We start from the raw sequence: 56884 nt of genomic DNA, 5'->3' as shown, positions 1-56884 counted from the left end.
TCGAAGCACGTCAGCGCCTCGTCCATCCGGCCGATCAGGATGAAGACGAGACCCCGTTGCTGGCGCAGGATCCCGCGCCCGGCGTCCGACACGAGGACGTCGGCCTCGTCGAGCAGCGCGAGCCCGCGGGTGCTGTTGCCCAGCGCGGTTTCGACGGCCGCGTACGTGCCGAGCACGCGCGTCGCGAGGTCGGGCCAGGCGGGCCACTCCGGCGGCGGCGCGGTCGCGGGCAGGCCGAGCAGGCGCGCGGCGGAGCGGATCAAGCGGCCGCCGACCACCGGCTGGCCGTTGTTCGTCGCCGCGACCGCACGTCTGTGCAGGTCGCGCACCCGGTCTTCGACGCCCTGCCCAGACGCGACCACGGGCTGCCCTTCCGGCCGGGACCGTCCCCCTCGGCCGAGAAGGGCGGGTCACAACTCGATGGCCGGCGTGCTCACCGTCCTCGACCGCCCGAGCGTCCGGACCAGGACCTGCACCATCCCGTGCGGCACACCGCTGACGGCGAACCGGCCTTCGGCGTCGGAGTCCGTCGTCAGCGGCCCGTTCACGGTGCGGACCTCGATGGGGTGCTCGGCGGGCGGGGTGAGCCAGCCGTCCAGCCGGATCGTACCCCCGGATTCGGGGCTCACATTCACCATGATGGTCAGGCTTTCGCTGTCAAAAGTGATGAGCCTGCCCTGTTCGGCAGCACTTCTTGCGGCAGTCAGCCCCTCCTGTTCCCGAATCCGCATCACTTCGAGGTCGACGTCCTCCAGCTGGATCGCGAACCGGATCTGCTCCACCAGCGTGTCGGGCATCGGGTCGGCGTCTTCCCACAGTTCGCGCAGCCCGGCCAGCAGCCGGAAGTCGAGCGCGTCCAACGGCTCGTTCGCGCCGGGTGGTTCGACGGTGGTCACAGCCAATCTCCTTCGCCGTTGGCGAGTAGCTGCTCGCGCAGGCGCGCGAGGCAACGTCCCCTGGTCGGGCCGATACTCCCCCTCGGCATTCCCAGCCGGGCGCCCACTTCGGCGTAGTCCGGCCGGTGCACGAACGCCACGATCCGCAGCAGGCTGCGGCAGCGTTCGGGCAGGTTGTCGACCGCGCGCCACAACCGCGCGCGCTGGTCGTCGCGCAGCACCCCCTCCTCGGGTGCCGGTGACGCTTCGGACAGCCGCTCCGGCAGTTCCGGCAGCGGCCGTTCGACCTGGCGTTTTTCCCCAGCCCGCCAGGCTTCCCGTTTGGTCACGGTGATCAGCCAGCCGGTGAGCGCGACCGGCGAGCGGATCTCCGTGAACGCGCCGAGCAGCCGCAGCCACGTCGTCTGCACGACGTCGGCCGCCTGGTCGGCGTCCAGCCCCTGGTCCCGCGCGACCTGCCAGAGCAGCGGCGTGAGCAGGGCGACGAGGTCGTTCAGCGCCGCGCGGTCGCCCTCCCGCGCGGCGTCGAACAGGGCGGCGACGCGCCCGTGGTCGGTCTTGGCCACTTTCACAGCGAACCGAGCGCGGCCCAAGCTCGTTTGACGACGGTGTCGCGGTCGACCGTCGCCAGCTCGGAGCCGAAGGGGAACAAGGCCTTGGCGATTTCGGCGGCGGCGAGCGGCGCGGCGAACGACGTGCCGTCCCAGACCGCGAAGCCGGCGCTGTAGTCGTCCGGGTCGAACGAGTTCCGGCCCTGGTCGGGCACTTCGTGGTCGGCGGCCGCGGTGCCGCGGACGTCGGTCGGGTAGGTGCTGACGACCCCGGCGCCGGTCGCCCAGCAGCGCACCCACGGGCCTTCGTTGGAGAAGAGCGCCTTGCTCGCGGAGACGTCGGGGTTCAGCGCGCCGACACTGATCACCTGCGGGCCGCAGCCGCTGGCGAGCGGCTGGTCGGCGAAGGCCGCCGGGTAGAAGCGGCGGGTGGTGGCGTCGTTGCCCGCGGCGGCGACCACGAGCACCCCGAGGCCGAGCAGCTCGGCGATGGCCGCGCCGAACTGGCCGGTGTAGGCGATGTCGGCGGCGTTCTCCTCGTAGTAGCCCAGCGACAGCGAAACGATGTCGACCATGTTCTCGGGCCGGTTGTTCGCCTGCGCGTCCCGCACGCGGTCGGCGAGCAGGTGCAGCGCGAGCAGCACGTCGGCTTCGTACGCGACGCCGTCGCTGTGCACGACGCGGATCGCGAGCGTGTCGGCTTCGGGGCAGGCCTGCCGGACGATGCCGGCGATGAACAGGCCGTGCCCGGTGTCGGTGTCGATGTCGCCGATCAGCGGCTGGCCGGTGGTCGGCGCGTCCCAGTAGTCGCTCAGCAGCTGGGTCGGCAGGGTGCTGCCGGAGTCGAGCTCGGCCTGCAGGATCGCCGCCTGGATGTCCGGCGCGACGGTGAGCCCGACGCCGGCGGGCGGCGGGCCGCTGCGGTCGGCGAGGCCGAACCACGGGTGCGGGCCGATGCCGGTGTCCAGCACGGCGACGACCGGCCGCCGGTGCCCGGGCTTCTCGCTGCGGAACGGCGGGTCGGCGGCCAGCGTGACCGGGATCCGGTTGGCGCCGCGCGTGCGCCCGTACGAGCTGCCGGCGCCGAACCCGCTGGTCTCCCAGGGTGTCCCGCCGAGGCCACTGGTCTCCCACGGCACCCCGCCGAACACCGGCGTGCTGAACAGCAGATGCTCGACGGAGACCTGGGCGGCGATCTTGGGGTCGAGCTCGGGCTTCTCACCCGAAGCAGCGGACCTCAGCAGCTGCAGCGCCTTCCAGCAGTCGACGACGACCGGGTCGGAGTCCTCGCGGACGTGCAGCAGCGCCCGCACGGGCAGGTCGTCGAGCTGCCGGGCGCGCTCGGTTTCCTTGCCGTCGCCGCGGCCGGCCGGCGCGGCGTAGATGCCGATGCGCGCCAGGACGCGGTTGATCGCGGCGAGCGTCTCCTGGTCACGCACGAACCGGTTCGGCATGAGGAACACGCCCGGCCGGTAGACGGTCGTGCGCGGCACCGGCTGCCCGGCGGCGACCACCGCCGTGGCCGGGTCGAGCACCCGCGCGCCGTGCCGGTCGAGCAGCTGCCGGGGCGGGGTCGGCAGCTCGTTGAGCGTGCTCGTGTCCTCCGAAGAGGCTCCAGCCACTTCCGTGGTCTCGTCCCGCACGAACCTGACGACCATCGGGTCCACCCTCCTGCTGCCTCGGCCCTCGCACTGATCACGTGGCACCCGGAAAAGACCGGTGAGCCGCCACTGGAATACGACATCGAAGTCACGAACGCATAACTAAGACGGCAAACGGGTGAAGACGTATCTGACATGCCCGCCTCACCCACTTGGCCCTCCGGAAGTCACGCAGCCACCAGGGAGATCACATGGTTCCGCTCGGGTCGGGCGCGCAGGAAGCAGGCCGGCCCGCGCCGGTCCGGGGGCCGGGCGGCGCCTTCACGCCGGAGCCGGCCACCGGCGGTGGCGGGTTCACGGTGCCGCTCGACCTGCCGCCCGGGCCCGGCGGCATCGCGCCGGCGCTCGTGCTGCGGTACGCCACCGGCGCGCCGAACGGGCTCTTCGGCGCCGGCTTCTCGGTGCCGCTGCCGCACGTCCGGCCGCACGACGGCCGCGCGCGGGCCAGTGCCGCGGGCCGGCTGTTCCGCCGGGGTGACGGCTACCTGCTCACCACCCGGTCGGGCGTCCGGCACTTCCTCGCCCCCGAAGAGGGCGGCGGGTCGGCCTGGAACCTCCAGCGGACCGAGGACGCGCTGGGCAACACGGCGGCGTTCACCTGGGCGCACCACAGCGGCCAGGCGTACCTCGCCCGCGTGGCCTACGGACCGTACGAAGTGGACTTCTCCTACGAGCCGCGGCCGGACGTGCTGCGCTGGGGCCGTGGCGGCGCCCTCGTCACGACGGCGTTGCGCTGCGCCCGGATCGACCTGCGGGTGCCGGGGGACGCGCGGCCGCTCGTCAAGCGGTGGTCCCTCGGGTACGACACCGACGAGGTGACCGGCGCGTCCATGCTGACGTCCGTGGCGCTGACCGGGTTCGACGCGCGTGGCGCCGAAGCGGCCGCGCCCGTGCTGCGGCTGGCCTACACCCGGGCGGAACCGCAGCCGGCGCGGCGGGTTCAGCTCGCCACGCGGGCCCGGGCCGGGGGCGGCGCCGACCAGGGTGTCCTGCTGCTCGACGCCGAGGAGTCGATGCCGTACGTCTCGCTCGAACCGGGTGACACCCCGCGCGCCGGGCGGCTGAGCGGGATCGACAACGGCATCGGGCTGCGCACCGAGATCGAGTACACGACCGTCGAGGCGGTTCCGGTGGTCCGGCGCGTCTCGCTGCTGGAGTCGGCCACCGGCCAGGCCGGCGTGACCGAGTTCGAGTACGACGAAGCCCGCTTCACCCCGGGTTTCACCGGGTTCGGCCGGGTGGTCCAGGACGAGCTCGGGGACGGGCACGTCCCGACGCTGCGGACCCTCCGCTGGTTCGGCGCCGACGGCTTCCTCGAGAAGGAGGAGACGTACGGCCTCGACGGCTCGCCGGAGGCGGACCGCCCGTACCGTCGGGTCGAACGCGCACACCGTCCTCAGTGGACTCGAACGGTGACGACGGAGTTCGAGCGCCGGGAAGCGCCGGTTTCGGTCACCACGACCGAGACCGCCCTCGACACCACCGGGAACCCCGTCCGGGAGGTGGAAACGACCGAGCGGCCCGGCCGTGAGCCGGTGGTGCGGGAGACGCGCACGACGTACACGACCGATCCCGAGCACCGCTTCATCGCGCTTCCCGCCCGGGTTCGCGAGCTGGACGGCGCCGGGAAAGTCTTGTCCGACAAGCTGTTCCGGTACGACGAGCGACCGGACGGCACGGCCGGCACCCGCGGCGTGCTCACCGCGCAGGAGGAGCTGGTGCTCACCGACGCGCTGGTCGCCGAGGTCTACGGGCTGGTCCCGCCGGACTTCCGCCACCACGGTTACCACCGCCGTCCCGGCGAGGACGGCTGGTGGGTCACGACGTTCCACGGGCGGTTCGACACCGTCACCGGCCTGCGCACAACGACGACCGGGCCGGACGGGCAGTCCCGCGAGGTGCGGTATTCGGAAGACCGCTGCTTCCCCGAGGTCGTCACGGATTCGCTCGGGAACGTGACGGCCACCCGCTACGACGTCCGCACGGCGCGGGTGTGCGAGGTGACCGACCCGGCGGGCGCGGTGACAACGGTGACCCACGATCCCTTGGGGCGGCCCGAAACCGTCGTACGGCCGGGCGACTCGGCGGAGCTGCCGACCGTCCGGTACCGCTACGACCTCAGCGGGCCGGTGCGGGTGACGACCGAGCAGCGGGCGGTGTCCGGCGAGGCGGAGGTGCTGGTGACGTCGGAGCTGCGGGACGGCGCGGGCCGGCTGCTGCAGCGCCGGCACGCCGAGCTGCTCGGCGACGTCGTCGACGAGCACCACGAGTACAACGCGCGCGGCCTGGTGTGCCGGACGAGCCGGGCGTTCCGCGACGGCGAGCCGCGGCCACCCGCGACGGAGTTCCGCCACGACGCGCTCGGCCGGCCGCTCACCGCGCCGGACGTCCGGGAAGCTGCTCCGCACGGCACGCGCGACCTGCTCGGGCGGAAGCTGCGCGGCGCGGACGGGGTGGTGCACGTCCGGGACGCGGCCGGGAACGCGGTGGAGTCGCGGTCCACGGGCGGGCGCACGGTGTACCGGGTTCACGACGCGGGCGGGCGGCTGGTGGCGGTGCGGGTCGACGACCCGGGCGGCGCCCCGGTCACGACGTTCACCTACCACGACGGCGCGCTCCCGGTGCCGCTCGGCGCGGGGCCGCACAGCTGCGGGCGGCTGGTGCGCGTCACCGACGAATCGGGGGTGACGCTGTTCGGGTACGACGCGCTCGGCCACCCCGCCGAGCGGCGCTGGCGGCCCGCGCACGTCGCCGTCGAGTATCGGCTGGACGTCGTGCGCCGGGCCGACGGAAGGCTGTCGGAGGTGGTGTACCCCGACGCCGGCGACGGGCGGCTGACCGTGCGTCACCAGTACGACGAGGTCGGCCGGCTGGTCAGCGTGCCGGGGTTCATCGACTCGGTGCACTACGACCTGCGCGGCCGGCGCACGGCGGTGCACTACGCGAACGGCATCAGCGAGCTGTTCGCGGCGGGCCGGCACGTGGTCGCCGGCCCGGACGGGCTGCTGCACGACATCGCGCCGGGCGTGGCCGAAGTCCCGGAAACGCCGTCGGGCAGCGAAATCCGCGACGCGTTCGGCCGCCTGCGCGGCGTCCACGGCGACGACGGGGTCAACGCGCTGTACGGCTACGACCACACCGGCCGCCGCGTCCGCACCCTGGTCACCAACGGCACGCGCATCCACGAAGTCCTGAGCCCGGACGAGCTCTACGCGATCGAGGACAGCGAGCTGGTGGTCACGGTGGCGGGCACGGTCCGCCAGTACGCCGACGGCCGCCGCCGCTACCAGCACTTCGACGACCAGGACCGGGTCGCCCTGGTAACCGACGAGCGCGGCGCGGTCGTGCGGGCTTAGTCGAGCACCGCCAGGTCCAGCCGGCTGAGGCGGTCGGGGTCGGCGAGGATGTCGATCTCCACGATCCGGCCGCCGGCCACCGTGAAGCCCAGCAACGAGAACGGGCGGCCGTCGCGGGTCGCCACCACGCCCGCCGCGCCGTTGACCAGGGCTCGGTGGACCACTCCGCCGCCCGCGCCGAGCCGGGAGAACGTCAGGGCCTGGTTCGCGACCTGCGCCGCGCCGCGGACCTCGACCGAGCCGCCCGTCGCGCCGCGGTCGGCGCGCAGCACGACCTCCGGGTCGAGGACCGTCACCAGCGCGTCGAAGTCACCGCCGCGCGCTGCGGCCAGGAAGGCGTCGACGACTTCGCGTTGCCGCGCGAGGTCGGGGTCCGGCGCGACCGGCGCGCCCTGGACACGCCGCCGGGCGCGGCTCGCCAACTGGCGGGTCGCGGCTTCGGAGCGGCCGACGATCGGCGCGATCTCCTCGAACGGCATCGCGAACATGTCCCGCAGCACGAACGCCAGCCGCTCGGCCGGGGTCAGCGTCTCCAGCACGACCAGCAGCGCGAGCCCGACCGAGTCTGCGATCAGCGCTTCGTGCTCGGGGCCGGCGTCGTCCCGGCTGATGACCGGGTCGGGGACGAACCCGTCCAGCGGCTCTTCGCGCCGCGCCTTGCGCGAGCGCAGCATGTCGAGGCAGACGCGGCCGACGACCGTGGTGAGCCAGCCGCCGAGGTTCTCGACGGCGGCGGAGTCGCTCCGGCTCAGCCGCAGCCACGCCTCCTGCACGGCGTCCTCCGCCTCGGTCAGCGACCCCAGCATCCGGTAGGCGACGGACCGCAGGTGGTCACGATGGGTCTCGAAGCGGTGCGCCAGGTCGTCCACGGGGTTTCCGTCCTTCGTTCGTGTTCGGTCATCACCTTGACGGATCGCTCAACGCAGATGTGACAGATCGGACGACTGGGTACCGCTCAGCGGCATTCCCCCTTGACGTACGATATATGACCGCATAATCATCGGACCTCTCCGACGAAGGAGTGGCCATGAGAGTCCGAGCCTGTCTCGCCGCGGTCATCCTGCTGCTGGCGAGCCTGGTCACCCCCGCCAACGCCGAGCTGGTCAACCCGCGCCAGGACTGGCTGCGGGCTTCGACGGCCGGGCTGTTCCTGCACTGGGGCATGTTCACCGCGCCGCGGCACACCGACTGCGCCGCCTGGGAGCACGACGTCACCGCCGGCGGCTGGACGCCGGACTACTGGATCGACGAAGCGACGAAGCTCGGCGCGTCCTACGTCGTCCTCACGACCTTCCACAGCCGGCTGGGATACGCGCGGCCGTGGCCGTCGAAGATCCCCGGCAGCTGCTCGACGCAGCGCGACTTCCTCGGCGAGCTGATCGCCGCGGGCAAGGCCAAGGGCGTGCGAGTCATGCTGTACATGACCGACGATCCCCAGTGGCACAACGAAACCGGCCACGAGTCGCTCGACTCGGCTGCCTACTCTGCCTACAAAGGACACCCGGTCGACCTGACCACGAGGCCCGGCTTCGGCGAGTTCAGCTACGACCTGTTCGACGAGGTGATGGACCGCTACTCCGACCTCGCCGGGTTCTGGATCGACAACGACAACGAGTACTGGGAGCAGCACGGCCTCTACGAGCACATCCGCGAGAAGCGCCCGTCCTGGTTGCTGAGCAACAACAACGAGGACACGCCGATCATGGACACGGTCAGCAACGAGCAGAAGACCGGCATGACCCCGTCCTACGACTACCCGCAGGCGGTCTACACGCCGATGCCGAGGCTCACCGAAGCCGACTACAAGCTCCCGACCAACGGCGACTGGTGGTACAGCGGCGGCGACCAGGCGGTCGACGTCCGGCTCTCGACCGGCCGGTTCATCACGAACGCGGGCTCGTCGATCAAGTCGCTGATGGCCGAAACCGCCATGCTGAACGGGAAGTTCCCGCCGCAGCAGGAGGCGTTCAACAACTTCATGGCCGCCTGGCGACAGCCGATCGAGAAGTCGCTGCAGGGCACCGAGGGCGGCGGGTACATGTACGGCGGCCTGCAGCCCGGCTTCTGGAACGACGGCGCGCACGGCGTGATCACCGTCGGGCCGAACGCAAGAACGCAGTACGTCCACGTCGTCACGCGACCCTCGACCGACCTGGTTCGCCTGCGTGACAACGGCTACCGCGTCACCGGTGTGTCCGACCTGCGCACCGGGAAGCCGATGCGGTTCGCCCAGTCCGGCGGTTACCTGTCCATTTTGGACATCAAGGACTGGGACACCTACGACACGGTGTTCAAAGTGGACACCGCGGGCCGGCAGTACTTCTACGACAAGAACACGATCAAGGCGACCGCCTCGGCGTCGGCGCCCGGGCACCCGGCGGCGAACCTCACCGACGGCAGCTACCTGAACTACTGGGACGCCGGCGGGCAGCAGCCGGTGTCCGTGACGCTGGACCTCGGCCGGAAGCGGTCGACGGCCTACCTCGCGGTGCACGAGCGCGAGTCGTCGCCGACCGCCGCGCGCGAGTCGTTCGGCCGGGCCGAGGACTCCGCGCGGATCAAGGACTACCGCGTCTATGCCAGCGACGACGGGCGGAACTGGGGCCGGCCGGTGCGCACCGGCGCGCTGCCCAGCAACCGCGGGGTGCAGTTCGTCGACGTCGGCGAGGTGCACGCGAGGTACCTCAAGCTCGAGGTGCTGAACACGTGGTCGGGCCCGCAGGCCAAGCCGTTCTACCGCCAGCTCGCGATCGACGAGATCGACGTCGCCTACGGTTACCCCGGCCCGGTCGGCACGCTCCCGCTGGAGGCGGAGTCGTGGCAGAACCGCTTCGACGGCTGGGCGTTCCCGGCGTGGTGCGGCGCCTGCTCGGGCGGCGGCCAGGTGACCGGGCTCGACCACGGCGCCGTCACCTTCCGGAACGTCCAGGCTTCGGGTCCGTCCCGGCTGCAGCTCGACACCACGGGTCCGGGCACGCTGAAGGTGAGCGTGAACGGCGCCGCGCCGATCACCGTCCACGCGCCAGGGGCGGTCGCGGCACCGCTGAAGGCCGGGGCCAACACGATCAAGGTCTCCGGAGAGGTCGGTCTCGACCGGATCGCGGTGGCGCCGCTGCCACCCGAGTCGTACACGCCCCGGACGACGTTGACCGTGCAACCCGCTGGTGTGCAATGGGTTTCGCCGGGTCAGCAGTCGCTGAAGATCACCGCGTCCCTGCGGCTGGACGTCGACGACTCGCTCGACCAGGTGACTCTCGCGCCGGTCGTCCCGGCGGGCTGGACGCTGCAGGGCGCCCCGGTGACCGCGGCGCACGTCGGGCTCGGCCAGGTCCTGAGTGGACAGTGGACGGTGACCGCACCGGCCGCGCAGGAGGCGAGCATCCCGGTGACGGCGTCGTTCACGACGCTCGGGCGGGCGAAGTCGGTCAGCAAGCCGGTGCAGGTGAAACCGCGGCCGGCGGACCGGGTGTTCATGCGTGAGGCGGAAGACTCGGCGAACGACATCGGCGACGCCGGCGTCACGAGCTGTTCGCCGTGTTCGGGCGGGCAGAAGGTGCGCAACATCGGCGGCAGCGCGGGCGCGGCGGTGACGTTCCCGGACGTCACGGTCGGTGCGGCGGGGACGTACTCGCTCTACCTCGACTTCACCGTCAACGGCGACCGGTCGTACTTCGTGTCGGTGAACGGCGGCGCGCCGGTGGAGGTGAAGGTCAGCGGCGCGGGCAACACCACGCCGTACACCACTTCGGTCCCGGTGACGCTGAAGGCGGGCGCCAACTCGATCCGGATCGGCAACGACCGCGCCGGCGCTCCGGACCTGGACCGGATTTCACTGGGTTAGCTCGCGCAGCACCCGGGCCGGGTCGATGTCGACCGCGAGCCGCGTGCCCGGGTGCTCGCTCAGTTCACTCTGTTCGCTCTGTTCGCTCCAGGCGACGGAGACCCACAGCTCGGCGTAGTCACCCCGCTCGACGGCGGGCAGCTGCCAGGTGAGCGTGGTCCCGCTCCGCTCAACGGCGGTGTCCTCGAGCAGCCCGGCCCAGTACGGCGGCACGTGCTGCCCGGCTCGGGAGCAGTCGCGAAGTTCGTCCAGATCGGGACCGCCGACGCTCACCACGGCGTCGGCGGTCTCGACCGTGAACGCGCTTTCACCCTCGTCGGTGTCCCCTGGTTCCCCGGGCAGTTCGGCCTGGACGACGAACTCGCTGAGCGGTTCCCGGGCCAGCACCCGGAAGAAGGTGGTTTCACGGGTGACGAGCGGACAGCCTTCCGGCAGCCGCGGCACGGTAGGCCCGGCCAGCACGTCGAGCCGCACGGACCGGTGCCGCCACCGGAGCAGCCGCCCGGCGGCCCCGAGCTTCTCGGTGAACTCCGGCCGCGCGGGCACATCCCAGCCGTCGACCCGCACGGCGAACCGCACAGCGCCGGCGGGCGTGACCACGGCGAGCCCCCGCGACCGCACATCGGTGTCCAGCATGCAGACATCCTTACCCCGCACCGCGACACGCGAAAATGCCGCACGCGAACGTCACCCGTCCGTGTACCGGACGAGGTGCCGCCGGGCCGCGATGGGTAGGGCGTGGCCGAGGTCGCGCAGGCGCCGACCGAGGCGGGCCGCACTGGCCCTCGATGTCCCGCCGGTCGAGCCGCTCGGAGCTCCAGCCACCGGCCGCCGTGGGCGAGGCGGGCGAGGCGCTGCTCAACCGCGGCTGCCCGGCACGAACCGTCCGGCCGTCGGTCGCCTCACCCGCGGCAACCACGCGCGGCTCGGCTCGGCTCGGCTCGGGCCGGGCCAGGCCGAGCCGGGCCAGGCTGAGCCGGGCCAGGCTGAGCCGAGCCGCGCCAGGCCAGGCCGGGCCGGGCCGGGCCGGGCCGGGCCGCGCCGAGCCGAGCCGGGCCGAGCCCGGGCCCGGGCCGAGCCGCGAGCTCAGAACCCCGTGGTCCCGTTCGGCGTGCCCAGCCCGGTCGGCCCGTCATATCCAGGCCCGGCCGTGCACAGGTACGTCCCACCGCAGCTGCCGTTCGACCCCGACGTCACATCGCGCAACCCGTCCGGGTGCGCATACGGATACGACCCCGCCGTCACCGAGTTACCGGCCAGCGCGTACACACTCGCGACCACCGGCGACGACAGGCTCGTGCCGCCGACCTGCACCCAGCCGTCCGCGCCCTGGGCCAGGCCCAGCGACAGCAGCAAATCGCACAACGCCGTGCTCCCGCAGCTGTTGTACGTGTCGTAAACCCCAAGACCCGTTGCCGGATCCGCCACCGCCGAGACGTCCGCGACCGTCCTCTTTGCACACCCGGTGTCGTGCTGCCACGACGGCTTCGCCTCCAGCGCCGAACAACCGCTGCCGCTGCCCTTCCACGTCGTCTCGGTCCAGGCGCTTCCGGACTTCTTCAGCGTCGTGCCGCCGACCGCTGTCACGTACGGTGACGATGCCGGCCAGCTGACGCCGTACCCGGAGTCGCCCGAGGAGGCCGTCACCGCGATGCCCGGGTGGTTCAGGTGCGCGTCGGCGGCGAGGATCGTCGAGTCCTCGGTGCCGCCGTAGCTGTTCGAGATCGCCACCACGCCCGGGGTCGCCGCAGCCGTGTCGACCGCCGTCATCAGCGGGTCCGTGTCCGGGGAGTTGGCTTCCACCAACAGGATGTGACAGTCCGGGCAGGTCGCCGAAACCGCGTCGAGGTCGAGGCTGATCTCCTCCGCCCAGCCGTAGTCACCCGCGGGCAGCGGGCTCGCCGCGCCGTTCTGGTTGACCTTCTTGAAGCAGCCGTTGGCCGTCGTGCACGGCGAAAGCCCGCGCGCGGCCCGGAACTTCGCGAGGTCGGCCTCGGCCGTCGGCGCGTCCATCGCGTCGACGATCGCGACCGTGCGGCCGCCGGAGTGCAACCCGCCGAGGTGGTACGCGGCCTGGATCTCGGCCGGCCCGTAGCCGACCGGGGTCGAGGTGACGAGCGGGCCGGAGCCCTTCGGCGAGCGGATCGCCTTGCCGAGGCAGTGCAGCTTGCCGGAGGTGGCGCAGCCGAAGCTGACGACGCCGGCGCTCTGCGCGGTGGCGGCCGAGGCGGGTGCGGCGACGGCCACCGACAGCGGGGCCGCGGCGAGGGAAAGGGCGACGAGGGACCGGAACAGCCGCGAGGGCGCCATGCCTACTCCTCGGTAGGGGACCAGGTGTGGCACGGGATCGTCGCATGTCACACGTTCGTGGTCACCCGTCCGATGGATGTTTCTCGGTTCAGTGATTCGCCCACCACGCGGCAAAGCGGACCATCGATCACAGAACGACTCACCCGGCCGGGTAATTGGTCCAGACAAGTGTTATCAAAAAGTGATGGAAGCTCCGTTCACCGGGAGCTACTTTGTTGTGACTCGCAACAAATGCTCGTGGATCCCCAACGGCGGAGGTGTCACGGCGTGAACCGGACCTTTGGCAAGTTTCGACGACGCGGCGCCGTCGCCTTCGCGGCGGTGGCCCTCCTGCTCGGCGCCGGGCTCAACGCCCCCGCCGCGCTCGCCGCGGACGACTACACCCAGAGCGTCACCCAGCTGAGCTCGACCCAGCTGCAGCTCAACTTCACCCCGACGACGGCCGCGTTGTACGTGGACGTCCACTACACCGGCGTGCCGGGTGTCGGGCAGCAGAACGTCCGCATGACCAACTCCTCCGGCACCTGGCGGACCACCGTCAACGGCCTGAGCACCGGGAACACGCTGGACTACTGGTTCACCTACGAGAAGAGCGGCCCGCAGTACGACACCCCGCACTTCACCTACACGGTCGGCGGCAGCTCGACGACGGTCGCCGCGCCGACGTTCAGCCCGCCCGGCGGCACCTACTCGAGCACCCAGACGGTGACCCTGAGCAGCGCCACCTCGGGCGCCACCATCCGGTACACAGTGGACGGTTCGACGCCGACCGCGTCGTCGCCGCAGTACACCGCGCCGATCAGCGTCCCGACCTCGCGCACGGTCAACGCGATCGCGCTCAAGTCCGGTTCGACGACGTCCGCGGTGTCCAGCGCGACCTACACGATCGGCACCCAGGCCGGCTGCCCGACGCAGTCCGACACCCCGAACTTCGGGCCGAACGTGCGGATCTTCGACCCGGGCATGTCCGCGGCGACGATCCAGGCGCAGCTCGACACCGACTTCAACAACCAGAAGGACACGCTCACCGCGCAGATGGCGGACCGGCGTGTCGCCCACCTGTTCAAGCCGGGCACGTACAACAACGTGCACGACAACGTCGGCTTCTACACCTCGGTCGCCGGCCTCGGCCAGAACCCGGGCGACGTCCTGATCAACGGTGACGTCACCGTCGACGCCTTCAACGCCTCCGACAACGGCGTCGCGCTGCAGAACTTCTGGCGCTCGGCCGAGAACATGGCGGTCAACCCGTCCGGTGGCAACGAGCGCTGGGCGGTCGCGCAGGCCGCGCCGTTCCGCCGGATGGACGTCCGCGGCGGGCTGCAGCTGTACCCGGCGAGCTACGGCTTCGCCAGCGGCGGCTACATCGCCGACACGAAGGTGGCCGGCCAGGCCGCGTCGGTGTCGCAGCAGCAGTGGTACACCCGCGACTCGCAGCTGGGCAGCTGGAACGGCGGCGTCTGGAACATGGTCTTCTCCGGCACCAGCGGCGCGCCGGCGAACACCTTCCCGAACCCGCCCGAGACGACCCTCGCCACGACCCCGGTCTCGCGCGACGTCCCCTACCTCTACGTCGACGGCACCGGCAAGTACCGCGTGTTCCTGCCTTCCCTGCGCACCAACGCGTCCGGCCCGAGCTGGGCGAACGGCAGCACCCCCGGCACGTCGGCGCCGATGAGCCAGTTCTACGTCGTCAAGTCCGGTGACACGGCCGCGTCGATCAACAACGCGCTCGCCGCGGGCTGCAACCTGTTCTTCACGCCGGGCATCTACCACCTCAACCAGACGCTCAACGTGACCCGCGCGAACACGACGATCCTCGGCATCGGCTACCCGACGCTGGTGCCCGACAACGGCGTCAACGCCATGCAGGTGTCCGATGTGGACGGCGTGCGGCTCAAGGGCCTGCTGTTCGACGCCGGCACGCAGAACTCGCAGGCGCTGCTGACGGTCGGCCAGTCGGGCTCGTCGGCGAACCACGCGGCGAACCCGACCACGGTCCAGGACGTGTTCTTCCGGATCGGCGGCGCCATCGCCGGCAAGGCGACGAACAGCCTGATCGTCAACAGCGCCAACACGGTCATCGACCACATCTGGGCGTGGCGCGCCGACCACGGCAACGGCGGCACGGTCGGCTGGAACACGAACACGGCCGACACCGGGCTCGTGGTCAACGGCGCGAACGTGCTGGCGACCGGCCTGTTCGTCGAGCACTACCAGAAGTACCAGGTGATCTGGAACGGCCAGGGCGGGAAGACGATCTTCTTCCAGAACGAGATGCCCTACGACGTGCCGAACCAGGCGTCGTGGAACGCGCCGTCGGGAGTCGCGGGGTACGCGGCCTACAAGGTCGGGGCGAACGTGACGTCCCATGAGGCCTGGGGTCTCGGGAGCTACTGCTTCTTCGACACGAACCCGGCGGTGTCCAGCTATCACGCGTTCGAGGTGCCGAACACCAGCGGCGTCCGGTTCCACAACCTGCTGACGGTTTCGCTCAACTACCGCGGCACGATCACCCACGTCATCAACGACGCGGGCGGCGTCACGCCCACCGGCACGGTGCCGGTGAACGTGGTGAACTACCCGTAACCCGGGTGATCGGCGGCCCCCGCACCGGACCCGACCCCGGTGCGGGGGCCGCCGTGCGTCACGCGAAGGTGTACCGCTCGCCCACCAGCGACGCGACGATCGCCCCGGCGCTCCACCACTCGAAGTCGACCATCGGCGAACGCCAGAGGCTGATTTCCCGCTGCAGGTGGCTGTTGTGCGCGGACACCATGGTCGCGCCCCGGCCGCCTTCGACGTCCCGGATGTCGAGGAGGTTCTGGGCCATGATCACGTCGCGGACGCCGCACTGGCGGCACAACCGCGTGCGCTGGTCCCCCGGCTGCGCCGCCTCCCGGTGGTAGCGCAGCAGGCCGAGCCCGGCGGTGACGTGGGTCTTGGCCCGGAACCACGCCGCGCGCGACGTCGCCGCGATCAGCTCCGGCGCCCGCAGGTGCAGCTCGGTGACCAGGTCGTCGGCCAGCACGCGCAGCCGGTGGGCCTCCACCGTGTCCCCGACGGACACCGCCGGGTTCAGCGCGGCGTCTTCGCGGCTCCACCGTTCGTCGTCCCCGGCGAGCCCGGCGATGTCGAGGTCGAGGCCCAGGTAGTCGCGGGCGTGCTCGAGGTAGGTGCGCGGGCTGGGGGCGCTCATCATCTCGGTCGAGGCGTCGAAGCCGTGGAAGGCCAGGCGTTCGGGCGCGCGCCGGCCGTCGTTGTACTCGCGCATCCAGGTGACCAGGTCGCGGTTGAAGCCGAACGCGCCGAAGCCGTGTGAGAAGCCTTCGCGCATCACCTGGTCGAGCGTGCCCACGCCGTCCCGGACGAAGTCGTCGACGATCAGCCCGGCCACGCGGTCGGACTCCAGCGCGATCGACCGGACGCCCTGGGCGGCCAGCTCCTCGAACCGGGTGTTGCGGAGCTGCCCGATGGCCGGATCGTCGTGGGTCGGCTCGCCGTGGGCCAGGAAGTCTGCGTTGTCCATGAGATTTGATCGTATCGCTGAAGGTTCTATTGAAACTTGTCTCGCCTTCAGCTGCAGGGCGTCGGCTAAAGTCTCAACTCATGCGACCAGCCGACCTCGCCCGCGAGCACGGGATCTCGACGCAGGCCGTCCGCAACTACGAGCAGGACGGCTTCCTCCCGCCCGCTTCGCGCACCGCGAGCGGCTACCGGGTTTACACCGAGGTGCACGCCGCGGCGCTGCGCGCTTTTCTCGCGCTCGTCGCAGCGTACGGCCACGCGACGGCGGGCGGGGTCATGAACGCCGTCCACAGTGACGACCTCGACCGCGCGCTCACCCTGGTCGACCGCGGCCACGCCCAGCTGCTCCGCGACCGCGAAACCCTGGACGCGGTGCGGAAGGCGATCGGCCACCTGACGGAAGCGCCGGAACCGTCGGGAGCCGTCCGGAGCATCGGCGAGCTGGCCCACCGCCTCGGTGTCACGGCGGCGACCGTGCGGGCGTGGGAGCGTGCCGGCATCCTCGTACCCGACCGGAACCCGGCGACCGGCTACCGCGTCTTCCGCGCGGCCGACGTCCGGGACGCGGAGCTGGCGCACCTCCTGCGCCGCGGCGGTTACCCGCTGGAGCACATCGCGACGGTGGTCGCCCAGGTCCGCACGGCCGGCGGCACCGAGTCGCTGGCCGGGGCTTTGGTCACCTGGCAGGGAAAGCTGAACGACCGCGGCCTGGCGATGCTCACCGCGGGCGGCCTGCTCGGGGCGTACCTACGAACGTGACTTCGGGTGCAGCCGGTCGTACTCCAGCGCGGCCGAGTGCTGGGTGCGCACCGGGAGGGACTTCTCCTTGTCGTCGTCCTCGATCTCGTTGAGGCCGAGCTGGACGGCCAGCCGGATCTGCTCGCGGTTGTCGCGGACGACGGTGGAGAAGAAGTCGTCGATCCGCGGGTCGAGCAGCACTTCGAGGAGCACGCGGAACGAGGTGTCGACGACGGTGCGCACGATCTCGTCGTGGAACGGGAGCCGCTTGAGCTTCCCGAGCTGCGGGTCGGCGGCGATCTTCTCGGCGATGATCGTGCGCAGCTCGTCCTTGTTGGCCCCGAGCGACTTCGCGAGGTTTTCGGGGTAGTTGCCCGTTTCCAGGACCTTGACGACCTCGTCGAGCACCGCGATGGTCACCGGCTTCTTGATGGCCTTCACGATCGGCTCGGACAATTTGTCGACGAGCCGGTAGGTGAACTGCTCCCCGACGGCCCGGTCCGCGGCCCGCCCGATCCGGATGAGCAGCAGCACGACGCTGATGAACTTGTGCGCGGCCATCGCGGGGTGCGCGACGGGGATCATCGCGAACAGCTCGTACCAGTTGCGCACGAGGAACTTCTTGGCCCACCGGCGTTTCCGCCACCGCCAGAGGAACTCGATCAGGAAGATCCCGCAGATCCCGCAGTCGACGTAGAAGATCACGAGCCCGGCGGCGCGCGCCGGCGGGCTCAGCAGCATGAACCCCAGCAGCCCGACCGACCCGGCGGCCAGGATGAGCATGATCCAGTCATCGGCGCGCACGTTCCCGGGCAGGATCCCACTGTTGAGCTCCGGCTCACGGGCGTCGCGAAGGGTGGCCATGCCCGATGATGGCACGCACCGCGCTGATCAGCCGTGCCACTCCCGCGTGCCGCTAATCAAACAGATGGTTGACACAGTCTCCCGAATGACTGATTATCGGAGCGACCAAGCAGACAGGGGGAAATCGTGGAGAAGCACGCACTCAGGTGGTGGGCGCTGGCGGTCGCGGTGCTGGCCGTCCTCGTCGACATGATCGACAACCAGATCGTCGCGGTCGCGCTGCCGACCATCCGGCGGGAGCTCGGCACCGGGGACGCCGCGCTGCAGTGGATCTCGGCCGGGTACGCGCTCGGGTTCGCGCTGACGCTGATCACCGGCGGCCGGCTCGGCGACCGCTACGGGACGAAAAAACTGTTCGTGGCGGGCATGGTCGTGTTCACCGCGGCTTCGCTGGCCGCCGGCCTCGCGGGGCACGTCGGCGTGCTGATCACCGCGCGGGTCGTCCAGGGGGTCGGGTCCGGGCTGATGGTGCCGCAGGTCCTGTCGTTCGTGCACGCGGAGTTCGACGAGCGCGAGCGCCCGAAGGCGATGACCTGGTACGCGGCCGCGTTCCCGCTGGGCGGGCTCGCCGGGCCACTGCTCGGCGGGGCGCTCACCGAAGCCGACCTGTTCGGCACCGGCTGGCGCGCGATCTTCCTGGTGAACCTGCCGATCGGCGTGCTGGCGCTGGCCGGCGCGCTGGTCACGATGCCGGACCGGCCGGGTTTCCGCCGCCACCGCCTCGACCTCGGCGGTCTCGCGCTGCTGACGGCCGCGCTCTTCGCCGTGTTCTACCCGCTGGTGCAGGGCCGCGAGCTGGGCTGGCCGATGTGGACGGTCGTGCTGCTCGCCGCCGCCGTCCCGCTGTTCGGGCTTTTTGCGCTGCACCAGCGGAACCAGGCCCGCCGCGGCCTCGAACCACTGGTCGCGCCGGACCTCCTGAAGCGGCTGGCCGGCAGCCAGGTGGTCCTGCTCTGCGTGAACACCGGGGTCGGCGTGTTCTTCGTCCTGACGCTGCACCTGCAGCTCGGCCTCGGGTTCTCCCCGTGGGAAGCGGCGCTGACGTTCGCCCCGTCTACGCTCGGCATCGTCGTGGGCAACGTCCTGGGCCTGCGGCTCGCCCCGCGGTTCGGCCGCGTGTTCACCGCCGGCGCCATCGGCGTGCTGCTGGCGGGACTCGTCGCGATAGCGCTGCTGGTGCGAGGTTCCACACTGAGCGCGTGGACGCTGCTGGTGCCGGTGATCGCCGTCGGGCTCGGGATGGGCGCGGTGCTGAACGCGCTGTTCGCGGCGTCGATGGCGGGCGTCGACCCGAGGGAGGCGGGCGCGGCGTCCGGCATCGTGAACACGACGGTCCAGCTCGGCACCGCGACCGGGATCGCCTTGTTCGGCACGGTGTTCTTCACCCGGCTGGACGGCGGTTACGCGTCCGCGACCACCGGCGCGCTCGTCGTCGCCGCCGGGGCGCTGGTGCTCGCGCTGGCGGCGGCCGTCCGTCAACCATCCGTTCGGCAGAGTCAAGCAGTTGGTTGACGTATAGTCGCGGACGTGACCGCGCCGAAGCCCCGCCGTTCGCCGAAACCGCAGGAGCGGCAACGGGATCCGGAACGCACCCGCCGCCTCATCCTGGAGGCGGCGGGCGCCGAGTTCGCCGCGAAGGGGTACGCGGGCGCGCGCATCGCGTCGATCGCCGCACGGGCCGGGGTGAACCAGCAGCTGATTTCGTACTACTTCGACGGCAAGGAAGGCCTGTACCGCGCGATGTCCGAGGGCTGGGGCCGGCGCCAGAACGAGCTGATGGCACCGGACCTGCCCCTGTCGGAACAGCTGCGCCGGTACGCGCTGGAGGCGACGGCCAACCGCGACGGCATCCGGCTCCTGGCGTGGTCGGGCCTGGAGTACGACGGCCCGGAGACCGATCCCGACCACGCGCCGCGCGCCCAGCGCCTCGCCGGGACGGTCGAGCAGATCGCCGCGATGAAGGCCGCGGGCCGGCTCCCCGACTGGGTAGACCCCGCGAGCTTCACGGTGCTGCTGATGGCCGCGGCCATGGCGCCGGTGACGCTGCCGCACGTCGTCGAAGGGCTCACCGGGAGCGACCCCGGCTCACCCGAGTTCGTGCGGCAGTACGCCGACCAGCTCGCGAAGCTGATCGAGCACCTCAGTCCACAGTAGACAGCACCTCCCGCAGCTTCTTCGCGAAGGCTTCCGGCTGACCGGCGTAACCGAACTCGCCGCCGAGGAAACCGCCGTGGTGGCTGGGGAAGACCGTGGCCTCCTGGCCGAGCGCGGCGGCGGTCGCGAGGGCCGCGCGGCCGGTCATCACCTCGATCGACTCCTCACCCACCGCGATCACGACCCGCGTGGACGCCGACTTCAGCGCGTCGACGTCGAGGGAGTACGCCGTAACGGCCGCCGACCGATCGCTCATCAGCGGGTCGTCACGGCGGCCGTCGTCCTCGGTGGGCATGCCGAACTGGGCCGGGTCCGCCGGCGGCAGCGCGAAGTAGTCGTCGGTGAACTCGCCCTTCCACGACGTCATCGTGATGAACGCCGCCATGCCCGCGCCGAAACCACCGGCCTGGTAGGCGCCGCGGAACGCCTTCCCGGCCCGGTCGGCCGCCTCGGCATCGGGCAGCACGCCGACCAGCGGCGGCTCGTGCGCGACCAGCGTGGTGACGTCTTCGGGATAGGCCGTGACCAGCGCGAGCGCGGCGACCGCGCCGCCGCTGCTGCCGAACACCTCGACCGGACCGACGCCCAGCGCCTGGATCACGGCGTGGAGGTCACCGGCCTGCACGGCGGGCACGTGGTCCTCGCGGCCGTCCTTCCGGACGCTGCGCCCGAGCCCGCGCGGGTCGTAGGTGACCACGGTCCGCTCGGGGAAGTGGGAAGCCAGCGTGTGAAAACCGACGGCCTCCATCGGCTGCCCGACCATGAGCAACGGAGGTTGCGGACTCTCGGCGGGCGCGGGCCCGTGGACGTCGTAGACGATGTCTGCTTCGGGCGTTTCGAGCGTGTGCGTGGTAGCCATGGTGTCTCCCCGGTTCAGGACTCGGGGCGAGCCTAGACCGGGGGACCGACATTTTTCGGGCCGTGGTCGCGCGCCGTGGTGTCGATCCACGTGAGCGGGGCGTATGAGACCCCGCCGGTTGCCGAACCGCGCGCGTGGGGTGGCCGGCCGGACTCGCACCGGCTTCTCCCGGGGTCACAGCCCGGGGCCTCGTCTCCTTCGGCTTCGGCCACAGTGGAAGACGTGGGTGTCGAACCCACCGAGGCGATCGTGCAAGGATCACCCGCGCTCCGGCGCGTCTCCCGAGTACCCCCACCAGGATTCGAACCTGGACTGGACGCGTTCTGAGCGCGTTGCCTCTCCCAGTTGGGCTACGGGGGGTGTGGTCCGACGTGCTTTCCGCACGCCGGCAGCGCCCCCGGCAGGATTCGAACCTGCGACCTACGGCTTCGGAAGCCGCCGCTCTGTCCTGCTGAGCCACGGAGGCGGAAATCAATAAACGACAAATAAAGAAAGCCGCCCTGACCGGTTTCCCGGTGGGCGGCTCCCGAAGGCACAACGTGCATCACGTCATGGGCGGGGAGCCGCGTTCCTGCAGGTGGAGTCGCCGATGCGACGCGCACGAGGCGAGCGCGACGGCCTGTCGCTGCCACATGTTCGTCATGGCCACTCCTCGGTTTTCGTTCGTGTCCATCCATCATCACGCACCCGACCGGAGGCGTCAACGCATTAAGCAAACAATTCGGCAGCGCGGTTTCACCTGACCGGGCGACACCCGTAACACCTGAGGTCACGGCGCGATAACGAGAGGGTAGACCCGACGCAGAAGCAGGAGAGCGCACGTGAAGACACAGTGCCGAGGCCCGATCGACGTCTCCAAGGTCACGGGGTTCGCCACGGGCACCGCCGACCCGGACGACCTGCGCCAGGCGGTGGTGGCGTCGCCGGGCTATTCGCGGGCGAGCGAAGAGGAACGGGCGGCACTGTTGAAGATCATCCTGCACGTGGGGACGACCGCCGGCTGAGCCAGCGCCCGCCGGACCGCGGCGCGGTCCGGCGGGCCCGCGGTCCAGTCAGTCCGCGTGCTGTCCAGGTGCGGCACTGCCCGAGTACTCACCGAGATCGGAGACCAGTTTCGTGAGCTCGGGGTCGCTGTCGTAACGACGCTGGTGCAGCGCCGCGATCTTCGCGCCCATTTCGGGATCCGGGTCGTCGGTGATGTCGAACGACATGAACTTGTCCACCAGCGGCAGGCCCACCCGGTCGGTGTTGCGGTGGGCCGGGTGGATGAGGTACTCCCAGTAGCCTTCGAGGTCCTCGATCACGAAGGTCGCGCCCCACTCGTACTCGCCGCCGTAGTCGCGGCCGACGACGAACGACTTCACCGACGGGATGGACCGGCCCTGGTTGCGCAGGCTCTCCAGGGCTTCCTCGACGGCCTCCGGGCTGGCGTCCGGCTTCAGGGTCAGCCGGTTTCCGTGGTAGATCATGGGTTTTCCTTTCGAATACGAGCGACGGCGACAGTCGCGCCGACGATCAGGGCGATCCCGGTCCAGGTGAACGTGCCGGCCACACCGATGGTCCGGACGAGTGGTTGAACAGCCAGCGGCGAAAGGAACTGGCCGAGGAAAATGCCCGCGACAAGTCCACTGAGGACTCTCCCGCGCCGGTCCGGAGGGGCCTTTTCGCTGAGCATCAGAGTCAGGTTGGGCACGGCCAACCCGACCCCGGCGCCACCGACGAGCAACCCCGCCGCGACGCCGGCAACCGAGCCGGACACGCCGATCAGCAGCCAGCCGGCGCCGAGCAGGGCGATGCTCGTCGCCGTGACCGCCGTGGTGGTCAGCCGTCTGCGCAACGCGGGGAACGCCAACGCGGCGAGCGCGCTGGTGAGCGTGCTGCCCGCGATCACCGCGCCGACGACGACCGGGCCGGCGCCGAAACCGCCCAGCAGGAACGGCAGCTGGGTCGGCGCCATGTAGAACGCCAGCGTCGCGACCAGTGCCAGCGCGTAGACGCCCAGCACCGGGCCGGTCATCGTCCGGCCGCGGCGCGCGGACGCGGTGGGCGCGTCCCGGGGAACGTCACGAACCGTGAAGACCGCGAACAACGCGACGACGGCGGCGACCGCGTAGATCCAGAACGGCGTCCGCCAGCTGACCGTGGCCAGCACCCCGGCCAGCGGCAGGAACACCACGCCACCGAGGCTCGCGAAGGCCTGCTGCAGCCCGAGGAACGACGCCCGGCGCGGGCCGTCGAACCAGTCGGTGATCGTCGCGGTGACCGCGGTCATGACGCCGCCGACGGCGATCCCGAGCAGTGCCCTGGTCGCGAGCAACAAGTACAGGTCGTCGACGAAGTACCCGGCGGTTCCGCAGACTGCGTACAAAACGAGGCTGAACACGAGCAGCGGGCGCCGCCCGGCCCGGTCCGCGACCACACCGGACACCGGCGCGCTGACGGCGATCATGAGCGAGGTGACGGTCAACGCGAGCCGGACGAGGAGGTCCGCGCCCGGCTGTCCGGCGTAGACCTTGCCCATCTCCGGCAGGCTGGGCGCGATGATCGCCGCCGCCATGATGGTCAGCGCCGCCGCGCCCAGGATCGTGCCGCGGGCGAGACCGCCTGGCGTTGTCCGGTCGACCTGAGCTGTCATGCCCCCACAGTCACGCGCCGGCCCTCCCCGTCGCGTCGGCGACGGTCACCTAAATCTCGCCTACGGCCGTGGGCGGTTCGCCTACTGTTGACTTCATGCGAACGCCACCCCGGCCACCCGGTTCGCTGGTCGGCAGACGCGACGAGACCAGCCGTCTCGACGCCCTGCTCGACGCCGCGGAGCAGGGCGAGGGTGGGGCGTTCGTGCTGCGTGGCGAGCCGGGGATCGGCAAGAGCGCCCTGCTGGGCCACGTCGAGCGGACGGCGGCGGGCCGGTTTCGGGTGATCCGCGCGGCCGGGTCGGAGTTCGAGGTGGAGCTGCCGTTCGCGGCCCTGCACCAGCTCTGCGTGCCGGCGCTGGCCCGGCTGGACGAGGTGTCCCCGGCCCACCGCGACGCCCTGCGGGTGGCGTTCGGCCTGGCCGACGGCAGGCCGGACCCGTTCCGGATCGGCGTGGCGAGCCTCGCGTTGCTGGCCGTGGCCGCGCGGGAACGTCCGCTGCTGTGTGTGGTCGACGACGCCCACTGCCTGGACACCGCGTCCGCGAAGGCGCTGACGTTCGTGGCCCGGCGGATCGCCGCGGAGCCGGTGGCCATGGTGTTCGCGACCCGCACACCGGGCGCCGGCCACGGGCTGGACGAACTGCCCGGCGTGGTGCTGGACGGCCTGAGCGGCCCGGACGCCCGCGCGTTGCTGGCCGCGCACAGCGTCTCCCCGACGGACGAGCGGATCCGCGACCGCGTCCTGGGCGAGGCGCGTGGCAACCCGCTGGCGCTGATCGAGCTGCCGAACGCGGGCGGCTTCGCGTTGCCCGGTCCGTCGTCGGTGCCGAGCCGGATCGAGCGGAGTTACCAGGCCAGGCTGACGGAGCTGCCCGAGGCCGCCAGGGTGCTGCTGACCATCGCGAGCGCGGAACCGACCGGCGACCCGGCGCTGTTGTGGGACGCCGCCGAGCGGCTGGGTGTCGACGTGGGCAGTACCGCGGCAGCGGCGTCCGGCCTGGCCGAGTTCGCCGGCCAGGTGCGGTTCTGCCACCCGCTCGCACGTTCGGCGGTGTACCGGGCGGCCGAACCGGACCTGCGGCGCGCCGTGCACCAGGCGTTGGCCGCGGCAACTGATCCGGCCACCGCGCCGGACCGGCGGGCCTGGCACCGCGCTCAGGCCAGTGCCGGACCCGACGAACAGGTCGCCGGCGAACTGGAGTCGTCGGCGTCGCGCGCCCGGGCCCGTGGCGGTGTGGCCGCCGCGGCGGCGTTTCTCGAACGCGCGGCGGCGTTGTCCCTGGAGTCGGGCAAACGAAACGAGCGCACGCTCGCCGCGGTACGGGCGACGCTCGACTCGGGCGCGGCCGACGCGGCCCACAGCCTGCTCACCACCCTCGATCCCACCGCACTCGACGAGTTCCAGCGCGCGACCGTCGACCTGCTGCGCGGGAAGATCGCGTTCGTCCGGCCCGGGGACGACGGCGGGCCGGCGCTGATGCTGCGTGCGGCGCAACGGCTCGCCACGCTGGATCCGAAGCGGTCGCGCGCGTACTTCCTGGCCGCGGTGGAGATGGCACTCGCGGCCGGCCGGGCCGGCGGAGTGCTCGACCAGGTCGTGGCGGCGGCCCGCAACGCCCCGGCCGCGCCGGGAGCCCCGGACGTGCTCGACGCGCTGGTCAGGCTCACCGTCGAGAACCACCGCGCCGGCATCCCCCTGGTCCGGCGGGTGCTTACCGGCGCGACGGCGGAGTGGACGCGGGCGCCCGGCCTGGCCAGCATGCTCGCCGGCGAGCTGTGGGACGAGGACGCCCACGCGGCGATCGTCGAATGGCTGGTGCGGACGGGCCGGGACACGGGTTCACCGCTGACGCTCCGGCTGGGCCTGTCCCAGGCCGCCGTCGCCGCGGTGCTGACCGGCGACTTCGGGCAGGCGATGGCGGCGATCGCCGAGGAGGAGGCGATCGCGGGCGCCTTCGGCGACGCGCCGCAGATGTACGCGCGAGTGCACCTGGCCGCCATGCGCGGCCGCACGGCGGAGGCACTCGACCTGTTCGGCGAGGTGGCAGCTCAGGACGCCCTTCTGGTGACGGCGAACGTCCACTGGGGGGCGGCACTGCTGCACAACGCCACCGGCGACTACCGGACGGCGCTGGAAGCGGCCCGGCGCGCCACCGCGGCCGGCGACCTGTTCCTCGCCGGGATCGCCCTGCCCGAGCTGGTGGAGGCCGCGGTCCGATGCGGCGAACACTCCGCAGCCGAGTCGGCACTGGAATCCCTGGTCGAGCGCACGGAGCCGACCGGCACCGGCTGGGGCCGGGGCGTCACGGCCGCGGCCAGAGCCCTGGTCACCGACGACGAAGACGGCTACCTGGAAGCGATCAAGCACCTGACGGACAGCCGCGTGACGCCATACCGCGCCCGGGCGCACCTGCTGTACGGGGAGTGGCTGCGCCGCAAGGGCCGCCGCACCGACGCCCGTCAGCAGCTGCGCACCGCGCACGAGCAGCTGGCCACGATCGGGATGGAGGCGTTCGCCCAACGCGCCGCGGCCGAGCTCCACGCGACCGGCGAGGTGGCACGCAGCCGCTCGTCTCGCGCCCGCGACCACCTTTCGATGCACGAAATGCACGTCGCCCGCCTGGTCGCCACCGGCGCGACCACGAAGGAGGTCGCCGCCCGCCTGTTCCTCAGCCCCCGCACGGTCGATGCCCACCTGCGCAACATCTTCCGCAAGCTGGGCATCACTTCTCGGAAGCAGCTCAAGAGCGTGCCGGACATCGGGACTGTCGACGGAGCGGTGTAACGGAGCCGCCAAGGGGGCTCGAACCCCTGACCTTCTGTTTACAAGACAGATGCTCTACCAGCTGAGCTATAGCGGCCTGGCGCCCTCGGCGCCGCCCACAGTGTATCGGGCTGCCCTCAAGATCCGTTCGACAGGCAGCATCGCCAGGTCCAGGCCACCATGGACACCGGAGAAGCACCGCGGGGAAACGTGGCCAACGCCACTGCAACAGCGGACCTGCCCGCGTCGATGGTCCGGGAGGAGAGAGCGAGGAGGTGGATGGATCATGAAGATCAACGAGCGCACCAACGGGGGCAAGGCGACCAGATGGCCCGTCCTGGAACCTCCCGCGCAAAGAACCCCCAAAACCCACCGCCCCAACCTCCTGCGGCGGCGGCCATGGCAGGTGCTCGAAGCTCCGACCGGTGAGTTTCCCGCCGTCGACGCCGATGAGGCCATGGGGCCTCAGCTGCCGGACGAGGCCACCGTCAACTTCGTGCTCGACCTCTCGCTGCGCATCGGGGAGGTCCAGATGGCCAGCGGCGCCGGCGCGTCGGACGTCACCGCGACCATCATCGCCATCGCCGCCGCGCTCGGGCTGCCGCACTGCGAGGTCGACGTCATCTTCACGTCGATCACCGTCACCTGCCACCGCGGCAGCGACCTCTCGCCGGTCACCGCGCTCCGCGTCGTGCGCAGCCGGAGCCTCGACTACACCCGGCTGACCGAGACCGAGAAGCTCATCCGGCAGATCGTGCGCGGCAACGTCGGCGCGGAGCAGGCGCAGACCGAGCTCGAACGCATCACGCAGGCGCCGCACCCCTACCCGCGCTGGGTCGCGACGCTGTCCTGGGGCGGGGTCGCCGCCTTCATCACCATCCTGCTCGGGGGCGGCCTGGACATCGCGCTCGTCGCCTTCGTCATCAGTGGTGTGATCGACCGGATCGGCCGGTTCGTGAACCGGTACTCCCTGCCGTTCTTCTTCCAGCAGGTGATCGGCGGCCTGGTCGCGACGCTCTCCGCGATGGGCGTCGTGAGCAGCGGGGTCCTGACGACCGACCGGCCGACGCTCGTCGTCGCGGCCGCACTGACCGTGCTCCTGTCCGGGCTCTCCACCGTGTCCGCGGTGCAGGACGCCATCACCGGCTACAACGTCACCGCCGCCGGACGCACGATGGAAACCGTGCTGATGTCGGCGGGCCTGATCGCCGGGGTCGTGCTGGCGCTGCGGATCGCCGTCTTCTTCGAACTGCCGCTCACGCCGCTGCCGGACGTCCCCAGCTCGACGCCGCAGCAGCTGCCGCAGGTCATCATCGGCGGGGCCGGCGCCTCCGCCTGCTTCGCGCTCGCCTCCTACTCGAAGATGCGCGCGATGCTGGTCGCGGCGGCCGCCGGGGCCATCGGCGCCGCCGTCTACGGCGCGCTCATGCTGTCCGAGCTCGACGGCGTCAGCTCGTCCGCCATCGCGGCGACGCTGGTCGGGTTCTGCGGTGGTGTGCTCGCGCGGCGGCTCGGCGTGACCCCGCTCGTGGTCGCCGTGTCCGGGATCACTCCGCTGCTTCCGGGCCTTTCGACCTACCGTGGTCTGTACCGGATCGGGGTCGAGCCCAGTGGCGACATCTCGACGCTCATGACGGCCGTCGCGATCGGGCTTGCGCTGGCAGCGGGCGTGGTACTCGGGGAATGGCTCGCCCAGCCGGTACGGACCGGTCTGGGCAGGCTCGAGCGGCGGTTCGCCGGACCACGCATGGCTGGTCCGCTCGAACCGGCTGATCGACGCTTGGAGTAACCCGACGGTCACCGGCTGTTCATCGCTCACGCGATAGGGTTTCACTCTGGGGCCGCGACCCGGGACGCGAGGAGCGAGCGACGTGAGTGAACCGAAGGAGAACACGAGATCGGCCGATTTCGTCGTGGTGGCGAACCGGCTTCCGGTGGACCTCGAGCGCACGACGGACGGTGAGCGCCGCTGGACGGCCAGTCCGGGTGGGCTGGTCTCCGCGCTCGAGCCGTTCCTCCGCTCCCGCAAGGGCGCGTGGGTGGGCTGGCCGGGCATCCCGGACGTCGACGTCGAGGAGTTCGACGACGACGGTCTCGTGCTGCACCCGGTCTCGTTGAGCGCCGACGAAGTCCGTGACTACTACGAAGGTTTCTCCAACGCGACGCTCTGGCCGCTCTACCACGACGTCGTCGAGCGCCCGGTGTTCGACCGGGCGTGGTGGAACAGCTACGTCAAGGTGAACCGCCGCTTCGCCCAGGCCAGCGCCGAGGTCGCCGCCCAGGGCGCGACGGTCTGGATCCAGGACTACCAGCTGCAGCTGGTGCCGGCGATGCTGCGCGAGCTGCGGCCCGACCTGCGCATCGGCTTCTTCCTGCACATCCCGTTCCCGCCGGTCGAGCTGTTCATGCAGATGCCGTGGCGCGCCGCGATCATCCGCGGCCTCACCGGCGCGGACCTCGTCGGCTTCCACCGCCCCGGCGGGGCGCAGAACTTCCTCTGGCTGTGCCGCCAGCTGATCGGCCTCGAGTCGACGCGCGGCGCGGTCGGCGTCCGGTCGCGACCGGGCACCATGCAGGTCGGCGACCGGACCGTCCGGGTCGGCGCCTTCCCGATCTCGATCGACGCCGCCGGGCTCGACACGCTCGCGCGCACGAAGGGCGTCCAGGAGCGCGCGGCCCAGCTGCGGCGCGACCTCGGCAACCCCAAGACGGTCATGCTCGGCGTCGACCGCCTCGACTACACCAAGGGCATCGACCTGCGCCTGCAGGCGCTGCACGAGCTGCTCCACGAGGGCCGCCTGCAGCCGGACGACGTCACGTTCGTGCAGCTCGCCACCCCCAGCCGCGAGCGCGTCGAGCACTACCAGCGGATGCGCGGCGAGATCGAGCAGATGGTCGGCCGGATCAACGGCGAGTTCTCCCGCGTCGGCCACCCGGTCGTGCACTACCTCCACCAGTCGGTCGACCGCACCGAGCTGGCCGGGTTCTTCTCCGCCGCGGACGTCATGGTCGTGACGCCGCTGCGTGACGGAATGAACCTCGTGTGCAAGGAATACGTCGCCGCGCGGCACGATCTCGGGGGCGCGCTGGTGCTCAGCGAGTTCGCCGGGGCGGCCGCCGAGCTCTCTAGCGCATTCCTCGTGAATCCCCACGACTTGGACGGGGTGAAGGACGCTCTGGTGGCTGCCATTACGCTCGACCCGGCAGAGGGCCGTCGCCGGATGCGCGCCATGCGTCGCCAGGTCCTCACGCACGATGTCGATCGTTGGGCGCGCTCGTTCCTGCAAGCTCTGGGTGCCGAGGCGGTCGATTAACCGAACGACCATGCACGAGCTCCTGAGGAGGAGTGTTGACTGCCGAGGCCCTGCCCGCCGAGCTACGGCGCGCGATCGTGCAGATCGCCCGTACTCCGCGACTGCTGGTCGCCTGCGACTACGACGGCACGCTGGCACCCATCACGCTCAACCCGGACGAGGCACGCCCGCTGCCCGAGTCCGTGGGCGCCCTCAGATCGCTCGCCGGTCTGCACGAGACGACGACCGCGGTCATCTCCGGCCGCGCGCTCCGCGATCTCGCCACGCTCTCGCGGCTGCCGTCCGAGGTGAACCTCGTCGGCAGCCACGGCTCCGAGTTCGACATCGGCTTCATCCACGCGCTCGACGAGAAGGCGCGTGAGCTGCACCGGCGGCTCGAGACCGAGCTCGAACAGCTCGTGCTCGACGTCCCGGGCGTGTCGCTCGAGGTCAAGCCGGCGAGCATCGCGGTGCACGTGCGCCGAGCCGAGCACGAAGCCGGCCGGCGGGTGCTCGCGGCCGTCCACAACGGACCGTCCACCTGGGAGGGCGTGTCGACCACCGACGGCAAGGAGGTGGTGGAGCTCGCGGTCGTCCAGACGGACAAGGGCCGCGCGCTCGACATCCTGCGCCACCAGGTCGGTGCGACGGCGGCGATCTTCCTCGGCGACGACGTCACCGACGAGAAGGCCTTCGCCCGCCTCTCGGGTCCTGACCTGGGCATCAAGGTCGGCGACGGCGAGACGCTCGCCGGCTTCCGCGTGCCCGACACCGTCGACGTCGCGCTGGTCCTCGGCTTCCTGCTGGAGGAGCGGCGCAACTGGCTCTACGGCGAGTCGGCCCCGCCGATCGAGCGGCTCTCGATGCTGGCCAACGAGCGCTCGGTCGCGCTCGTGACGCCGGACGCGAAGCTGACCTGGCTCTGCCACCCCGGGCCGGACGCGCCCGCGGTGTTCGCCGACCTGCTCGGCGGCGAGGGCGCGGGCCACTTCTCCATCAAGCCGCACCGCAACGGCCTGCCGCTGGGCCAGCGCTACCTGCCGAACACGATGACGGTCGAGACGCGCTGGTCGCGCCTGCTCGTCACCGACTACCTCGAGCCGGAGAGCCCGCAGCACCGGACGGACCTGGTCCGCGTCATCTCCGGTGAGGCGCAGGCGGACGTCAAATTCGCGCCGCGCCCCGAGTTCGGTGGTGTGCCGGTGAAGCTGGAGATCACCGAGGGCGGCCTGAAGGTGCTCGGCACGTCGGAGCCGTTCGTGCTCTACTCGCCGGGCGTCGAGTGGACCATCACCTCCGACGGCCTCCACGACACCGCGACCGCGCTCGTCCAGCCGACGCCGACCCAGCCGGTCGTGCTGGAGCTGCGTTGCGGCACCACGGACCTCGGCGACCACGAACTGTCCGAAGTGGAACGACGCGACCGCGCGGGCCGCTACTGGAGCGAGTGGACGTCCAAGCTGCAGCTGCCGAAGGTGCAGACCGACCTGGTGCTGCGCTCGGCGCTGACCCTGCGCGGCCTGGTCAACACCGACTCCGGCGGGGTGCTCGCCGCGGCGACGTCGTCGCTGCCGGAGGAGATCGGCGGTGTCCGCAACTGGGACTACCGCTACTGCTGGATCCGCGACGCGGCGATGACCGTGCGGGAGCTCGTGCACCTCGGCTCGATCGAGGAGGCCGAGGGCTACCTGAAGTGGCTCCACGGGGTGCTCGCGACGCTGGCCGGCCCGGAGCGGCTCCACCCGCTGTACACGCTTTCGGGCAGTGTCATCGGCGCCGAAGCCGTGATCGAGTCGCTGCCCGGGTACGCCGGTTCGCGGCCCGTGCGCGTCGGCAACCTGGCGAACCACCAGGTGCAGCTGGACGTCTTCGGCCCGGTCGTCGAGCTGGTCGGCACCCTCGCCGCCGCGCGCGGCGACCTGCGTGACGAGGACTGGCAGATGGTCCGCGCCATGGCGGAAGCCGTGACGCGGCGCTGGAACGAGCCCGACCACGGGATCTGGGAGGAGCGGCACGTGCCGCGCCACCGGGTCTACTCCCGGGTGATGTGCTGGGTGACCATCGACCGCGCGGTCAAGCTCGGCGAGCAGTACGGCCGGGGCGTGCCGGGCGCGTGGCCGGCCCTGCGCGACGCGATCAAGGACGACGTCCTCACCCACGGCTGGAACGACGAGGTCCAGGCCTTCACCACGGCCTACGACGGCACGGACCTCGACGCGGCCTCGCTGTTCGTCGGGCTCACCGGGCTGATCGACCCGGCCGACGAGCGCTTCCAGCACACGGTGACCGCGATCGAGGCGGAGCTGCGCAGTGGGTCCACTGTGTACCGTTACCGCCGCGACGACGGCCTCCCGGGTGGCGAGGGCGGCTTCCACATCTGCGCGGCGTGGCTGATCGAGGCGTACCTGCTCACCGGGCGGCGCACCGAGGCGCAGGAGCTGTTCGACCAGATCGTCGCGGCGGCCGGCCCGACGGGCCTGCTGCCGGAGCAGTACGACCCCATCGCCGAACGGTCCCTCGGCAATCATCCGCAGGCGTATTCGCACATCGGGCTCATCCGGTGCGCCAACTTGCTGGCTGCCAGTTAGCCCTTTCGGTCCGAACTGCCGTGAAGGCCACCGCGCGGGCGTCTGACGCCCGTAAGGTGGCCTTCACGGCGTTCGGAGGTGAGGTGCGTGCAGGGGACGTTCGGGCAGGTCGAGTACGTGCCGCTGCCACCCCGGTTCGCCGACCGGGTGCGCTGGGGCTCGGTGGTCGTCGGGTCGTCGATGATCGCCGGGATGGTGCTGCTGTTCGGGCTCACGACGTTCCTGAAGGGCATGGTCCACGGCCACGCCTTCCCGGACACGCTGATCGGCACGGCCGCGGCGGTGCTGCCGCCGCTGAGCGTGCTGGCGATCGCGGTGCTGGTGCTGTCGGTCCGGCGGTGCCTGCGCGGGGACTACCTGGTCGTGGCGAGCGCGGCGTCGGCCCGCACCACGCTGGTGTTCACCTACGTGCTGACGCTGATCCTGATCCTCGGCTCGTACGCGGCGTCGATCGTCTTCCGCGGGTGGCCGGACCTGCTCACGACCCTCGCGACGCTCGCCTTCGCCACGTTGGGGTTCGCGGCGGGGATGGTCTCCGTGCGGCCGTCGATGCGGACGCTGCGGCGGTTCAGCGACCACCCGATTTGGTGAGGAAAGCGGTCCATGCGGCGGCGCTCAGGTGGAGTTCGCCGTGGGGCGCTTTGGAATCACGGATCGCGACGGGCACGCTGAAGGAAACCTCGACGCAGTCGCTGCCTTCGCCGCTGGTGCTATAGCTGCTCTTGAACCACCGCGAGTCCACAGTGGACATAGCAGCCTCCCCGTCAGAGCCGTTCGATCAGCGCGATCGAATCCTCCGCATCCAGGGCTCGATCCGCGAAATCCTTGAACGCCAGCTTAGCAGCGGAAACTTCTCCCTCTTTCTCAATGTGAACCGAGCCGAAAATGTGCTCGACGTAAGCGACATCGGACTCCTCGGAGTCCTCGAAGCTCGCGATGATCAGGTTGCCGTTCTGGCCGTCGTAGGCGCCGACATCCTCCGGCACCACCTGCAAAGTCACGTTCGGCAGCCGCGCCCGATCGACCAGGTGCTGCAGCTGCTCCTCCTGCTCGGCCCGCCCGAGAATCGGCTTGCGGAGCGCGTACTCGTCGATGATCGCGTGGAACCGCAGGATCGGCGGATCGGTGAGCCGCAGCTGCCGCAGCAGTCGCACGGTGACCTGGTTCTCCAGCACCTTCGGCTTCATCTGCTTCCGACCCGCGGCGAAGACCTCGCGCATGTACGCCTCGGTCTGCAGCAGTCCCGGGATGTAGCCGAACTGGAAGACCTTGACCTTGCTCGCCTCGGCCTCGATCGGCAGGAACCCGCGGTTGTCCACCCCGTAGTGGTGCCACCAGCCCTTCTCCTTGGCGCGGTCGTAGGCGGAGATGTACTCGTCCCAGTCCGAGACGATCACGTTGTACCGGTCCAGCAGCGCACGGAAGTCGTGGTACGGCGGCAGATACCCCGTCTCGATGCGCGACAGCTTGCTCGTCGACATGCGCAGCGGCGCGCCCGCTTCTTCCTGCGTCATGCCCAGCCGCTCGCGCATGCGCTTCAGCTGGCGCCCCATCTGCCGGGCGGGCAGGTTCGGCTCACCCACGTCTGACCCCTCGGAACCACATGGGCACGGATAGTAAGGGGCGGGTCCGCCGACTCGGGAATCCCACGTGCACAGATTTCTTTGCACAATTTCCTTTGCACGGCTACCTTGGGGTCATGACCAGCGCTCCACCACCGGAAGAGCTCGACCCGGACGCCCTCAAGGCCGTCACGCACCCGTTGCGTCGCCGGATACTCGGCGTGTTGTCCGCGGGCCCGGCGACAGCCACGACGCTCGCCCGGACCCTCGGCGAGAACACCGGCGCGACCAGCTACCACCTGCGGGAGCTGGCGCGGTTCGGGTTCGTCGAGGACGTCCCGGAGCTCGCGCGGGGCAAGGAACGGTGGTGGCGCACGCGGCCGCGGGACATCCGCTGGCCGCGGCGCAGCGAGCAGAGCGCCGAATCCCAGGTGCTGTTCGACGACATGCAGCGCCAGGGGTTCGAGGACGACCTCGAAAAGCTCAACCGGTTCGCGGAGACGCGCGACGAACTGCCCGGCGACTGGCCGGACGCACTGCTCTACGCACGCGGCGGCACCTGGCTCACCGCCGAGGAGCTGCTCGCGTTCTGGAACGACTACATGGAGCTGTTCCGCCGGCACTGGCGGCCCGAGGACGACCGGTCACCGGATGCGCGGCGCGTGCTCGTGCGCCTGCTCGCGTTCCCGGACCCAGGGGAAACGACATGACAGGGGATCTCACATGCGAAGAGGGGCTCTACTACTGGCCGGGGTGACCCTGGCTCTTTCCGCGCCACCGGCTTCGGCGGCGGACGGCTCGGACGTGACGTTCACGAACGGCGGGGTGACCTTGCACGGCACCGTCGTCGCACCACCCGGCGGGTCGAAGCTGCCGGGCCTGGTGATGGTCCACGGCTCGGGGGCGCACAGCCGGGAGGACTACCGCGACCAGGCGGAAGCCTTTGCGCGAGAAGGCATCGCGACGCTCATCTACGACAAGCGGACCGAGGGGTATTCGCAGTTCGAGCGGTCGTACTCGACCCTGGCCGACGACGCGCTGGCGGCGGTCGAGGCGTTGCGGAAACGGCCCGAGGTCGATCCGGCGCGGGTCGGTGTCTGGGGGTTGAGCGAAGGGGGCTGGGTGGCGCCACTGGCGGCTTCGAAGTCCGCCGACGTCGCGTTTGTCGTGACGCTGGGGGCGAACGGCGTCGAGCCGTCGCGGCAACAGGCGTGGGCGATCGAGAACCAGCTGCGGCAGCTGGGAATGGCCGGGTCGATGGTGCGGATGGCGTCGTCGACGATGATGCGCCAGCTCGTCGGCGGCGGGGTGTTCCCGGAGGCGCACTACGACCCGGTGCCGGTGCTGAAGAGCCTGCGGCAGCCGGTGCTCGGGCTGTGGGGCGCGAAGGACGTCCTGACGCCGCCGGGTGAGGCCGTCCGGATCTTCCGGGAGTCTCTCGGCCGGTCCACGCTGCGGGTCTTCCCGGACGCCCAGCACCAGCTGCGCCGCACGACCAACGGCTACGACAAGCTCCCCGGGTACGCGCCCGGCTACCTGGAGCTGGTGGGCACGTGGGTGCACAACCCGCCCGGCGCGTCTTCCGCCGACCCGGCGCCGGCGCAGGACCGGCCGAGCACCGCGGTGACCCCGCTGGCCTGGTACGAGCCGACGTGGCTGCAGCTGGTCGTGCTGGTGTTCCTGCTGGTGGCCTTCGCCTTCGGGCTGGGCCGCGGCGCGGCGCGGCCGTCCCGCTGGCTGGCGGTGACCGGGTTGCTCGCCGTGCTGGGCTTCCTGGCGTTCGACGTCCTGATCCAGGTGACGATGGGCCGGAACCTCGGCCCGGTGCTCGCGGGCCGTCCGTTGCCGTGGCTGGTGTTGCAGCTGCTGTCGCTGGGTGCGGTGGCCGCCGCCATCGGCACGGCGATGGCGTGGTGGCGGCACCGCACCCCGCGGCTCGGCGTGCTCCTGGCGGGCGGCGTCGTGTTCGTCCCCTGGGCGGTTTACTGGGGACTGCTGGGGATCTAGGCGGAGTAGCCCTTCGGCGGGATCAGCGTCGCAAGCTGGTCGAAGCCGAGCCAGTAGATCTGGTTCCCGCCGAAGCTCGCCGGGTCGGCGATCTTGACGGTCCGGTCGGAGCTGTCGTACCCGATCACCGTGAAGTAGTGGTAGATCGTGTAGTTCGGGTAGCCCGGCGGGTGGTTGTTCGCGGGCGCGACAATGTTGGCGACGATCGCGTAGCCGTTGTTGATGTCGAGCACGATGTCGTTCCACAGCAGGTCGCGCTGGGCCTGCGTCGGCGGGTCGTTCGGCATCTCCTTGGTCTCGTACCAGGAGGTGCCGAGATCGCCGTTGAGGACGCCGGTGACCTGGCCGATCCAGTCGGTGCCGTTGGTGGTGGTGCCGAGCTGCGAGGCGAGCGTGCCCTGGCTCGGCAGGTTCCCGGTCCGCGCGGACATCGCGATCCGCGTCGCGGCCGGGCCGCACCAGTAGCCCGTCTCTTGCACTTGGTACTGGATGTTGAGCACGGCCTCGGTGGAGGCTTGCGCCACCGCGGGCAGCGCGACGAGCCCCATGGCGGCCACGAGCGTGACGAATCCCAGCCGGAATCTGCGCATGACGGTCCTTCCCCAGTTTTGACGTCGGTTGGCCAACGCCTCACCGAAGGATGATCCGGGCAGCGGATCACTTCCGTCTCTCACCTGCCCTGAATGGATCACACCGAAGGTAGGTTCGCCCGGCTATCTCAGCCCCAGCTCCCGCTCGATCTCCTCGAGCGCGCGCTGCGCCTCTAGGTCGTACTCGTCCGGGACAACCTCGCGAGGCGGGATAGTCGACCTGGCGACCCAATTGATGACGTTAGGCCGCTCACCGGTGACGATGTACTCACCCAAAGCAGCGAAGACGTAGCCGACGGGCACCTCCTCGCCGCTGAACCAGCCGGCCGAGTGCTGCCCCAGCCAGTAGTCCTGAAACTCTCCGCTGTAGTCGGTTCCTGCGGGGACGTACTTGTCATTGGGGCCCTCATCGCCCCAGACCACGGTTCCGCGATTGCCGCGGATGCCGATGACGAGCCGAGGGCTGTACTCCGGTTCGCCGCTCCGAAATTCCCAGATGCACCCGACGGGTTCACCGGTTTCTGGCGTGTCGCAGGCGGCGGACAGCACAAACCCGATGGGATCCGACACAGAGCGCAAAAGGGCGAGAGTAGTCCGCCCATCACGGCGGGCTTCCTCGATATCAAACTCAGCGGTCACGGCCTGCTTCTCCCGTAGTGCTTCCGGAACGGTTCATTGTCCTGATAGGTGCCGTAGACGGTCAAACTTCGGTCGCCATCCTGGGGAAACAGCCTGGTCAGAACCTTGTCGCATGCGTCGGCAAACTTCTTCTGGTCCTCGATACCGCAAGGCGTGTAGTTGATCGCCACCTCGAGATCCGTAAGGTACGGCTTCCGCAGCATGAGAGCGGCCAGCTTGATCTCCACGTGGCAGCCGAGGAACTCCGAATCGAGCCCCATCGACTCTATGAGTGCGCAGGCGTCCTCGGTGAGATGGGGGTCGGCCCAACCGGACCTGATCGTCATCAGGTACCGGCCATTCCGGCCTACAACGCCGACAGTCCGGTCGTTGGTCCGCGGGATCACTCGTTTGGGTAGGCGCTTCGCGAGTTCGGCAGCCTCCGGCGGGTAACAGTCCCCGTGCTGGTTGCTGTATCGCTTAACCGCCTGAACAGCACTTACCCGCACACCTTCGCCATCCTCGCCACGGATGCGGCTCGCGTAGGTCTCCAACCGGTTGATGGCCACGATGACCTTCCGATGCACCTCCTGGATCCCGGAAAGCACCGCACCCAGCTCACTCCGAGCAGCGGCCGGCTCCGGAGCGCGTGACCCCTTGGTCGCCATAGTCAGAGCGTCGCAAGCCTCGGTGAGCAGCTGCTCAGCCTCTCGATAACGCTCCTTCGCCTTCCCCGCGTTCTCTATGCTCGCAGCCACGGCCTTGAGCAGATCGTCAACAGACACGCCGCAAGCCCTCCCTCAAACGGACGCTCTTCTCATCATGGCCGTGAACGCTCGTGGACACAGCGGGCAACAGGGGGCATGCAGGTGATCCACGAGGGAGCCGAGATCTGGGGGCACGACCGTCCTGACCTGGGCGGAGCCGATCCCGGGCCGGCGTTCGGCCGGCTCTTCGACGCCCACGCGGCGGCGTTGCGCCGCTATCTCGCGCGGCGCGTGGGCGCCGAACCGGCGAACGACCTCGTCGCCGAGACCTTCCTCGTCGCGCTGCGGCGCCGCGAGAGCTACCGGCCGGAGCTCGGCACCGCGCGGTCGTGGCTCTACGGCATCGCGACCAACCTGCTGCGCCACCACGTGCGGTCCGAGATGCGCGGGCTGCAGGCCACCGCGCGGCTGGCGCGCACCGGGGAAAACAGCCACGCCGCGCACGACGGCCGCGTCGCCGAGCAGGTCGACGCCCAGGTCCGCGCGGCGCAGCTGGCCGGCGCGCTGGCCAAGCTCAGCCCGGCCGACCGCGACACGCTGCTGCTCGTGTCGTGGGCCGGGCTCGAGCCGGCCGAGGTCGCCGAAGCCCTCGGGATCCCGCCGGGTACGGTCCGGTCCCGGTTGCACCGGATCAGACGCTGGCTCAGGACGAACGCCCCGGCTCAGGAGGAGGTGCAGGACCTTGCGTGAAGACAACGTCCGGAAGATCTGGTCCGACGCCGAACTCGACGCGGCGCTGTCGGACCTCCACGCCGGCGCCGGCGACGACGACGGGCTGGCCTTCGCCCGCGCGTCCCTCATGGCGGCCGCCGGCACGTCCGAGGCGCCGCCGCAGCCCCGCCGGACCGGGACCTGGCGGTGGATCGCGGTGGCCGCGGCCGTCGTCATGCTGGTCGGCGGGCTCGCGATCGTCACGTCCCTGCGGACGCCATCCTCGGACCCCGCCCAGCCGGCCGCGACGCTCCCCGACGTCGACCGCCCGCTCGCGCCGGGCGAGTACCACTACACGCAGAAGCTCACCTGGCTGGACGGGATCCTGCTCGACAAGCTGGTCAGGATCCAGCAGTCGATCGAGCTGTGGATCCCGGCCGACCCCACCGGCGTCTGGCACCGGCGCACGAAGTGGACGGGCGCCGTGCGCGGGCTCGACAAGTCGGAGAACCCCGAACTGAGCCTCCGGCCGTTCGACGAGAACGGCCCGGCCGGCCGGTTCGGCACCACACAGAACCTGGGCGGGCAGGTCAACCCGAGGTGGAACACACCGTTCGCGAACTGGCTGAACCCGGACGCGGCCTTCATCGCCTCGCTGACTCCCGACCGCGGGAAGCTGTCCAAGCGCCTGAACTTCGACACGATCACCGAGAAGGACAGCGGGAAGGCGCACACCCCCACCGAAGCGCTCACGATGGTGCGCACCGCCCTGGAGACGGGCCTGGTCCGCAAGGACATCCGGTTCGCCCTGTCGGACACGTTCGGCGGAGTCCCCGGCGGGTTCGTGGCACCGGACGGCCAAACCCCGGACGGCCGGCCCGCCACGGTCCTGGTCGCCAAGGACAGCGGCCAGCGCCTGTACCTCGACCCGAAAACGGCCGTGCTCCTGGCCTGGGAGGAGCACCCGGACGTCGTCACGACGACCAGCCGCCCCGGGCCGCCTGTGAGTACGGCCGAGACCCCGTCGAGCGCGGTCCTGCCCCCGCCGACCAACACACTGGAGCCCCAGATGACCACGACGACCGTCCCGAGGGCCGACGGTGCGATCCCCCTTCCGGAAGACCTGCCGACGGTGTACTCGTTCGCGATCACCCGGACGGCGGGGTGATCGACGAGCGTGGCTGGCTGTGATCAGCGTGCGTGGCTGGCCGCGTTCAGTGAGCGTGGCTGGCCGCGATCAGCGCACGTGACCGGCCCCGTTCAGCGAGCGTGGCTGGCCGCGATCAGCGCACGTGACCGGCCCCGTTCAGCGAGCGTGGCTGGCCGCGATCAGCGAGCGTGGCTGGCCGCGTTCAGCGCGTCCGCGACGTTCGCCACCTCCAGCACCCTGATCCCAGCCGGCGGCTTGCCCGAGTCCGGTGGCACCAGCGCGTGCGTGAACCCGAGCCGCGCCGCTTCCGCCAGCCGGCGGCCCACGCTCGGCACGCGGCGGATCTCGCCCGCCAGCCCCACTTCGCCCACCGACACCAGCCGGGGTGACAACGCGACGTCGCCGAACGATGACGTCAGCGCCAGCACCAGCGCCAGGTCGATGCCCGGCTCGGTGATCTTCATGCCGCCGACCGTGGCCGCGTAGACGTCCTTGTCGCCGAGCTTCAGGCCGCCGCGCTTCTCCAGCACCGCCAGGACCATCGCCACCCGCGCCGAATCGAGCCCGCTGACCGCGCGGCGCGGCTGGGGCGCCGACGTCGACGACACCAGCGCCTGGACCTCGCCGAGCAGCGGCCGCTTGCCCTCCATCGACACCGTGATCGCCGTGCCCGGCACCGGCTCCGCCGTTCGGCTGATGAACAGCCCCGACGGGTCCGGCACCCCGACGATGCCCTCTTCCTGCAGCTCGAAGCAGCCGATCTCGTCGGACGCGCCGAACCGGTTCTTGATGCCGCGCAGCATCCGCAGCGTCGAGTGCTTGTCGCCTTCGAACTGCAGCACCACGTCCACCAGGTGCTCCAGCACGCGCGGGCCGGCCACCGAACCGTCCTTCGTGACGTGACCGACCAGCACCACCGGCAGCCCGCGCTCCTTGGCCAGCGCGACCAGCCCGGACGTCACCGCGCGGACCTGCGTCACCCCGCCCGGCGAGCCCTCCACCTGCGGCGACGCCATGGTCTGGACCGAGTCGACGATCAGCACCCCCGGCTTGACGTCGTCGACGTGCCCGAGCAGGGCGGACAGGTCGCTCTCGGCGGCCAGGTACATGCGGTCGTGGACGTTGCCCGTTCGCTCGGCGCGCAACCGGACCTGGCCCGCGGACTCCTCGCCCGTGATGTACAGGGACCGGTCGACCGTTTTCGCCCACTGGTACGCGACTTCGAGCAGCAGCGTCGACTTGCCGACACCCGGCTCACCCGCGAGCAGCACCACCGCGCCCGGCACCAGGCCGCCGCCCAGCACCCGGTCGAGCTCCGAGACGCCGGTGTGGCGGGCTCGCGCGGCTTCGACGTCGACTTCGCCGATCGGCCGCGCGGGCGCGCTCGGCGCCCCGGCCGCGACGCGCTGGATCGCCGGTTTGGCCGGCGCCCCGCGCTCTTCGAGCGAGCCCCACTCCTGGCACTCCGGACACCGGCCGAGCCACTTGGCCGCTTCGTACCCGCAGCTGCCGCAGCGGTAGATGGTCCCCTTCTTCACCCCGCGAGGCTAACGGCGACCACCGACAAAACCGGGGACCTACTCCTTGACGTGCGCCGGCGCCGCCACGGGCAGCTCGACGGTGACCGGTCCGGCGTTCTTGAAGACGAACGTGACCTTGATGACCTGACCCGGCCAGAGCGGCTGCTTCAGCGCGGCCAGCGTCACGGTGCCCTTGCCGACGGTCGCCGGGGCGGCGGTCGGCGTCGCGCTGCTCGACGGCGCTTCGGCCGAGGAAGACGACGTCGCGGTGCCGGTTCCCGTCGAGCTGGTGCCGGTGGACGTCGGAGCTTCCGAAGACGAGGTCGGCGCGCCCGAAGACGTGGGCTGCGCCTCGTTGGTGGACTCGACGGCGTCGTCCGGGCCGATCACCAGGGAGTGCCCGGCGACGACGTCCTTGGAGCCGCCGACGGTCGCCTGGGTGCCGTCCTCGGTCGAGACCGAGACGAGCGAGTCGTCCTGGGCGCCCTGGTTCACGATCGTCAGGGTCAGCGCCGGGGTCGCGCCGCTCGCGTAGCCCGCGCCGGACGTCGGGTACTGCACCGCGGCGTCACGCAGGACAAGGGTCTTGACCTGGGCGTACGTGCCGTTGACCGCGGGCTGCTGCGTGTCGGTCTGGGTGATCTGGCCGGCCCCGCACCCGGCGAGCACGAGCGCGGCACCGAGCGCCAGCACGCCCGCGCCGAGCACGCGACGATTCTGCAGCCTCACGTCGCAGTCCTTCCCTTTTCACGGCCTCGTCCCCGCGAAGACTAGCCGGGAGCGATCTCCCGCGCGGAACCGGTCCGCGTAGCGCTCAAGATCAACCGTCCACAAAGGAATTCGTTGTGCCCGTTGACACCCGCCCCGGCCACCTGCGTGAGCACGGGGGTCCGACGTTTGTCAACCCCCGCCCAGGCCGCTGACCTGCGAGGACGAGTCCGGGTCGCTAGGTGGGCGCTGACGGACCGTGCTAGGATGGAGTCAGCGAAAGGGGCAGAGGACACATGGTTTTCAAGGTCGGAGAGACCGTCGTCTACCCGCACCACGGTGCCGCACTCATCGAAGCCATCGAGACCCGCGTGATCAAGGGCGAGGAAAAGAAGTACCTCGTCCTCAAGGTCGCGCAAGGGGATCTCACGGTTCGCGTGCCCGCTGACAACGCCGAGATCGTAGGCGTACGCGATGTCGTCGGGCAAGAAGGACTGGACAAGGTCTTCGACGTTCTGCGTGCTCCGCACACCGAGGAACCAACGAACTGGTCTCGTCGGTACAAGGCCAACCTCGAGAAGCTCGCCTCCGGCGATGTGAACAAGGTGGCCGAAGTGGTGCGCGACCTCTGGCGGCGAGAGAAGGACCGAGGACTTTCAGCCGGCGAGAAGCGCATGCTGGCGAAGGCTCGGCAAATTCTGGTCAGCGAGCTCGCGCTCGCGGAGGGCACCGACGAGGACAAGGCTGAGGTCCTCCTCGACGAAGTTCTGGAAACCGCGACGGTCTGAACCCCGGGCACCTCGCTCGACGGGCGGGCGGGTGCCTCTACGATCGCGAACCGATGAACGTCGTCGCGATCGTGACCGTCGCACATCATGCCTCCGACGGGGAGCTCGCTCTCACGCCGGTCCATGGTGAAGCGCTACTCACGCACACCGTGCGGGGGCTGCTTGACGTACCGGAAATCGAATCGGTGCTCGTGGCGGCCCCCCATCGGTGTGCGTTGTCGTTTTCGGACGCGGTCCGGGGCATGGACTGCCGGGTCGTCCCCGGCTCGCCGCGGCAGGCCTTCGCCGCCGTCGAGTCCGAGCTGACCCGTGACTCAGTTGTACTACTCCATGACGCTCTGCGGGCCTTCTGTCCTGCGCAAACCGTACGTGACGTGATTGCTGCGGTGAGTGACGAGCACCCGGTGGTCGTCCCTGTGCTGCCGATGGCGGACACGGTGAAGGTGACCGACGCGGCGTCGCTGATCGTCGGCACGGAGGACCGCTCGCGGCTGCGCACGGCCCAGACCCCGGTCGGTTACACGGTTCCGGCGTTCCGGTCGGCCGATCTCGCCGTTCCCCTCGGCGCGTCGACGGTGCCCGGGCACCCGGACGCGATGCGCGTCACGAGTGCCTTCGAACTTTCCCTCGCCGAGGCGATCGCGGCGGCCCCGAAGAACGAGGAGACGCTGTGAGGATCGGCAACGGGGTGGACGTCCACCCGATCGAGGCGGGCCGCGACTGCTGGATGGCGGGCCTGTTCTGGCCGGACGCCGACGGCTGCGCCGGCCACTCCGACGGCGACGTGGCAGCCCACGCCCTGTGCGACGCGTTGCTGTCCGCGGCGGGCCTGGGCGACCTGGGCGCGGTGTTCGGCACGGGCGACCCCCGCATGGACGGCGCCCACGGAGCGGACATGCTCGTCGAGGTCCGCGGCCTGATCACGGCGGCGGGCTGGCGCGTGGCGAACGCTTCGGTCCAGATCGTGGGCAACGCGCCGCGCGTCGGAAAGCGGCGCGAGGAGGCGCAGAAGGTGCTGTCGGAGGCGATCGGCGGCCCGGTGAGCGTGTCGGGGACAACATCGGACGGCTTGGGCCTGACGGGCCGCGGCGAGGGCATCGCCGCCTTCGCGACGGCGCTGCTGCTCGCGGCGGAATAGGCCCGGCTCCCGCTGTTGCCGGAGCTCGAAGCACGTTGTCCACAGCCCGGTCGAGATGGGGACGACAAAGGCGCGGTGGCCGCTCAATGAGGTGAATGAGTCACTCACACCATCGCGACCGGATTTCTCGAACGACACTGCGGCATCCTGAGCCCCGGCACGGTCTGGCACCCGGTTCCGGTGCCGCGAATGACCCATTGGGGACGCCAGACGTCCCCAATGACCCATTCGCGACGCTCAAGTCGGGGTCGGAGCGAGTTGAGACGCGGCCCGGCCCGGAATAGGCCCACGCCGGCGCTGGTTCGGCGTGATATGGCCCTCACCCTCCCGGACGCCGTCCGCGCGCTGATCGACGGCAAGAACTTCGCCACCGTCGCCACCCTCGACGCCGATGGCTCGCCGCAGACCTCCGTCGTCTGGGTCGGGCTCGACGGCGGTGACCTCGTCTTCAGCGCGACCGAGGACCGCCGCAAGGTCCGCAACCTGCGCCGTGACCCGCGCGTGAGCGTCTCGATCACCGACGCCGCCAACCCCTACCGCCACACCCAGCTGCGCGGCCGGGTCTCCATCGAGACGGACCCCGGCAAGACCCTCCCGAAGACGCTCAGCCACAAGTACCTCGCCCAGGACCCGCCCACCGAAGGCCCCGAGACCGAGCGCGTGATCGTCCGCCTCCACGTCGAGAAGGTCGCGGGCAACGTCCAATAGGGTCCAGACCATGGGTGTGACATTCAACGACGCCACGAAGGCGCTCCTCGACGGCCGCAACTACCCCGTCGTCGCGACCACCAACGCCGACGGCTCGCCGCAGAGCTCCGTCGTCTGGGCTCGCCGGGACGGGGACACCGTCCTCTTCGTGACCGTCCAGGGCCGGCGCAAGGAACGCAACATCCGCCGGGACCCGCGGGTCTCGGTCTCCGTCTTCGACCTGGCCGATCCGGAGAACTACGTCGAGATCCGCGGCCGCGCCGAGGTCACCGTCGAAGGCGGCCCCGAGCTGAACGACGAACTGGCCCGCAAGTACACCGGCGCTGTCTTCCCGCCCGAGCCGCCGGAGGTCGTGCGCGTGCTGGTGCGGGTGGTTCCCGATCACATCACGGGGCATTCGGCCTGACGCTCCCGTTAGGGTGAAACCATGACGATCAGGGCGGTGTTGTTCGACTTCTCCGGCACGCTGTTCCGGCTCGAGCAGGATGAAACCTGGCTCGCGGAACTCACCGACCACGAGGGCAGCCCGCTCGACGTCGAGGCGCAGACCGAGCTGATGCGCCGGATGACCGCCCCGGTCGGGCAGGTCGTCGAGCTCGACGCCGAGCACGTGCACGCCTGGCAGCACCGCGACCGCGACCCCGCGCTGCACCGGAAGGTGTACCTCGAGGTCCTCAAGAAGTCCGGTGTCCCGCGACCCGAACAGGCGGTCGCGCTGTACGAACGGCTGATCACCCCCACCCAGTGGACGCCCTACCCGGACACCGAGGCCGCGCTGAAGGCCGCCGCCGAAGGGGGCCTGAATGTCGGTGTGCTGAGCAACATCGCCTTCGACATCCGGCCTGCGTTCACCACCCGCGGGTGGGACGCCTACGTCGACGAGTTCGTCCTGTCCTTCGAGGTCGGGGCGATCAAACCGGAGCTGGAGATCTTCCGGGTTGCGGTTCAGGCGCTCGGCGTGCCGGCCACCGAGACGCTCATGGTGGGCGACAGCGAGGAGGCCGACGGCGGCGCGCGGGCCCTCGGCTGCGAGTTCGCGCTGGTAGACCCGCTGCCGACCGGCGAACGCCCGGATGCCCTGCTCTCGGCGCTGCGGGAGTCCGGCATCGGCTGACCCGTCAGCAGGTGCTTGCGAGATCCCTCACCTCGCCCCGTACCCTTTCAGGGTGGCCCTACATCTGTTCGACACAGCGACCCGGAGCGTGCGGGAGTTCCACCCCGTCCGTAGCGGAACGGCGTCGATCTACGTGTGTGGCGCCACCGTGCAGGGCGTGCCGCACATCGGGCACGTCCGCGGCGTCGTGAACTACGACGTCCTGCGCCGCTGGCTCGTCCACAGTGGACTGGACGTGCTGCTGGTCCGCAACGTCACCGACATCGACGACAAGATCCTGACCAAGGCCGCCGAAGCCGGTCGGCCCTGGTGGGAGTGGGCGGCGACACACGAGCGCGCGTTCGAGACCGCGTACGAGCAGCTGGGCTGCCTACCGCCGTCGGTGAGCCCGCGCGCGACCGGGCACGTCACCCAGATGATCGAGCTGATGGAACGCCTCATCGAGAGCGGCCACGGCTACGTCGCGGACGGCGACGTCTACTTCTCGGTCAAGTCGTTCGACGAGTACGGCAAGCTCTCCGGCCAGGTCCTCGAGGACGTCCAGCAGGGCGAGACGCCGACCCGCGGCAAGCGCGACCCGCGCGACTTCACGATGTGGAAGAGCGCGAAGCCGGGCGAGCCGTCGTGGCCGACCCCGTGGGGCGACGGCCGGCCGGGCTGGCACCTGGAGTGCTCGGCGATGGCGACGGCGTACCTCGGCGCGGAGTTCGACATCCACGGCGGCGGCATCGACCTGGCCTTCCCGCACCACGAGAACGAGCGCGCCCAGTCGAACGCGGCGGGCGACGCCTTCGCGCGGTTCTGGCTGCACAACGCCTGGGTGACCATGTCGGGCGAGAAGATGTCGAAGTCGCTCGGCAACACCGTGTCGATCCCGTCGATGCTGGAGCGCTACCGCGCGCCGGAGCTGCGCTACTACCTGGTCCAGCCGCACTACCGCTCCACGATCGAGTACTCGGACGGCGCGCTGTCCGAGGCCGCGCAGGGCTACCGGCGGATCGAGACGTTCCTGCGTCGCGCCGCCCAGTCCGGCGAGGTGACGCTGGGCACGGTCCCGGCCGAGTTCGCGGCGGCGATGGACGACGACCTGGCCACCCCGCAGGCGTTCGCCGTGGTCCACACCACGGTCCGGGACGGTAACGCCGCCCTCGACGCGGGCGACACCCCCAAGGCACTCGAACTCGCCGCGGCCGTCCGCGCGATGACCGACGTGCTCGGTCTCGACCCGCTGTCCGCGCGCTGGTCCGAGGCGGGCGGCTCCGAAACGCCCACCAAGGAGGCGCTGGGCTTCCTCGTCGACAGCCTGCTGGCCGAGCGCCAGCAGGCCCGGGCCGAGAAGGACTTCGCCCGCGCGGACGCCGCTCGTGACCGCCTCCAGCAGGCGGGCATCGTGGTGGAGGACACCCCCAACGGACCACAGTGGACAGTCAAGTCCGACTGAGCTTTTCAACGCAAGGAACTTTCACCATGGCAGGCAATTCGCGGCGCCAGGGCGCGATCCGCAAGACGGGCACCAAGAAGGGCGCCGTCGTCGGCTCGGGCGGTCAGCGCCGCAAGGCCCTCGAAGGCAAGGGGCCGACCCCGAAGGCGGAGGACCGTCCCGGGCACAAGGCGTACCGCCAGAACAACGCCGCGACCAAGCGCGACCAGGCCCGGCAGAAGAAGGCCGACAAGCCGGAGCTGATCGCCGGGCGCAACCCGGTGGTCGAGGCGCTGCGCGCCGACGTCCCGGCGACGGCGCTGTACGTCGCGCTGAACATCGAGATCGACGACCGCGTCAACGACGCCGTCCGGCTGGCCGGCGACAAGGGCATCTCGATCCTGGAGATCCCGCGCGAGGAGCTGGACCGCAAGACGAACCGGGCCGTGCACCAGGGCCTGGGCCTGCAGGTGCCGCCGTTCGAGTACGCCCACCCGGACGACCTGATGGCGGCGGCGCGCAACTCGGGCGAGGTGCCCCTGTTCGTCGCGCTCGACGGCGTCACCGACCCGCGGAACCTGGGCGCGGTGATCCGCTCGGCGGCCGCGTTCGGCGCCCACGGGGTGCTGCTGCCGGAGCGGCGCAGCGCGGGCATGACGGCGGTGGCGTGGCGCACGAGCGCGGGCACGGCGGCGAAGCTGCCGATCGCGGTCGCGACGAACCTGACGCGTCAGCTCAAGGCGTGGGCGAACGACGGCCTGATGCTGGTCGGCCTGGACGCGGACGGCTCGGTCGACATCGACGAGCTCGAGCTGGCGGCCGACCCGCTGGTCATCGTGCTCGGCTCGGAGGGCCGCGGCCTGTCGCGCCTGGTCCGCGAGACGTGCGACGCGACGGTGTCGATCCCGATGGCGGCGGGCGTGGAGTCGCTGAACGCCTCGGTGGCGGCCGGCGTGCTGCTGGCCGAGGTGGCGCGACGCCGTCGTCTCGCCGGTCGGGTCTGACACCACCACCCAGTCGGGTTAAGGTCACCGTCGGATAAACCGAGGGGACCCGATGTCGTTCGTTTCGCCACTGTTCCTGTGGTACTTCATGCCGGCGGTGCTCGTCGCCGTGCTGGTGTGCCCGCGGACGTGGCGCAACGGCATCGTCGCGGTCGGCAGCCTGCTGTTCTACACGATCGGCGCCGGGCCGTTCGTGTTCCTGCTGCTCGGCTGCATGGTGGTCAACTTCCTGGCCGGACCCCTCCTGGAGCCGAGCCCGTGGGACGTCCACGGCACCCGCCGGCGCCGGATCCTCATCGCGGTCGTGGCGCTCGACGTCACGGTGCTGGTGATCTGGAAGTACGCGGGGTTCGCGACCCAGCAGATCGCGGCGGTCGCCCACTGGTTCGGCGGCAGCGTCCCGGTGGCGAGCCTGGTGGTGCCGATCGGCATCTCGTTCTACACGTTCCACCACATTTCGTACGTGGTCGACATCTACCGCGGCGAGCGCCAGGCGCTGCGCAACCCGGTGTCGTTCGCGGCGTACATCGCGATGTTCCCGCAGCTGGTGGCGGGCCCGATCGTGCGGTACCGCGAGATCGCCGACCAGCTCCCCCAGCTGAGGTCTCATCGCCTCGACGACATCGCGGCCGGCTTCCCCCGGTTCGCCCTGGGTCTGTGCAAGAAGACGATCATCGCGGACTCCCTGAGCCCCCTGGTCGAGGCGTGTTTCAAGGTCCCATCGGACCAGATGACGTTCTCGACGGCGTGGCTCGGCGCGGTGGCGTACACGCTCCAGCTGTTCTTCGACTTCTCGGGATATTCGGACATGGCGATCGGCCTCGGCCGCATGCTGGGCTTCCGCCTCCCGGAGAACTTCGCGAGGCCGTACTCATCGGTGACGATCACGGAGTTCTGGCGCCGCTGGCACATGAGCTTGAGCCGCTGGTTCCGCGACTACGTGTACATCCCCCTGGGCGGCAACCGCAACGGAGCGGCGCGCACGTATCGAAACCTGTGCATAGTGTTCGTGCTGACAGGCTTCTGGCACGGCGCCCAATGGACGTTCCTGGTGTGGGGCTGCTACCACGGAGCGCTGCTGGTGATCGAGCGCCGCTTCGGCTTGGACCTGGACCCGGCGGTCCGCTGGCACCGCTACCTCCGCCGAGCATTCACGATGCTCCTGGTTGTGTTCGGCTGGGTGTTCTTCAGATCAGCGGACATAGGCCACGCGCTGTCAATGATCGGCCACATGCTGATCCCCGACTTCGACGGCTTGGGCCCGGGAGTGGCACAGGCGTTCACGAACCAGAGGCTGGTTCTGCTGCTGGCGGCCCTGGCGGTGTTCCTACTACCGGCGCACCCGGTGACGGGACCGCTGCTGGAGTCGTCGAGAAGCAAGCCGGCAACGGCACTGCGCATCGGGGTAATGACGGTAGGCCTGATCTACGCGGCAATCCTGATAGCAACGGGAACATTCAGCCCATTCTTGTACTACCAGTTCTAAACCCCGGCAGACTGCCCAAGGCAAGACGCTCGACCACACCACCCCCCGAAACCGATACGAAGCGCCCTCAGCGGCCGCCGCGCCGGGTCAAGGCACGCTTTCCCGCCTTGACGCGGCGCGGCGGCCGTTGAACAATCGCGCGCCCGGGTCGGGGGACCCTAAGCAACCAACCCCAACCAAGCCTCAGCAAGAACAGAATGCCCAGCAGAACTCGGATGAATACCACAGTTCACCGAACATCCAATCCACACTCAGCAAATGCGCACCATACTCATCAGCAAGTTCCCACACAGCCCGAATCCTCAGATCAAGATCCACCCGCCACGCCCTTCAGCACATCCTCATCGATCCGCGCACCCCGAGCTGGTCATAACAAGCAGCGAACTCCCCAACCGGAACAAAAACCCGACCGGAAGGATCCAAAGTCGCCCACCCGACATCATTGACCCCGACGAGAATCGACACGACATCCGGACGAGTTCACCCACCGCACCGGCCGATCCGGATGCCGGAAGCACCACTCACCGGCAACCAGCAACGGGTACCCACACCGGTCAGCTCCCCGCCGCCAAAGATCGGTGATCGAATCGCCGGTGAACATCACGGTGCTGCCCGGCTTCAAGATGATCGTCATGCCCCGAGCCTGTCGCCGCCGTCTGGCACCGACCGCACACCCGGCTGACACCGACCTGGCAGCATGATCGGCGACCCCGTCCGGAAAGGCAGCAAGAATGACCGAGCCGACCGATCTGGCCAAGGTCCCCGGCGTGATCCCCTACGTCGACCACCACGACGGGCCGCGGCGGATGCTCACCATCGAGATCCCCCACCTCGGCAGCACCGTGCTCGCGTACGCGCCGATCGCCAGCATCGACGGCCGGCAGTACGTCGTCTCCTGGGGGTCGGTGAGCTTCGAGATCCCCGCCGACCGGAACGTGCACGTCAGCGTGCACCTGCACACCAACAGCGGGCGCGACCACACGATCACGCCGTTCGCCTCGATCGTCCTCTCACCCCATCCCGCGCCCCTGCGGCTGCTCAGCCGGTTCGTGCCGGGCCACGGCCCGCAAGGCGCGCTCGTCCCCGTTGGCTGACCGGTGCTCGCGACGCGCTTCCTCTTCCTCACCCGCCACGGCGAAGCGGCCCCGAACGGCACCCTCACCGAAGCCGGGCAACGCCAGGCCGTCCTCCTCGGGCGGCGCCTGCGCGACGTCCCCGTCACCGCCGTCCACCACGGGCCCCTGCCGCGCGCGGCCCACACGGCGCAGCTGATCGCCGGTCAGCTGCCCGGGGTTCCTCTCCACGAGGACAACGCCGCGGGCGACTTCGTGCCGTACCTGCCGATGCGCGAGGAGCTCCCCGAGACGTCCGGCGATCTCCTGCTCGCCTTCGCGCGCCAGCAGCCGCCCGCCGACGAAGAGCTCGCGGCCGAAGCCGAGCGGCGGTTCACCGGGCCGGTGCCGGCCACCGAGCCGCGCTACGACGTCGTCGTCACGCACAACTTCCTCGTCGGCTGGCTCGTGAGCGCCTCGCAGGACGCGCCGAAGTGGCGGTGGCTCGCGCTCAACCACGCCAACGCCGGGCTCACCGTGATCCGCTACTCGCCGGGGCGGCCGGCGGCGCTGCTGACGTACAACGACCTGAGCCACCTGCCCGCCGAACTGCGGTGGACCGGCTTTCCGCCCGACTTCTACGTTCCGTAACCGGTGAACGCGGAGCGTTGCCACCGTCAAAAACGGCTCTCGCCCGAATGGCCGAACCTGTCACGATGGCCGGATGAGTCCCGTTCCGTCGCCGACGTCCGTTCGGCTGAGCGACTACCTCGTCGCGGACGCCGTTGTCGATCACCACCACTCCGCCATCCGAGCGCAAGCCGAAGCGCTGGCGTCCACGAGTCGCGACACCGTCGAGCGCACGCGGGCCACCTTCCTCTTCGTGCGGGACGAGATCGAGCACGTGATCGACGCCGGTGATCCGCGGGTCACCTGGCGGGCGTCGGACGTGCTCCGCGAGCGGGTCGGGATCTGTCACGCCAAGGCGCACCTGCTGGCCGCTTTGCTGCGGGCGCAAGGGATTCCGGCCGGGTTCTGCTACCAGGAGCTCTCCGCGCTGCACGGGCTGAACGCCGTGAACCTGTACGGCAGGTGGGCGCGCCTCGACGCGCGCGGCAACCGCACCGGGGCGCGCGGGGAGTTCTCGCTCGACGTCGAACAGCTGGCCTGGCCGGTCGACACCGCGCGCGGCGAACGGGATCTCCCGGAGATCCACCCGGCGCCCGCACCGGTCGTCGTGGATTTCCTGATGCACGCCGAACCCGGCGCCGGCTGGTACGAAAAGGGGCTCCCGGCGACGCTCTGACCATGGTTTTCCGCTATTTTCGGAAAACCTCCCGATCTGGTTAGTTATTGCCGAGAGTGACGTCCGTCCGTCAGCATTGTCCCCCGAATCTCTTATATCGCGCTCCCCGCCAGGCGCGTAAAGTGACTCCCCGCGCTCGAACAGACACTTTATGCACTCGTCCGTTCGGGTGGTTCGAGGGAGGTGAAGCACGTGGCCGCGGATGGCGGGCGCCTCCGACGTACCCCACTGCAGGAGATCTTCTGGACCCGGACGAGCCTGCTGCTCACGGTGCTCGTCGTGGTCGCCGGGCTGAGCCTGTGGCTCGCCGGCCTGATGGACGCCGGCACCGGGAAGAACCTGGTGACGTCCCTGGGCACCGGCACCCTGATCTCCGCGATCGTCGGGTTCGGCACGACCTTGATCACCGCCAGCGCGTCGCAGAAGGCGCTGGTGACCCCGGTGATCGAGGAGAGCAGGCGCGCGCTGGAAGACCTCAGCGCCGAATACCGCGCGCTGAACAAGGAGTTCTTCCCCACCGACGTGTTCGAGGCGACGACCGACCCCGACCCGGCGTTCAACCGCGGGCTCATGGCCGACCTCAACGCGACCCGGCAGTACTTCTTCCGCGGCTTCTCCGGGCGGCACGCCGCCGCCCGCCTGCTGCTCTCCCGCACGGAACGCGAGCTGCGGGCCGTGATCGCCGATCCGCGTGACGCCAACTCGATCAGCGGGCGCGCCCGCTACCTGTTGCGCCGCGAGGCGGGCGACGTCGACTACGAACAGATCCAGACCCGGCTCGACGAAGAGATCCGGATCGGGCTGGTCGGCCTCTTCCTGGCGCGCAGCCGCTGCGCGCAGGTCGACATCACCGTGGTCGCCGACCCGCCGCTGGACCGGCTCGAGCTGTTCGACGACAGCGTGTGGGTGTCGCTCTACAGCGACGTCCGCGGCGCCACGAAGCTGTACCCGCGGTCCCTGCGCTTCACCGAAGGTTCCTTCCTCTACAACATGGAACGCGCCGAGTTCGTGCGCGTTTCGCAGTCCCGGACCGGCCGCCACTTCCGCATCACGTCCGCGACGACGCGGACGGATTTCCTGGCGCTGTTCGAAAAGATCACCGGATCCCCGTTGTCCGAGGAGCAGTTCCGCGAGCTGGAAGGCAAGTTCCACGCCTTCCGCGCGGAGTTCTCCGAAGTCGCCGAGCTAGGGAGCTGACCTTGCTCACCCGTCTGTCCCCCGTCACCGAACTGGCCACGCGCCTGCGCGCGGCCGAGTTCCCCTTGGCCACCGACTGGCGTGCCGTCGACGGCTGGTTCCGGCCGTGGGCCACGCAGTCCGGCCTGCGGGAGGAGCTGCGCACACAGCTCCGCACGCTGTCCGCCGCGCAGGCCGCGAAACTGCTGCGCTCGTCCCGGGAAACGACCACGCACTTCGCCTGGTGCCTGCTCGACTCGCCGGCCGACCCGTTTTCCTTCTGGCTGCACGAATACAAGGCGCAAGAGGACTGGCGGGAGGGGTACGCCGATTCCGTGCACAACCACAGGTACCACTTCTGCACCACCATCCTCCGTGGTGACTACCTCCACGAAAGGTACGAAACGACGGTCGACACCGGCACCGGGCTGATCACGTCCGCCCGGCTGCGGCGCAACACACTGTGCGGCGCCGGCGCCTGCATCACCATGCTGGCCGACGAGTTCCACCGGATCCCCGAGGCGGCCGTCGGGACGATGACTTTCCTCGTGAAATCACGCCCGGTGAGCAGTTTCAGCCTTTCTTTTGATCCAGCGCGCGGAATCGGTCATCGTCACGTTCCGGTAGAGAGCCGATTGGGGGAATTGGCCGACCGCATCTAGCTACACACCGGCGTCAGCGGCGCTTACCATTACTCCACCCGTCTGAACACCACGGCCGGGATGGGAGAGGTGTATGCGCACGCAGGAAAGCACGATCGACCAGGTGACCCTCGACGCCGTCGAAAACCGGGTGCACCGGCTGTGCCGGCAGTACGCCGAGCGGCTCCAGTTCCACGGCTGGCACCACGTCAGCTTCGTCCGCGCGAAGGCGGCCGGCTTCGCGCGGACGAACGGCGCCGACCCCGCGGTGGTCGAGGTCGCCGCGCTGGTGCACGACGTCAACTACCTGGTGCTCCGCAACTCACCGGCGGCCGCCGGCAGCAGCCTCCGCCGCGAGATCCTGGCGGAGTGCGGCGTGCCCGACGGGGTGGCGCGCTGGATCGACGACATCGTCGACGAAGCCGAGATGGCCACCCGCGGCCGCGACATTTCGCTGGAGGCGCAGGCGCTGAGCGACGCGGACACGCTGTTCAAGGCGCTGCCGGTGACACCGGTGGTGCTCGCGCACCGGTACCTGCGCGAGAACGGCCTGAGCCTGCGCGAGCTGGCCCACAAGATCGTCGGCGAGCAGTGCGACGTCCACGACGAGGGGTACTACTTCTACAACCCCGAAGCGGCGGCAACGTATTCACGCTGGGCGACGGCGAACCTCCAGCTGTGGCAGTGCATCAAGGAGGCGGTCGACGACCCGACGGTGGTGGAGCTCCTGGACGCGGTCCACGCGGTGGACGCACTGGCGTCATAGGGTCTTTCCGGATTCTTCCGTGGCGGGCGTGCGGGGATGGTAAGTATGCGGTGGAATCGGCCTGCCACCGAGGAGTTCGCATGACTGACGGCCCACCGCCCGGACAGAACGTGGAGCCGCCACAGGGCGGGCCGGTGTCGGCAGCGAGGCCGCCGGTTGGGGAGGCTGGGCCGCCGCAAGGCGGTGCGGGCGAGCCGCAGGTCGGCGCAGCCGGACCGCCCCACCCCGGCTCACCGCCCTACCCGGGCACCGCCGCGCAGCCGCCCTACGGCTACCCGAACGCCGCCCCACCGCCCTACGGCTACCAGCCCTGGCCCGGCGGCCCCGCGCCAACCGGGCCCTCCGGCGGCCCCGGGCTCGGCATCGCCGCTCTGGTCCTCGGCCTGCTCGGCCTCGTCCTGCCGTTCCTGCCCATCGACCTCACCGGTATCCGGGCCTTCGTAGCGTTCCCCTTCGGCCTGGCCGGGCTCGTCCTGGGCGTCTTCGGCCTGGTCGGACGCCGCAGCGGGAAGCCGCTGGCCGGGGTCGGGGTCGGGCTGTCGTTCCTCGCGCTCGTAGTCGGGCTGATCATGGTCCTCAACCAAGTCGGCCCCGCCGTGTCGCGCTAACCCTGGCCGTACCCGCGCAGCCGGTCGACCACGTTGGCCAGCTCGGCCGGCGGCAGCAGGCTCGGGCGGCCCGCCCCCTGCGCGAGCAGCCACACGCGGCAAGCCCACTCGAGCTGCTGCGCGCGGTGGTAGGCGGCTTCGAGGCCGTCGCCATACGTCAGAGTTCCGTGGTTGGCCATCAGGCAGCCGCGGCGTCCCTCAAGCGCCTCGAGGACCGCCGCCGCCAAGTCAGGCGTGCCGTACGTCGCGTAGCGCGCGACGCGCACCGACGGGCCGATCGTCGCGAGGATGTAGTGGATCGGCGGGACCTCGCGCACCAGCGTCGACACCGCGGTCGCGTGCGGCGAGTGCGTGTGGACGACGGCGGTGACCGGCTCGCTGTCCGGGTCGCGGACGTCCCAGTAGACCGACAGGTGCACGGGCAGCTCGCTGGTCGGCTTGAGCGAGCCGTCGACGACCGCGCCGCCGAGGTCGACCACCGGGACGTCGGCCGGGTTCATGCTCGAGTACGGCACTCCGGTCGGCGTCACAGCGACCAGCTCGCCGGCCCGCACGGACACGTTGCCGGACGTCCCGACGACCAGGCCGTCACCCACCATCCGGCGCGCGTAGGCGCACACGGCGGCCCGCTCGGTCTCGAGGATCATGCGCGGGTCCCGTCGTCTCGTGGGTGATCAAGCAGCTGATGAGCACACTGCCAGCCACCCACGAGCCACGGCCACCTACCCGCTCGGGGGATTTACGCCTTTCCGGCCGGAGCCTTCCCGGCCGCGGCGGGAGCGGCGGGAGCGGCCGGAGCGGCGGCGGGAGCCGGAGACGGCTTCGAAGCCGCGCCGTTGCCCGCCGCGGGAGCCTCCTCCACCGGCGCGAGCAGCCGCATGGCCTCCTGGACCGCGACGTCCGTCGCCGCGATCCGCTCGGCGACCTTCGACCGCAGGTCCAGCGCCAGCTTCCGGTTCTGGTCCGCCGTCGCCTGCTGGGACCGGGCCGACGCCAGCGCCGCCTCCGTCTCCTGCTTCTTCCGGGCGTTCTCCTCGTCGAAGTCCTTCTTCCGGCGGGCCAGCTCGGCCGCCGCCACGCGGTCCGCCTCGGCGCGGGCCTCGGCCGCCGCCGCCTCGGCCTTCGCGTCCGCTTCCTTCCGGGAGCGCTCCGCCGCCGCGGCCAGCTCGACGCGCTTCGCGCCCGCCGCCGCGTTCAGCTTCTCGATCTCGTTCTTCGCCTCGGACCGCAGGCGGGCGCGTTCCTCTTCCGCGTCCTTCGCCAGCTTGTCCGCCGTGCGGCGGGTCTCGTGCGCGTACTTGTCGGCCTGCTCGCGGGTCGACGCCGCGTCGGCTTCGGCGGCCGCGCGGAGGTCGGCGATCTCCTCCTCGGCCAGCTGCATCATCATCCGGACGCGCTCGGCCATCGCGCCGGCGCCGGACGGGCTCGAGCTCATCCGCGCGAGCGCGGCCTTCGTCTCGGCCAGCTCCTTCTGCGCGTACGAGAGGGCCTTGGTGAGATCCGACGACGTCGCGACGGCTTCGTCGCGGCTGCGGGACGTCTCGCGGAGGTCCTTGTTCAGCTCGGCGAGGCGTTCGTCGACCTGACGCTGGTTGTAGCCGCGGACACCCACGGCGAACTGGGCGGTCTTCGGGGCGGGCTGGCTCTTTTCAGGCGCGACCATCGCGCCACCTTAATGAGCAAGGGGCCGTCCGGACGTACCGCCAAACGGATGCATCACGAATTTGGGAACCCCCGGTGACACATGGCATTCTGACCTCCGTTGACCAGCGGTTGACCGAGGAGGCCACTTTGGACATACGGGCCGTCCTCGCCGACATCGGCGCGCACTGGCACGTCTACGCCACCATGCCGCTCATCGCCGCCCTGATCGGCTACCTCACCAAGCGCGTCGCGATCGAAATGATGTTCCGGCCGCTCGAGTTCACCGGCGTCAGGCCGTTCCTCGGCTGGCAGGGCGTGATCCCGGCGAACTCCCGGCGGATGGCCACCACCGCCGTGGATCTGCTGACGCGCAACCTCGTCGACCCGCAGGAGATCTTCGCCCGCCTCGACCCGGAAGAAA

At 70.5% G+C, this 56884-nt stretch carries 54 protein-coding genes and 4 tRNA genes (2 of these 58 only partly in view); 33 read left to right on the top strand and 25 right to left on the bottom strand.

All coding sequences use genetic code 11. The features are described from left to right. The 4 genes in view from ACZ63J_RS24290 to ACZ63J_RS24275 are tightly spaced (at most 48 nt apart) and all read right to left on the bottom strand, a layout consistent with a single transcriptional unit that may run on beyond the window. Window positions 1–362, bottom strand: the beginning of a protein-coding gene (locus ACZ63J_RS24290; protein ID WP_465405303.1) for a CHAT domain-containing protein. 2188 nt of this gene lie to the left of the window's left edge; the window shows 362 of its 2550 coding nt (coding positions 1–362); it begins with the start codon at window positions 360–362; its stop codon lies beyond the left edge, outside the window. A gap of 48 nt (window positions 363–410) precedes the next feature. Next, window positions 411–896: a hypothetical protein gene (locus ACZ63J_RS24285; RefSeq protein WP_465405301.1), complete on the bottom strand. Its 486-nt coding sequence runs from the start codon at window positions 894–896 to the stop codon at window positions 411–413. Beyond that, the gene (locus tag ACZ63J_RS24280) at window positions 893–1468 is read right to left on the bottom strand and encodes an RNA polymerase sigma factor (RefSeq protein ID WP_465301579.1); all 576 of its coding nucleotides are present in this window, start codon (window positions 1466–1468) and stop codon (window positions 893–895) included. The genes ACZ63J_RS24285 and ACZ63J_RS24280 overlap by 4 nt, the downstream gene beginning before the upstream one ends. Continuing rightward, window positions 1465–3105 carry a S8 family serine peptidase gene (locus ACZ63J_RS24275; RefSeq protein ID WP_465405300.1) on the bottom strand — a complete coding sequence of 547 codons (1641 nt, stop codon included), beginning with the start codon at window positions 3103–3105 and terminating at the stop codon, window positions 1465–1467. The genes ACZ63J_RS24280 and ACZ63J_RS24275 overlap by 4 nt, the downstream gene beginning before the upstream one ends. A gap of 194 nt (window positions 3106–3299) precedes the next feature. On the opposite strand from ACZ63J_RS24275, the gene ACZ63J_RS24270 reads away from it, so the two are divergent. Continuing rightward, complete coding sequence (locus tag ACZ63J_RS24270) at window positions 3300–6464, top strand: RHS repeat domain-containing protein (RefSeq protein WP_465405299.1); 3165 nt, start codon at window positions 3300–3302, stop codon at window positions 6462–6464. Here the strand turns inward: ACZ63J_RS24270 and sigJ are convergent. After that, window positions 6461–7333: an RNA polymerase sigma factor SigJ gene (gene sigJ, locus ACZ63J_RS24265; RefSeq protein ID WP_465405298.1), complete on the bottom strand. Its 873-nt coding sequence runs from the start codon at window positions 7331–7333 to the stop codon at window positions 6461–6463. The genes ACZ63J_RS24270 and sigJ overlap by 4 nt on opposite strands. A gap of 158 nt (window positions 7334–7491) precedes the next feature. Between sigJ and ACZ63J_RS24260 the strand changes: the two genes are divergently transcribed. Further along, window positions 7492–10305 carry an alpha-L-fucosidase gene (locus ACZ63J_RS24260; protein ID WP_465405296.1) on the top strand — a complete coding sequence of 938 codons (2814 nt, stop codon included), beginning with the start codon at window positions 7492–7494 and terminating at the stop codon, window positions 10303–10305. Here the strand turns inward: ACZ63J_RS24260 and ACZ63J_RS24255 are convergent. Both ACZ63J_RS24255 and ACZ63J_RS24250 read right to left on the bottom strand, forming a co-directional pair. Further along, window positions 10294–10941: a hypothetical protein gene (locus tag ACZ63J_RS24255; protein ID WP_465405294.1), complete on the bottom strand. Its 648-nt coding sequence runs from the start codon at window positions 10939–10941 to the stop codon at window positions 10294–10296. The genes ACZ63J_RS24260 and ACZ63J_RS24255 overlap by 12 nt on opposite strands. A 450-nt stretch (window positions 10942–11391) precedes the next feature. Continuing rightward, window positions 11392–12615, bottom strand: coding sequence for a S53 family peptidase (locus tag ACZ63J_RS24250; RefSeq protein ID WP_465405292.1), 1224 nt, complete (start codon window positions 12613–12615; stop codon window positions 11392–11394). Window positions 12616–12882: 267 nt separating this feature from the next. Here ACZ63J_RS24250 and ACZ63J_RS24245 point away from each other — a divergent pair, with 267 nt between their 5' ends. Further along, window positions 12883–15204: a chitobiase/beta-hexosaminidase C-terminal domain-containing protein gene (locus ACZ63J_RS24245; RefSeq protein WP_465405291.1), complete on the top strand. Its 2322-nt coding sequence runs from the start codon at window positions 12883–12885 to the stop codon at window positions 15202–15204. A gap of 58 nt (window positions 15205–15262) precedes the next feature. Here ACZ63J_RS24245 and ACZ63J_RS24240 read toward each other — a convergent pair whose 3' ends face one another. After that, window positions 15263–16144: an erythromycin esterase family protein gene (locus tag ACZ63J_RS24240; protein ID WP_465405289.1), complete on the bottom strand. Its 882-nt coding sequence runs from the start codon at window positions 16142–16144 to the stop codon at window positions 15263–15265. An 80-nt stretch (window positions 16145–16224) separates the two neighbouring features. On the opposite strand from ACZ63J_RS24240, the gene ACZ63J_RS24235 reads away from it, so the two are divergent. Beyond that, on the top strand, window positions 16225–16902 hold the full coding sequence (locus tag ACZ63J_RS24235; protein ID WP_465405287.1) for a TioE family transcriptional regulator: 678 nt from the start codon (window positions 16225–16227) through the stop codon (window positions 16900–16902). Here ACZ63J_RS24235 and ACZ63J_RS24230 read toward each other — a convergent pair. Continuing rightward, window positions 16891–17745, bottom strand: a complete 855-nt coding sequence (locus tag ACZ63J_RS24230) for an ion transporter (protein WP_465405285.1) — start codon at window positions 17743–17745, stop codon at window positions 16891–16893. The two genes, ACZ63J_RS24235 and ACZ63J_RS24230, sit on opposite strands and share 12 nt — an antisense overlap. 126 nt (window positions 17746–17871) lie before the next feature. Between ACZ63J_RS24230 and ACZ63J_RS24225 the strand changes: the two genes are divergently transcribed. Then, window positions 17872–19257, top strand: coding sequence for an MFS transporter (locus ACZ63J_RS24225; RefSeq protein ID WP_465405283.1), 1386 nt, complete (start codon window positions 17872–17874; stop codon window positions 19255–19257). 15 nt (window positions 19258–19272) lie between these two features. Continuing rightward, complete coding sequence (locus tag ACZ63J_RS24220; RefSeq protein ID WP_465405281.1) at window positions 19273–19899, top strand: TetR/AcrR family transcriptional regulator; 627 nt, start codon at window positions 19273–19275, stop codon at window positions 19897–19899. Here ACZ63J_RS24220 and ACZ63J_RS24215 read toward each other — a convergent pair. From ACZ63J_RS24215 to ACZ63J_RS24200, 4 genes are all read right to left on the bottom strand, one after another. Beyond that, on the bottom strand, window positions 19886–20758 hold the full coding sequence (locus ACZ63J_RS24215; RefSeq protein ID WP_465405280.1) for an alpha/beta fold hydrolase: 873 nt from the start codon (window positions 20756–20758) through the stop codon (window positions 19886–19888). The genes ACZ63J_RS24220 and ACZ63J_RS24215 overlap by 14 nt on opposite strands. A gap of 135 nt (window positions 20759–20893) precedes the next feature. Then, window positions 20894–20970 (bottom strand) — tRNA-His (locus ACZ63J_RS24210). A 74-nt stretch (window positions 20971–21044) separates the two neighbouring features. Then, window positions 21045–21118: transfer RNA gene (locus tag ACZ63J_RS24205), tRNA-Leu, on the bottom strand. Window positions 21119–21150: 32 nt separating this feature from the next. Continuing rightward, window positions 21151–21224: transfer RNA gene (locus tag ACZ63J_RS24200), tRNA-Arg, on the bottom strand. A gap of 355 nt (window positions 21225–21579) precedes the next feature. On the opposite strand from ACZ63J_RS24200, the gene ACZ63J_RS24195 reads away from it, so the two are divergent. After that, complete coding sequence (locus ACZ63J_RS24195) at window positions 21580–21762, top strand: hypothetical protein (protein WP_465405278.1); 183 nt, start codon at window positions 21580–21582, stop codon at window positions 21760–21762. A 48-nt stretch (window positions 21763–21810) separates the two neighbouring features. Here ACZ63J_RS24195 and ACZ63J_RS24190 read toward each other — a convergent pair whose 3' ends face one another. Beyond that, a complete protein-coding gene (locus ACZ63J_RS24190; RefSeq protein ID WP_465334209.1) occupies window positions 21811–22227 on the bottom strand; it encodes a Dabb family protein in 417 nt (138 codons plus the stop codon). Beyond that, entirely contained in the window at window positions 22224–23393 is a 1170-nt protein-coding gene (locus ACZ63J_RS24185) for an MFS transporter (RefSeq protein WP_465405276.1), read from the bottom strand. Before ACZ63J_RS24185 ends, ACZ63J_RS24190 begins: the two co-directional genes overlap by 4 nt. Before the next feature lie 95 nt (window positions 23394–23488). Between ACZ63J_RS24185 and ACZ63J_RS24180 the strand changes: the two genes are divergently transcribed. Continuing rightward, the gene (locus ACZ63J_RS24180; protein ID WP_465405274.1) at window positions 23489–26179 is read left to right on the top strand and encodes an AAA family ATPase; all 2691 of its coding nucleotides are present in this window, start codon (window positions 23489–23491) and stop codon (window positions 26177–26179) included. A 3-nt stretch (window positions 26180–26182) separates the two neighbouring features. Here the strand turns inward: ACZ63J_RS24180 and ACZ63J_RS24175 are convergent. After that, window positions 26183–26255: transfer RNA gene (locus tag ACZ63J_RS24175), tRNA-Thr, on the bottom strand. A gap of 189 nt (window positions 26256–26444) precedes the next feature. On the opposite strand from ACZ63J_RS24175, the gene ACZ63J_RS24170 reads away from it, so the two are divergent. From ACZ63J_RS24170 to ACZ63J_RS24155, 4 genes are all read left to right on the top strand, one after another. Then, window positions 26445–27947 carry a threonine/serine exporter family protein gene (locus ACZ63J_RS24170; RefSeq protein WP_465405272.1) on the top strand — a complete coding sequence of 501 codons (1503 nt, stop codon included), beginning with the start codon at window positions 26445–26447 and terminating at the stop codon, window positions 27945–27947. A gap of 82 nt (window positions 27948–28029) precedes the next feature. Then, a complete protein-coding gene (locus ACZ63J_RS24165) occupies window positions 28030–29472 on the top strand; it encodes an alpha,alpha-trehalose-phosphate synthase (UDP-forming) (RefSeq protein ID WP_465405270.1) in 1443 nt (480 codons plus the stop codon). A gap of 35 nt (window positions 29473–29507) precedes the next feature. Further along, window positions 29508–32039: a trehalose-phosphatase gene (gene otsB, locus ACZ63J_RS24160; protein WP_465405268.1), complete on the top strand. Its 2532-nt coding sequence runs from the start codon at window positions 29508–29510 to the stop codon at window positions 32037–32039. 87 nt (window positions 32040–32126) lie between these two features. Further along, complete coding sequence (locus ACZ63J_RS24155; protein ID WP_465405266.1) at window positions 32127–32630, top strand: hypothetical protein; 504 nt, start codon at window positions 32127–32129, stop codon at window positions 32628–32630. Here ACZ63J_RS24155 and ACZ63J_RS24150 read toward each other — a convergent pair. Beyond that, window positions 32608–32790, bottom strand: coding sequence for a DUF397 domain-containing protein (locus tag ACZ63J_RS24150; protein ID WP_465405264.1), 183 nt, complete (start codon window positions 32788–32790; stop codon window positions 32608–32610). The two genes, ACZ63J_RS24155 and ACZ63J_RS24150, sit on opposite strands and share 23 nt — an antisense overlap. Before the next feature lie 13 nt (window positions 32791–32803). Further along, complete coding sequence (locus tag ACZ63J_RS24145; RefSeq protein ID WP_465405262.1) at window positions 32804–33622, bottom strand: helix-turn-helix domain-containing protein; 819 nt, start codon at window positions 33620–33622, stop codon at window positions 32804–32806. Between the two features lie 116 nt (window positions 33623–33738). Here ACZ63J_RS24145 and ACZ63J_RS24140 point away from each other — a divergent pair, with 116 nt between their 5' ends. Together ACZ63J_RS24140 and ACZ63J_RS24135 are read left to right on the top strand one after the other, a co-directional pair. After that, entirely contained in the window at window positions 33739–34311 is a 573-nt protein-coding gene (locus ACZ63J_RS24140; protein WP_465405260.1) for an ArsR/SmtB family transcription factor, read from the top strand. A 13-nt stretch (window positions 34312–34324) separates the two neighbouring features. Next, window positions 34325–35608, top strand: a complete 1284-nt coding sequence (locus ACZ63J_RS24135; protein WP_465405258.1) for an alpha/beta hydrolase family protein — start codon at window positions 34325–34327, stop codon at window positions 35606–35608. Here ACZ63J_RS24135 and ACZ63J_RS24130 read toward each other — a convergent pair. The 3 genes from ACZ63J_RS24130 to ACZ63J_RS24120 all read right to left on the bottom strand — a co-directional run bounded on the left by ACZ63J_RS24130 (window position 35605) and on the right by ACZ63J_RS24120 (window position 37601). Then, entirely contained in the window at window positions 35605–36198 is a 594-nt protein-coding gene (locus ACZ63J_RS24130; RefSeq protein ID WP_465405257.1) for a C39 family peptidase, read from the bottom strand. The genes ACZ63J_RS24135 and ACZ63J_RS24130 overlap by 4 nt on opposite strands. Window positions 36199–36321: 123 nt before the next feature. Continuing rightward, window positions 36322–36837 carry an Imm1 family immunity protein gene (locus ACZ63J_RS24125; protein WP_465405255.1) on the bottom strand — a complete coding sequence of 172 codons (516 nt, stop codon included), beginning with the start codon at window positions 36835–36837 and terminating at the stop codon, window positions 36322–36324. Then, the gene (locus tag ACZ63J_RS24120) at window positions 36834–37601 is read right to left on the bottom strand and encodes a DddA-like double-stranded DNA deaminase toxin (protein WP_465405253.1); all 768 of its coding nucleotides are present in this window, start codon (window positions 37599–37601) and stop codon (window positions 36834–36836) included. The genes ACZ63J_RS24125 and ACZ63J_RS24120 overlap by 4 nt, the downstream gene beginning before the upstream one ends. A gap of 78 nt (window positions 37602–37679) precedes the next feature. Here ACZ63J_RS24120 and ACZ63J_RS24115 point away from each other — a divergent pair, with 78 nt between their 5' ends. Then, window positions 37680–38273 carry an RNA polymerase sigma factor gene (locus tag ACZ63J_RS24115; protein ID WP_465405251.1) on the top strand — a complete coding sequence of 198 codons (594 nt, stop codon included), beginning with the start codon at window positions 37680–37682 and terminating at the stop codon, window positions 38271–38273. Further along, on the top strand, window positions 38266–39402 hold the full coding sequence (locus ACZ63J_RS24110) for a CU044_5270 family protein (protein ID WP_465405250.1): 1137 nt from the start codon (window positions 38266–38268) through the stop codon (window positions 39400–39402). The genes ACZ63J_RS24115 and ACZ63J_RS24110 overlap by 8 nt, the downstream gene beginning before the upstream one ends. Before the next feature lie 161 nt (window positions 39403–39563). Here the strand turns inward: ACZ63J_RS24110 and radA are convergent, their stop codons facing one another. Both radA and ACZ63J_RS24100 read right to left on the bottom strand, forming a co-directional pair. Next, window positions 39564–40922, bottom strand: a complete 1359-nt coding sequence (radA, locus tag ACZ63J_RS24105) for a DNA repair protein RadA (protein ID WP_465334184.1) — start codon at window positions 40920–40922, stop codon at window positions 39564–39566. A 39-nt stretch (window positions 40923–40961) separates the two neighbouring features. Further along, window positions 40962–41633 (bottom strand): hypothetical protein, encoded by a 672-nt coding sequence (locus tag ACZ63J_RS24100; RefSeq protein WP_465405248.1) that lies wholly within the window; start codon window positions 41631–41633, stop codon window positions 40962–40964. 275 nt (window positions 41634–41908) lie between these two features. On the opposite strand from ACZ63J_RS24100, the gene ACZ63J_RS24095 reads away from it, so the two are divergent. From ACZ63J_RS24095 to ACZ63J_RS24020, 16 genes are all read left to right on the top strand, one after another. Continuing rightward, on the top strand, window positions 41909–42400 hold the full coding sequence (locus ACZ63J_RS24095) for a CarD family transcriptional regulator (protein WP_004559016.1): 492 nt from the start codon (window positions 41909–41911) through the stop codon (window positions 42398–42400). 53 nt (window positions 42401–42453) lie between these two features. Continuing rightward, window positions 42454–43074 (top strand): IspD/TarI family cytidylyltransferase, encoded by a 621-nt coding sequence (locus tag ACZ63J_RS24090; RefSeq protein WP_465405246.1) that lies wholly within the window; start codon window positions 42454–42456, stop codon window positions 43072–43074. Beyond that, window positions 43071–43538 (top strand): 2-C-methyl-D-erythritol 2,4-cyclodiphosphate synthase, encoded by a 468-nt coding sequence (gene ispF, locus ACZ63J_RS24085; RefSeq protein WP_465405244.1) that lies wholly within the window; start codon window positions 43071–43073, stop codon window positions 43536–43538. Before ACZ63J_RS24090 ends, ispF begins: the two co-directional genes overlap by 4 nt. 312 nt (window positions 43539–43850) lie before the next feature. Next, on the top strand, window positions 43851–44246 hold the full coding sequence (locus tag ACZ63J_RS24080; protein WP_465405242.1) for a PPOX class F420-dependent oxidoreductase: 396 nt from the start codon (window positions 43851–43853) through the stop codon (window positions 44244–44246). 10 nt (window positions 44247–44256) lie between these two features. After that, on the top strand, window positions 44257–44652 hold the full coding sequence (locus tag ACZ63J_RS24075) for a PPOX class F420-dependent oxidoreductase (protein ID WP_465301415.1): 396 nt from the start codon (window positions 44257–44259) through the stop codon (window positions 44650–44652). A gap of 21 nt (window positions 44653–44673) precedes the next feature. Continuing rightward, entirely contained in the window at window positions 44674–45360 is a 687-nt protein-coding gene (locus ACZ63J_RS24070) for an HAD family hydrolase (protein WP_465405240.1), read from the top strand. A gap of 52 nt (window positions 45361–45412) precedes the next feature. Beyond that, window positions 45413–46801, top strand: coding sequence for a cysteine--tRNA ligase (gene cysS, locus ACZ63J_RS24065; RefSeq protein ID WP_465405239.1), 1389 nt, complete (start codon window positions 45413–45415; stop codon window positions 46799–46801). 26 nt (window positions 46802–46827) lie between these two features. Beyond that, window positions 46828–47784, top strand: a complete 957-nt coding sequence (gene rlmB, locus ACZ63J_RS24060; protein ID WP_465301409.1) for a 23S rRNA (guanosine(2251)-2'-O)-methyltransferase RlmB — start codon at window positions 46828–46830, stop codon at window positions 47782–47784. Window positions 47785–47836: 52 nt separating this feature from the next. Beyond that, window positions 47837–49270, top strand: coding sequence for an MBOAT family O-acyltransferase (locus ACZ63J_RS24055; protein ID WP_465301407.1), 1434 nt, complete (start codon window positions 47837–47839; stop codon window positions 49268–49270). Between the two features lie 731 nt (window positions 49271–50001). Next, window positions 50002–50364 (top strand): hypothetical protein, encoded by a 363-nt coding sequence (locus tag ACZ63J_RS24050; RefSeq protein WP_465406053.1) that lies wholly within the window; start codon window positions 50002–50004, stop codon window positions 50362–50364. A 3-nt stretch (window positions 50365–50367) separates the two neighbouring features. Beyond that, window positions 50368–50973 carry a histidine phosphatase family protein gene (locus ACZ63J_RS24045; protein ID WP_465406052.1) on the top strand — a complete coding sequence of 202 codons (606 nt, stop codon included), beginning with the start codon at window positions 50368–50370 and terminating at the stop codon, window positions 50971–50973. Window positions 50974–51046: 73 nt separating this feature from the next. Next, a complete protein-coding gene (locus ACZ63J_RS24040) occupies window positions 51047–51628 on the top strand; it encodes a transglutaminase domain-containing protein (protein ID WP_465406050.1) in 582 nt (193 codons plus the stop codon). A gap of 183 nt (window positions 51629–51811) precedes the next feature. Next, window positions 51812–52825: a hypothetical protein gene (locus tag ACZ63J_RS24035; protein ID WP_465406049.1), complete on the top strand. Its 1014-nt coding sequence runs from the start codon at window positions 51812–51814 to the stop codon at window positions 52823–52825. Between the two features lie 2 nt (window positions 52826–52827). Then, window positions 52828–53466: a hypothetical protein gene (locus ACZ63J_RS24030; protein WP_465406048.1), complete on the top strand. Its 639-nt coding sequence runs from the start codon at window positions 52828–52830 to the stop codon at window positions 53464–53466. Between the two features lie 73 nt (window positions 53467–53539). After that, a complete protein-coding gene (locus ACZ63J_RS24025) occupies window positions 53540–54211 on the top strand; it encodes an HD domain-containing protein (RefSeq protein WP_465406046.1) in 672 nt (223 codons plus the stop codon). Window positions 54212–54291: 80 nt separating this feature from the next. Beyond that, on the top strand, window positions 54292–54819 hold the full coding sequence (locus ACZ63J_RS24020) for a hypothetical protein (protein ID WP_465406045.1): 528 nt from the start codon (window positions 54292–54294) through the stop codon (window positions 54817–54819). Here the strand turns inward: ACZ63J_RS24020 and ACZ63J_RS24015 are convergent. Both ACZ63J_RS24015 and ACZ63J_RS24010 read right to left on the bottom strand, forming a co-directional pair. Next, window positions 54816–55466 (bottom strand): class II aldolase/adducin family protein, encoded by a 651-nt coding sequence (locus tag ACZ63J_RS24015; protein ID WP_465301392.1) that lies wholly within the window; start codon window positions 55464–55466, stop codon window positions 54816–54818. The genes ACZ63J_RS24020 and ACZ63J_RS24015 overlap by 4 nt on opposite strands. A 92-nt stretch (window positions 55467–55558) precedes the next feature. Beyond that, the gene (locus tag ACZ63J_RS24010) at window positions 55559–56482 is read right to left on the bottom strand and encodes a coiled-coil domain-containing protein (protein WP_465406044.1); all 924 of its coding nucleotides are present in this window, start codon (window positions 56480–56482) and stop codon (window positions 55559–55561) included. A 128-nt stretch (window positions 56483–56610) separates the two neighbouring features. Between ACZ63J_RS24010 and ACZ63J_RS24005 the strand changes: the two genes are divergently transcribed. Further along, window positions 56611–56884: the beginning of a DUF445 family protein gene (locus ACZ63J_RS24005; protein WP_465406064.1), read on the top strand. Its footprint extends 956 nt past the window's final position; 274 of the gene's 1230 nt are visible here — the first part of the coding sequence; it begins with the start codon at window positions 56611–56613; the stop codon falls past the right edge of the window.

This window comes from Amycolatopsis sp. NPDC104863, assembly GCF_055582965.1.
Note: the sequence above shows the minus strand (reverse complement) of the source record. Positions and strands in the feature narration are given on the sequence as shown.

Coding starts and splice junctions, on each gene's coding strand:
- ACZ63J_RS24235 (WP_465405287.1), top strand. CDS start 16,225: ATGCGACCAGCCGACCTCGCCCGCGAGCACGGGATCTCGACGCAGGCC.
- ACZ63J_RS24260 (WP_465405296.1), top strand. CDS start 7,492: ATGAGAGTCCGAGCCTGTCTCGCCGCGGTCATCCTGCTGCTGGCGAGC.
- ACZ63J_RS24020 (WP_465406045.1), top strand. CDS start 54,292: ATGACTGACGGCCCACCGCCCGGACAGAACGTGGAGCCGCCACAGGGC.
- ACZ63J_RS24275 (WP_465405300.1), bottom strand. CDS start 3,105: ATGGTCGTCAGGTTCGTGCGGGACGAGACCACGGAAGTGGCTGGAGCC.
- ACZ63J_RS24250 (WP_465405292.1), bottom strand. CDS start 12,615: ATGGCGCCCTCGCGGCTGTTCCGGTCCCTCGTCGCCCTTTCCCTCGCC.
- ACZ63J_RS24140 (WP_465405260.1), top strand. CDS start 33,739: ATGACCAGCGCTCCACCACCGGAAGAGCTCGACCCGGACGCCCTCAAG.
- ACZ63J_RS24080 (WP_465405242.1), top strand. CDS start 43,851: ATGGCCCTCACCCTCCCGGACGCCGTCCGCGCGCTGATCGACGGCAAG.
- ACZ63J_RS24115 (WP_465405251.1), top strand. CDS start 37,680: ATGCAGGTGATCCACGAGGGAGCCGAGATCTGGGGGCACGACCGTCCT.
- rlmB (WP_465301409.1), top strand. CDS start 46,828: ATGGCAGGCAATTCGCGGCGCCAGGGCGCGATCCGCAAGACGGGCACC.
- ACZ63J_RS24070 (WP_465405240.1), top strand. CDS start 44,674: ATGACGATCAGGGCGGTGTTGTTCGACTTCTCCGGCACGCTGTTCCGG.
- ACZ63J_RS24050 (WP_465406053.1), top strand. CDS start 50,002: ATGACCGAGCCGACCGATCTGGCCAAGGTCCCCGGCGTGATCCCCTAC.
- ACZ63J_RS24075 (WP_465301415.1), top strand. CDS start 44,257: ATGGGTGTGACATTCAACGACGCCACGAAGGCGCTCCTCGACGGCCGC.
- ACZ63J_RS24270 (WP_465405299.1), top strand. CDS start 3,300: ATGGTTCCGCTCGGGTCGGGCGCGCAGGAAGCAGGCCGGCCCGCGCCG.
- ACZ63J_RS24055 (WP_465301407.1), top strand. CDS start 47,837: ATGTCGTTCGTTTCGCCACTGTTCCTGTGGTACTTCATGCCGGCGGTG.
- ACZ63J_RS24185 (WP_465405276.1), bottom strand. CDS start 23,393: ATGACAGCTCAGGTCGACCGGACAACGCCAGGCGGTCTCGCCCGCGGC.
- ACZ63J_RS24230 (WP_465405285.1), bottom strand. CDS start 17,745: ATGGCCACCCTTCGCGACGCCCGTGAGCCGGAGCTCAACAGTGGGATC.
- ACZ63J_RS24240 (WP_465405289.1), bottom strand. CDS start 16,144: ATGGACAACGCAGACTTCCTGGCCCACGGCGAGCCGACCCACGACGAT.
- ACZ63J_RS24095 (WP_004559016.1), top strand. CDS start 41,909: ATGGTTTTCAAGGTCGGAGAGACCGTCGTCTACCCGCACCACGGTGCC.
- ACZ63J_RS24215 (WP_465405280.1), bottom strand. CDS start 20,758: ATGGCTACCACGCACACGCTCGAAACGCCCGAAGCAGACATCGTCTAC.
- ACZ63J_RS24130 (WP_465405257.1), bottom strand. CDS start 36,198: ATGCGCAGATTCCGGCTGGGATTCGTCACGCTCGTGGCCGCCATGGGG.
- ACZ63J_RS24010 (WP_465406044.1), bottom strand. CDS start 56,482: ATGGTCGCGCCTGAAAAGAGCCAGCCCGCCCCGAAGACCGCCCAGTTC.
- ACZ63J_RS24255 (WP_465405294.1), bottom strand. CDS start 10,941: ATGCTGGACACCGATGTGCGGTCGCGGGGGCTCGCCGTGGTCACGCCC.
- ACZ63J_RS24015 (WP_465301392.1), bottom strand. CDS start 55,466: ATGATCCTCGAGACCGAGCGGGCCGCCGTGTGCGCCTACGCGCGCCGG.
- ACZ63J_RS24040 (WP_465406050.1), top strand. CDS start 51,047: ATGAGTCCCGTTCCGTCGCCGACGTCCGTTCGGCTGAGCGACTACCTC.
- ACZ63J_RS24150 (WP_465405264.1), bottom strand. CDS start 32,790: ATGTCCACTGTGGACTCGCGGTGGTTCAAGAGCAGCTATAGCACCAGC.
- ACZ63J_RS24090 (WP_465405246.1), top strand. CDS start 42,454: ATGAACGTCGTCGCGATCGTGACCGTCGCACATCATGCCTCCGACGGG.
- ACZ63J_RS24135 (WP_465405258.1), top strand. CDS start 34,325: ATGCGAAGAGGGGCTCTACTACTGGCCGGGGTGACCCTGGCTCTTTCC.
- ACZ63J_RS24180 (WP_465405274.1), top strand. CDS start 23,489: ATGCGAACGCCACCCCGGCCACCCGGTTCGCTGGTCGGCAGACGCGAC.
- ACZ63J_RS24170 (WP_465405272.1), top strand. CDS start 26,445: ATGAAGATCAACGAGCGCACCAACGGGGGCAAGGCGACCAGATGGCCC.
- ACZ63J_RS24190 (WP_465334209.1), bottom strand. CDS start 22,227: ATGATCTACCACGGAAACCGGCTGACCCTGAAGCCGGACGCCAGCCCG.
- ACZ63J_RS24025 (WP_465406046.1), top strand. CDS start 53,540: ATGCGCACGCAGGAAAGCACGATCGACCAGGTGACCCTCGACGCCGTC.